The following is a 50,563-nucleotide window of genomic DNA, read 5'->3' as shown; positions in this document are numbered from 1 at the left end:
AAGCAAGCAAGCAAGCAAGCAAGCAAGCAAGCAAGCAAGCAAGCAAGCAAGCAAGCAAGCAAGCAAGCAAGCAAGCAAGCAACATTTTACTCTAACTACGCCTCCGCTGGCACTCTCAGCCAGCAGTGAAGGGGCCCTGCGCGCACTTGCGCGCACATATGCCGATCAACTGACAGATCGGGATGCGGCAGATTATTACAACTACGCTTATGCCGCTGCGTTCCATCGAGAACGCCTAGCCCACCGCCTATCCCTGCAAACCCAGCAAGTCGACCAAGCTGTCGATGCCTTGCGGCAGTACGCCGCGGATGGCCAGCCCTCATCATCCTTGGTACTTGAAGATGCCCTGGCCGAACCGGGCAGCGTTGCCTTTGTCTATTCTGGCAATGGCGCTCAGTGGCAGGGCATGGGCTGCCAATTATTGCAGCAATCCCCCCAGTTTGCCGCCGTTTTGGCCGACCTCGACCAGGCCATGCAGCCCCAGGCCGGGTTTTCCATCCTGGCCGAACTGCAGGCCCAGCCCGAACAGTCGCGGCTGGATGACACCACCGTGGCGCAGCCCCTGCTGTTTGCCATCCAGGTTGCCGTCACCCAGCTGCTGCGCGAGCAAGGTATTCACCCGGTCGCCGTCGCAGGCCACAGCGTCGGTGAAATCGCGGCGGCCTGGGCCAGCGGCGCACTGAGTCTAGAGCAAGCCATCCGGGTCATCTGCGCCCGCAGCCAGGCTCAGGGCATGACGCGCGGCTGCGGCCGCATGGCAGCGGTGGCCCTGTCTGCCGATGCACTGCGCAAGGCCTTGCAAGCAAGCGGGCTCGAGCAGCGCATCGAGATTGCCGGCTTCAACAGTCCGGCCAACCTGACGCTCACCGGCAGCCAGGATGCCTTGCAGCAACTGCAGGCATATTGCGCACACCACGAACCCGGCGTCTTCTTTCGCATGCTGGAGCTGGACTACGGCTTTCACAGCCGCTTCATGGATCCCATCGAGGGCTCTTTGACGCGGCATCTGGCCGACCTTGTTCCCAGCGTCCCTGGGCAAGCGCGCTTTGTCTCCACCGTTACGGGGCGGGAAATCACCGGGGCCGGGCTGGATGCCGCCTATTGGTGGCACAACATCCGCCAGCCGGTCCGCTTTGCAGCGGCCATCGAGCAGCTGGGGGCCCTGGGCTGTCGCGTCTTTGTGGAAATCGGCCCGCACGCCATCTTACAGCGCTACATCAACGAAACCTTGGCGGGCGCCGACATCGCCGGGCGCGTGCTGGGCACGGGGCGGCGTCATCACGATGGCCTGCAGCCGCTGCTCGAAACCGTAGCGCGCGTGCGCCTGCTGGCCGACACCGACCTTGCCGTCTGGTTTCCAGTGCCGGGGCAGGCCGTGCGGCTGCCCAACTATCCCTGGCAGCGGCAGCGGCATTGGCACGCAAGCACCAGCGAGAGCCTGCAAGCGATCCAGCGGCGCCGGGTTCATCCGCTGTTGGGCTGGCGCCAGCCCGCTGCCGAAGCGTCCTGGGAAAACGTGCTCGACCCCACGCTCTTGCCCTGGCTTGCCGACCACCAAGTGGGCGGCGCCATCGTCTACCCTGGGGCGGCCTACGCCGAAATGGCACTGGCGGCCGGACGCGAATGGGGGGCAGGGCAGCACACGAGCCTCGAGTCGCTCGACATACTGGCGCCCATGGTCTTTGATGGCGACCACGCGCGCACGTTGCGGCTGGACATCCAGCCGCGCGACGGCAGCTTTCGCATCCGCAGCCGCCAGCGCCTGAGCCAGGACGAATGGACGCTGCACGCGCTGGGCCGCCTCATCGAGACATCGGGCTATCCGGCCCGCGCCCAGATCGTCGCCCCGGCCCCAGACCACGCAGCCACGCTGGATGCCCGCGCGCACTACGCGCTGGCCACGCGGCTGGGCCTGAATTACGGCCCGGCCTTTCAGGGCTTGCACGCGGCCTGGCTGGGGCCAGACGCCACCTTGCAGGCCGACGTGCGCCTGCCTGCGGGGCTGGACACAGACGGCTACCTGCTGCATCCCGGCTTGCTCGACCTCTGCTTTCAGAGCCTGGTCGACTTTCATCACCAGGCCATTGCCGCCGGGCGAGGGGTGGCGCTGCTGCCAGTTCGCATCGGGCGCCTGAGCCATTGCGCCGCTGGCGTGCCGACGCACCTGCGCGCGCGCATCGTGCGGCGCAGTGCCCGGTCGGTGCTGGCTGATTTCGAGCTTTTCGATGATGCAGGCCACCTGCTGGCGCAGCTGCAAGCCTGTCGCTTTCGTGCGGCACCGCTCAACGTGGGTGGGGCCGAGCCCATCAGCCACTGGCGCATCGAGCCCCGCTTGCTGCCGCATGCCGCCGAAGCGCGGCAGGCAGGGTTGCCGACGCCGACACACTTGCTTGCCTGCCTGGATGGCGCCCTGGGCCAGGAGGCGGGCGGGCTCGAACATGAACACCGGGCCCTCGGGCGCGCGGCCTGGTTCAAAGAAACCCTGCCGCTGACCGAAGTGCTGGTCCTGGCGTTTGCCTTTGAAGCCTGCCAGCAGCTGGGCACACGCCTGAGTCTGCTGGACAGCCCCCAGGCCAGCCCGCTGGCACAGTGGCTGGCGGCCCTGCTGCGTCAGGAAAACCTGCTGCTTGCCAGCGGCGACGGCTGGGTGCTGAGCGACGCGGCCGAACTGCCCGCCGCCGCCGAGCTATGGCAGACGCTGCTGCGCGAACACCCGGCCTACTTGCCCCACCTGGCATTGCTGGGGCACTGGGGGCGGGCCTTGCCAGGCGTGCTGGCGGGCGAGCGGGATGCGGCGGCGCTGCTGGCCGAGCTGCAGCAGTCGCCTATTGCCGAGTCGCGCTACCAGGACGACCCCCGTTACCTGGGCGAGCGCCTGGCGCTCGAAGGGCTGCTGGCTGCCTTGGCCGCGCAACGGCCCGTCACCTGCCAGCTGCGCGTGCTGGAGCTGAGCGCCGCCGCAAGTGAGCTGCCCAAGACCCTCGCGACCAGCCTGCCGGAAGACCGCTGGGTCTATCAGCTGGCCTTGCCCACGCTGGCCTTGCAGGCCCGCCAGGAAGCCGAATACCAAGACGTGCCCAGCGTCGAAGTCACCCGCTTCGATGCCAGCGCCGCGCATCCGGTTCCGGAGACCGGCGCGCCTTTCTATGACCTCATCATCTTTCGTCATAGCCTGCAGGGCATGCTCGACCCCCTGGCCGCCGTGCAGCAGGCGCGCTCGCGGCTGGCCGATGGCGGGGTGCTGGTCGTGGCCGAATCGCACCCGGATTGGGCGCCCCAGGCCCTCGAAGGCCTGAACCCCGACTGGTGGCTGCCCGGCAGCGACGGCCCCTTGGCCCCGCTGCGGCACCCGGCGGCCTGGCGCGCCTTGCTGGACGAGGCCGGCCTGGCCGACAGCGCCATCTGGCGCGAACCGGCGGCCGAGTCCCTGGCTGAAGGCGTTTTTCTCGTGCTGGGCCAGCGACCGGCAGACCCGGCGGCACAGGCGCGCGTCATCTCGCACGCCGCCCCGTCCACCTGGCTGCTGCTGGCCGACGCGGCCAGCGACGCCTGCGCCCAGGCGCTGCAGGCCGCCTTGCAGGCACAAGGCCATGCCGCCACCCTTGCCCAGCGGTTGCCCACAGAAGGCTTGCAAGCATTTGCACACCTCGTCTACCTGCAGGACTGGGCCACCGGGGTCGACGGCGTCGTCGCCTCCAGCGCCCGGCTCACGCACGTCGCCCAGGCCCTGATGGCGCTGGCTGCGCCTGCCCGGCTGTGGCTCGTCACCCAGGCGCAGGCCCGCCAGCCTGCCCAGGCGGCACTGTGGGGCCTGGGGCGGGTCTTGATGAACGAAGCCCTGCAGCTGGCCAGCACTCTGATCGACCTGGACGCGCTTTCGGCGGCCGAGATGCCCGCGCTGCTGCTGCGCGAGCTGCTGCAGCCAGATGGCGCCAACGAGATCTGGTGCCATGCCTCGGGCCGTTATGCGCCGGTCATGCGCGAGGCCACGCCCGTGGCCGAGGCAAGCGGCCAGCCCGCCACGGCGGGCGGCCTGGCCACGGCGGCCACGACGCGCTTCAGGCTGGATTTTCAAGTGCCGGGCAAGCTGCGTAACGCGCGCTGGTTTGCCGCCGACGCCCGCCCGCTGCAAGCCCACGAGATCGAGGTCGAAACCCAGGCCACTGGCCTGAATTTTCGCGACGTCATGTACCTGATGGGCCTGCTGCCCGATGAAGCCGTCGAGAACGGCTTTGCCGGCGCCAGCCTGGGCCTGGAATTCTCCGGCATCGTCAGGCGCGTCGGCGCTGGCGTACAAGACCTGCAGGCCGGTGACGCCGTCATGGGCTTTGGGGCCTCGTGCTTTGCCAGCCACATCGTCACCCGGGCCGATGCCGTCGCCAAAATCCCGGCAAGCTGGACTTTCGAAGCCGCCGCCACGGTGCCGACGGTGTTCTTGACGGTGTATTACGCCGTCCATCACCTGGCGGCCCTGCAGCCGGGCGAACGCATTTTGATTCACGGTGGCGCGGGCGGGGTGGGCATTGCCGCCATCCAGCTGGCGCACCACCTGGGCGCAGAAATCTTCGCCACGGCGGGCACCGACGAAAAGCGCGACTTCGTGCGCCTGCTGGGCGCCGATCACGTACTGGATTCGCGCAGCCTGGACTTTGCCGACGAGATTCGCCAGCGCACGCACGGCGAAGGCGTCGATGTCGTCTTGAACTCGCTGGCAGGCGAGGCCATGCGCCGCAGCCTGGACGTGCTCAAGCCCTTTGGGCGGTTTCTCGAACTGGGCAAGCGCGACTTTTTTGAAAACACCCCCCTGGGCCTGCGGCCCCTGCGCAACAACATCAGCTATTTCGGCATCGATGCCGACCAATTGCTCACCGGCCGTCCGGCGCTGGCCGCCCGCCTGTTCAAAGAGGTCATCGAGCTGTTTCACGCGCAGGTGCTCAACCCCTTGCCGTACCGCTGCTTCGAGGCCGACCGCGTCGTGGATGCCTTGCGCACCATGCAGCAGGCGCGCCACATCGGCAAGATCGTCGTCAACCTTGCACGCGCCCGGGTGCAACTTGCACCCGCGGCGCACGAGCAAGCAGCCGTCGCCCTGGACCCGGATGGCGCCTGGCTGGTTACCGGCGGCCTGTCGGGCTTTGGCCTGGAATCGGCCCGCTGGCTGGCCGCGCACGGCGTGCGCCACCTGGTGCTGGTCAGTCGGCGCGGCGAACAGGCCCCCGACGCCCAGGCCATCCGCCAGACCTTCAGCAAACAAGGCGTTCAGGTGCGGATCGAGGCCTGCGACGTCAGCCAGGCCGTGGCCGTCGGCGCCTTGCTCGAACGCGTACGCCAGGGCGGCGTACCTTTGGTGGGGGTGTTGCACGCCGCCGCCGTGTTTGACGACCGCCTCATCAGCCGCCTGGACGAAGCCAGCCTGGCCCGCGTCCTGGGGGCCAAGCTGCAGGGGGCCTGGCACCTGCACCAGGCCACCTTGGCAGACCCGATCCGCCATTTTGTGCTGTACGGGTCGGTGACCACGGCCATCGGCAACCCAGGGCAGGGCAATTACGTGGCCGCCAACGCCGGCCTGGAAAGCCTGGCCGCGCTGCGCCGGCACACCGGCCTGCCAGCCAGCTGCCTGGCCTGGGGGCCGATTGGCGATGTCGGCTACCTGACGCGCCAGCAAGCCGTCAAAGACAGCCTGCAGCAGCGCCTGGGGCGCGTGCCCCTGTCGGCGCAACACGCCCTGAGCCAGCTGGGCCAAGCCCTGCAGCGCGACATCGGCCAGGACATCGTGGCCAATTTCGATTGGAACGTCCTGGCGCGCCTGCTGCCTTCTGCCGACAGCCCCCGGTTTGCCGTCCTCAACCGCAACCGCCAAGACACCGGCGCCGACGTTACCGACATCCGCGCGCTCATTCAGGGCAAATCTGCCGACGAGATCGTCCAGATCGTGCAAGACCTGGTGCGCCAAGAGGTAGCCCAGACCCTGGCCATGGCCGCCGACCGCATCGACGCGCAGCGCTCGCTGCACGAGCTGGGCATGGATTCGTTGATGGCCGTCGAGCTGGCCATGAGCCTGGAACAGCGCTTTGGCGTCCAGTTGCCCGCCATGATGCTCAATGACGCCCCAACGGTGGCGGGGGTTGCTGCGCGCATTATCGGCAAGCTGAACGGCAGCGACGCCAACAGCGATAACGGCGAACAAGACGTGCAGCTGATTGCCAGCGTGGCAGACCAGCACGGCAGCGCCTTCGACGCCGCCCAGCTGCAACAAATCGAAGCCGACGTGCAGCGCCTTTCCGTGACCGGAGCCGACCTCATTTCATGAACAAACCCAGCCTCGCCCAGACGGCAAAAGCCCAGCTCATCAGCCGTATCCTGGGCAAGAAAAACAGCGCCACCGCGCCACCGCCCGCAGCAATTGGCCAGCCGCGCGCCGCAGCCCGGGTGCCCGATCGCTACACGCGCTTTGACAAGCACCCTGGCTACGAAAAAATGCTGGTTTCCAAGGCCGCATCCGAGCGCTTTGGTCTGGATAACCCGTTTTTTCATGTGCACGAAGGGCGCGCCGGTGCCACCACCCAGATAGATGGCCGCACGTATATCAACTTTGCCAGCTACAACTATCTGGGGCTGGCGGGGCACCCGGCCGTCGATCAGGCGGCCAAAGATGCCGTCGACCGCTACGGCACCACGGTGTCGGCCAGCCGTCTGGTAGCGGGCGAGCGCCCCTTGCATCGCGCGCTGGAACAGGCTCTGGCTGACGTCTACCAGGTTGAAGATTGCGTGGTTTTCGTCAGTGGCCACGCCACCAACGTCAGCACCATCGGCTATCTGTTTGGCCCCAAGGATCTGATCCTGCACGACAGCCTGATTCACAACAGCGTCTTGATGGGGGCGCAGCTGTCGGGGGCCACGCGGCGCTCGTTTGCCCATAACGATCTTCAGGCGCTCGATGCGCTGCTGCGCGACATACGCGGGCAGTATGAACGCGTGCTGATCGTGGTCGAGGGCATCTACAGCATGGATGGCGACATGGCCAACCTGCCCGCGCTCATCGACATCAAGCAGCGTCACCAGGCCTTTTTGATGGTGGACGAGGCCCACGCTCTTGGGGTTCTGGGCGCCAGGGGGCACGGCCTGCACGAGCATTTCGGCATTGACGGGCAGCAGGTCGATATCTGGATGGGTACGTTGTCCAAGACGCTGTCGGGCTGCGGCGGCTATATCGCCGGTTCTCGCGCCCTGGTGCAGCACTTGAAGTACGCCGCTCCCGGTTTTGTCTACAGCGTGGGCATGGCCCCGCCACTGGCCGCCGCCTCGCTGGCCGCCCTCGAACTGATGCAGCAAGAGCCGCAGCGCGTCGCACAACTGCGGGCGCGTGGAAAATTTTTTTTGCAGCAAGCGCAAGCCGCGGGGCTGAACACGGGGCTGGCGGCAGGCTACAGCATTTTGCCCATTATCTTGGGCAGCTCGCTGAAAGCCGTGCGCTTGTCCAATCAGCTATTTGCGCATGGCGTCAATGTGCAGCCCATCATCCATCCCGCTGTCGAAGAGCAGGCCGCGCGCCTGCGGTTTTTCTTGAGCAGCGAACACACCGAAGCCCAGATCGTCGAGACGGTCGGCTTGCTTCGGCAGTTGGCCTAAGCGGCCGAAACGCACCTTCTGGTTTTTGATGTCCGATACTTCTTCCACCTCCAGCACTTCGGCACCAGCGCACAGCAACGAGGCCGCAACCGACCTTCTCCTGCAAGACATCCAGGCGGAAGATGCCCAGCGCAGGCGCCAGCGCCGCTTGCTGTGGGGCATTGTCATCATCCCGATGCTTCTGGCCATCGTGTATTACGCACTGTTGGCCGACAGCCGCTACGTCAGCCAGGCGCAGGTTGCCGTGCGCCAGACCAACGGCCAGGCCAGCCAGGACGTGCCCGGCTTGGCCATGTTGCTGACGGGGGGCAATTCGACCTCGCGCGAAGAAACCCTCTACCTGCGCGAGTACATCCGCTCGCAAGACATGCTCGATGCGCTCAATGCCCAGTTGCACTGGACGGCACATTTCTCTGGCCGCTGGCGCGACCCGCTGTATTGGCTGTCTGACAACGCCACCACCGAAGACCAATTGGCCTTTTACCAGCGGCTGGTCAATGCCCGGTTTGACGAGGAAACCGGCCTGCTGACCATCACGGTAGAGGCGCTAGACCCCGAATTTGCACAATCCTCGCTGGCCTTTATCCTGAAAACCAGCGAAGCCTTTGTCAACGAGCTTTCGCATCGCATGGCGCGCGAGCAGGTGAAATTTGCCGAAGACGAGCTGGCCCAGGCACAGCGCGATTATGAAACCCGGCGCGATGTGATCTTGCAGTTTCAGCGCCAAAACCAGTTTCTGGATGCCACCGAGGCAGCAAAAAATCGCGCCACTATTATCGGCGAGCTGGAATCGCACCTGGTCACGGCCCATGCCGAGCTCAAAGCCCTGCGGGCGCGCCTGACGCCCAATGCCCCCGCTGTGCGCAGCAAAGAAACCGAAATCCGTGCGCTCGAACAGCAATTGGCCGTAGAAAACAAGCGTTTGCTGTCTGACCAGGGCGAAAACAAGTTGAACGTCGTTGCCGCCCAGTTTCGCAAACTGGAGGTCGACGGAAAAATCGCCGAAGAAACCTACAAATTGGCTGTGGTCGCCCTGCAAAACGCGCGCATCGAATCCAGTAAAAAAATCCGTAGCCTAGTTACTGTCGTCTCGCCCAATCTGCCCGACGAGGCCCTGTACCCGCGTCGCGTCTACAACCTGTTTACCTTGTTGATCGTGTTGCTGCTGGTCTACGGCATCACCCGCTTCATCATCGCCAGTATCGAGGATCATCGTGACTAATCCCTTGCGTATCCTGAGCCTTCTGGCTGCCAGCCTTGCCCTGTCCGGCTGCGCCGGTTCTTTTTTATCGGCAGCCGGCCCATCCATTCGCCAGATTCAGCAACAAGCCGATACGGCCCAGGCCGACGCGGCGCTGCCTTATCAGCTGGTTGATCTGAGCGCCGCAACCATTGCCCCCTATATGCGCCCCCCCGAACCCGTGCCCATGCCCGACGTGACGGCCAAGCAGGTACCCCAGCTGCGGCTGGCCCCTGGCGATGTCGTGCGCCTGATGGTGGCTGATACCGAGGTCGATGGCGGCATCTTTGCGCCACTGTCAACGGGCGGAACCGTCTTCGAGCATCTGCGTGTCGAAGCCGATGGGCGTATTTCTTTACCATATGCCGGTCATATCCGCGTGGCTGGGCTCACCCCTTATGAAGTTGAACAGCTGATACGCCGCAAGCTGAAGGGCGTCTCGGCAGACCCTCAGGTACACGTTGCCTTGATGGGCGATCAATCCAGCTCGGTACTGGTTGCCGGTGCGGTAAAAAAACCGGGCCGGGTTTCTACCCTGGATGGCCCCCTGACGCTGCTGGATGCCATCAACCAGGCAGGCGGAGCCGTGCTGGAGCCCTATCTGGTGCGCGTGACCTTGCGCACTGGCAATGAGGCGCAGGTATTCAATTACCAGGATGTGCTGCAGGGGCAAAACCGTATCATTCCGCCGGATTCTGAAGTCATCCTGGATCGCAACCGCCAGCGATTTGTCGCCATGGGAGCCGTGGTCAAGCCCGGCCTGCACGATTTCCCGGCACCGAACCCCAGCCTGCTCGAGGCGTTGGGTGCGGTGGGTGGCCTGCGCGACAGTACATCGGATGCGACCGGCGTTTTCGTGTTCCGTCTGACCGATCCTGCATCGACCGATCCGGCGGCGGCTCCCGGCAAGCCCATAGCCCAGGTTTTTCGCCTGAATATGGAGGATCCTTCGGCGCTGTTTCTGGCGCGGCAGTTTCTGGTGCAGCCCGAGGACGCCATCTACGTGACCAATGCCGGCGTCTATGAATGGCAGAAGATCATTTCGCCCATCGTGCAGGTGCTGGTGCTGGGCCGCACGGCGGACGCGTTGGGGCGCTAGCGGCATGGCGGCCATCATTCGTCGCGATTCCCTGGCCATCAGCCGCGCCGTGGTGTTCGCCATGGTGCTGCGGGAAATGCAGGTGCGGTTCAGTTCCCGGCGCCTGGGCGGGGTGTGGACGTTGCTGGAGCCTATTTTGCACCTGGTGCTGATGATGGTGATCTATGCCTATGTCCGCGGCAAAAGCCTGCCGGGGATGGAATTGCCCGTTTTTCTTTTGTTCGGCGTGCTGCCTTTCCTGACGTTCAAGAACATATCCCTGAACATGATGGAAGCCCTGGAGGCGAACCGCGCCCTGTTCGCCTACCGCCAGATACAGGTCATCGATGCCTGGGTCGCCCGGTTCGTCGTGCATTTCTGCATCTCCGCCAGCGTGTTGCTGCTGGTCGGGCTTGTGATGGCTTTTTGGGGAGGGTATGACCTGCGCATCCATGCGCCCCTGGAATGGGGCCTGACCTGGCTGGTGGGGCTGACCCTGGCATTTGGATTGGGCATGCTGTATTGCGCCTTGGCCGAAGTCATGCCCGAGTCGAAAAGCATCATCCGGCTGGCCTATTTTCCCCTGTATTTATTGTCCGGCGCCATTTTCCCGGTGTGGCACCTGCCCGCCCAGGTGCTGGCCTGGATGGCCCTGAACCCCTGGCTGCACGTGATCGAACTGCTGCGGATCGACGCCAGCGCCACGTATCCCCGCATCCCGCAGGTCAATCTGATTTATCCCTCGGTCTGGGCCTGCGCAACCCTGTTCATCGGCCTGGGGCTGTACCGCGCCCGGCGCCTGCACATGATGGCCGCCTGATGATCGAAGTGCGCAATCTTTACAAGTCATACCGCGACCGCAGCCAGCAGAAGCGCTACCGCGTATTCGAGAATCTGTCCTTCACCATACCTGAAGGGCGCAATGTGGCCATATTGGGCCGCAATGGGTCGGGCAAAAGCACGTTGCTGCGTTTGCTGGGCGGTATCGATGTACCGGATCGGGGGCGGATCATCACGGACAAGCGGATCTCATGGCCCGTGGGCCTGAGCGGCGGATTCCAGGGGTCCTTGACCGGACGGGAAAACGTCAAGTTTGTTGCCCGCGTACAAGGCGCCCGAGGGCCGGCTCTGCGTCGCATCGTCGATTATGTCGAATCGTTCGCTGAGATTGGCGATTATTTTGATGAGCCGGTCAAGACGTATTCATCCGGGATGCGGGGGCGGGTGGCCTTCGGACTGAGCCTGGCCTTTGATTTTGATTATTACCTGATCGATGAGGCGATGTCGGTGGGGGATGCGCATTTCAAGAAGAAGGCTAAGGATGCGCTTAAAGAGAAAATCGGGAAATCGAATATTTTGCTGGTTTCTCACAGTATGAGTGATGTCTCCTCGCTTTGTGACTACGTTCTATTGGTCCGAGACGGAAACGTCACCTTCTTTGATGGGGTTAAGAGCGGTATCGGAGCGTATCAAAAAACGTAAAGTTCGCTTTATATCGGAGGCATGGCCGAAAAGATCGGCTAAGTATTTTTTGTTTTAATATTTAATTTGTGGCTGATTTGCTGGAAAAATTTCATGCATAAGGCCCCATAATTTTTCGCCGTTGTGGCAATAATTAATTGGCAAATAGAATAAAAGAGATGGATTCGATTTATCTTGATTCTAGGAAAAAGATATGGGTTTTCTCCTCCTATCGTTGGCAAGGAAATCCTAAGGCATTGTTTTTGTACATGCTGGCCAATCATCAGGGAACGCATGATTGTTGGTGGTTGACTGACACGCTCTCGGAAGCTGAAACTCTGAAATCTAGGTTCAAGATCAAAAACATATTGTGGTCAAAATCAGATGCTGGTAAGAGAAAGCTGGAGCTTGCCGATGTCTACGTAGTGGAAAACAACAGGGAATATTATCCAAGTCTGCTGTCTGACAAGACTATAGTCTTCAATACGTGGCATGGGGTAGGGATAAAACATATCGAGCTTGGGCTTGATGTCAACACAGCTAGTGATGCCAGTAAAAAAATAACAGACAGCGTTTTCAGAAAAACCGTAAAGAATCACTCAATATATAAGAACAATACCTATCTATTAGTGACTTCGGAAATGATGGAAAAGCATTTCCTTGCGGAGCTTCCAGTTAATTCCTCCAATATCGTCCGTGGTCCTTATCCGCGAAACGTAATCTATCAATCTGGCTATCGTACATATGAATTCAATGTTGCGGTAAAGAGAACTATTCAGAGTTATTCCCAGGTGATTTTGTTCGCGCCCACTTGGAGGATCCGCTCGGAAGGCTCTTTATTTCAGCAGCTGTTGCCAAATATTCCTGCGCTGCTTGGTGTGCTTGAATCACGCAATGCGCTTCTCATCATCAAGATGCATCCTCTTTTTTCAGAGGATTATGCTTATACAGCGGCAAAGTCGTTATTTGGTAATAATAAAAATATAGTATTTTGGGATGACTATTATGATATTTATGAGCATCTGGGGAAAATCGACATCGCTATTATTGATTATTCAAGCATTTTTTATGATCTGCTAGCTTCTGGGGTGAAAAAATTCATCAGGTACATTCCTGATCATGATGATTACGTCGAAAATTCAGATCTGATCGGGAATTATCTTGAGTTGACGGATGGAGTGGTGGCCAAGGATTTTCAGCAGCTTCAGAATATTCTGGGCGGCGATGTCCCCGATGTCGAGAAGTATGAGATGCTCATGAACCGTTTTTTCGCATATCGGGATGGTAGTGTCGACTCTATGATCGATTTGGTAGACAAGGCCAAGGTTCGCTACGATAGAGGGCGGATTCTTTGTAGTTTCGATTTATTCGATACGCTGATTAGACGCACAACAATTGAGCCGGTAAGCATATTCTATGCCGTGCAGAAGCGCATGAGGAATTCTGATAGGTTTTTTCCAGGCTATCTCTTGGAGAATTGGCCTGATCTCAGGATCCGCGCGGAACGGGACGTAAGAGATATCAAGAGGAAGACAATATTTGAAAGGGGCAATGATTTTTTAGAAGTGACGTTTGATGAAATATACCAGAGGATTGAGGACGTCACGGGATTGAGCCGTGGTGATATCGACTATCTCAAAGGTCTGGAAGTTGATGCTGAGCTGAATTCCATCGAGCCGATCACCGAAAAAATTGAATTTCTTTTTGCGCAGAAGAATAAGGGCTATGACGTAATCATCATCAGCGACATGTATCTCCCGATTGCCGTCGTGCGTCAGATGATGATCAACGCAGATAGCAGGCTCGGGAGTATTCCACTGTTTTTATCATCCGAGCTGGGTGTGCAGAAATCGACAGGCCAGCTGTATAAGCATGTGTTTTTTTCTGCAAGATATCATTATGATCGATGGCTGCATTTTGGTGATAATGCAATTGCTGACGGTGAGGCTGCGCGCAAATACGGAATTGAAGCATTCGTGCATCACAAGGATAGTCTTGTCGGGATCGAAAAGGTTCTGGTAGAGAAGTTAAAGGAAAAATTCGGGCATGAGGCTTATCAATTAGCTGGCAAGTGGCATAGGTATCGAGAGAGTCTCAGAAGCAGGGAATCCAGTCGCCATCTGGAAGTTGAATATTATGCGTACGCTTATGTTGGTTCCGCGCTTGTTCCTTATGTGCATTGGTGCCTTCTGGATTCGATCGAAAGGGGGTACGAGACGCTTTATTTCATATCACGCGATGGAGAGCTTTTAAAAAAGATCGCCGATGAAATAATAGTGCTTCATGATCTTCCAATTAAGACCCGTTATATCTATGGATCCCGCGCGGCCTGGCGGGTACCATCATTCATTGACAAGGTGGATGATGAAATGTTTGGTCCATTTGGAAATTTTGTAGGGCTGAACAGCTTTGATGACCTTGTCCGGGCCAGTTTCCTGTCTGAAAAAGAGCTTCTTGACCTGTTTCCTGAGTTCGTGCTCTTAAGAGGGCGGACACATTTAAGAGGAAAAACCTCGGAACATATCAGATCAGTTCTCGATCAGTCTGTAGAGTACAAAAAAAGGCTGCTGGAAATCGCCGCTGAACGCCGTCCTCTGGTGCTTGACTATCTTAGACAAGAAATTGATTTCAATGAGAGTTTTGCTTTTGTTGAATTTTGGGGGCGTGGATACACACAGGATGTATTTCACAGGCTTTTGCAAGCGGCTGCGGTGGGCGATGTAGATAACAGCTTTTATTATGTAAGAAGCTACACAAATGGTAGTGGTAGAGTAAAACGGCATAATTTCATCGTTTCGGATCAGAATTTTTCATATTTTGAACCAATATTTGCCTCTGTGCCTTACAAAAGCGTTCGGGAATACTTCAGAGATGAGAGTGGAAAGGTTCTGCCGGTATTGAATTCAAAGGACGATGAATTTTTTTCAATTTTTGTCAAAGGAGCGCTGGATTTTGTCAATGATTACATTCCGATAGTTTGCCATGATGAAAGCCTGATCAGGGCGATTGCAGCTCTCTCGTACGATTATCAGTTGACTTGCTTTTCAGATCAATTTATATGCTCCGTTTATGGTGATCTGAAATATAACGAAGCAAGTTTCGGAGACGTCAGGAAGGTAGCACCTGAGCTGAAGCTTGATGATCTGAAAAGCGTGCCCGACAGGGCTTCCCTGACCTTATTGTCCAACAAGCTCGAAATCTCGCTTTCGAGAAGCAGTCAAGATGTCAGGGATTTTTATGATAAAAATTTTCAGAAAAACAACTGGCCGAAAATCTTTCATAAAGAAGTCGCCCCTCTATATGCGGTCAAAGATTTTTCTTTTTATCTGAGGCCTGCTTCATTTCCTTATCTTGCTCTTGCGTTAAAAGATAATGCCGTATTCATGGACGCATCTTTCTCCCAAAAAACGAAAAGAAAAGATGTGGTCTTCAAAAAGAATACAGTCATTGTTGTCATCGGTCTTGACTGGTTGCGCAATGGTGTCCCGCGGTTATTGACTGAATATGGCTACGTGACGGCACATCGAGATTATGTGTCGAGCTTTGGTGATAACGAATCAAGGAAGGTTCTTGATATAGGGCCGTGCAGAATCAGGGGTTACGAGTACGAATCAGCACCCGGCTTTAAATCACTTTCGGATCAGCGTTCCAGCTTGGTTCGAAGAAAGTGGCGCAAGTTCACCAGGGATCCGCATCAATATTTTTATGATGCCAAAAAGCCTGCGGTGCGGGTGGTTCGCCATTTGTTCGATCGCGGGCATTTTGCAGGAAGATTTTTCACGGCCGTCGTTCGTCGTTGTTTTGGTTGATTTCCATGAAAAAGAGTTTTGCGATTATATTGTCCGGTGGAAGTGGTACCCGTTTCGGCGGATCGCTCCCAAAACAGTTCACGAAACTGGCTGGGCGCGCGATCATTGAATATACGGTGGATGTATTTGATGCGTCTCCCGATATCGATGAGATCTACATCGTTTCGCAACCCATGCACGTCAGCCGCACTTGGGACATTATCAAAAATAACAACTGGACCAAGGTCAGCAAAGTCGTCACGGGCGGCAAGGAACGCTTCGATTCGACGCATTCCGCTCTTCAGGCCCTGTCGGAAGAGGATCCGGAGAGCCGGGTTCTCTTTCACGATGCGGTCAGACCCTTGGTCGATGCCAGGATCATCGCCGATTGCATCGACGCCTTGGCACAGTTCGAGGCTGTGGATGTCGTCATACCATCCGCAGACACACTGGTCCAGGTGTTCGACGATGAGTGCATCGACAACATTCCGAATCGCTCCCTGATGCGCCGGGGGCAGACTCCGCAAGGGTTCCGGCTTGGATGCATTCAGTCGGCCTATCGGAAGGCGCTGGATGCCGGCCGTAAAACCTTCACGTGCGACTGCGGCGTGGTGCGGGCCATGTTGCCGCATGTGCGAGTGGCGACTGTGCAGGGCAATGAGCGGAACATGAAGGTCACGCAACCGGTGGACTTGTTCATCGCCGAGAAGCTGCTGCAGTCAGGGGTTGATGTCGGTTCCGTCAGGTCCGAGGATCTGGCGCAGCTTAAAGGAAAGCATGTCGTCATCTTCGGGGGCTCCAGCGGCATCGGCCTAGCGATGAAGAACATTGCGCTGCTGCATGGCGCCAGGGTCGAGGTCGCCAGCCGTAGCCATAATGGCGTTGATATCCGATCTTTGGATGAGGTGGGCGCCTATCTTGAGAAGATCGCCGGGGAATTCGGTCGCATCGATTATGTAGTGAATACGGCGGGTCTGCTGATCAAGAAGCCGACGGACCTTCTGTCCATGCAAGAGATCGCGGATCTTATCGGAGTCAACTATACCGGCGCAGTGAATGTGGCGATTGCCGCCAAGCCGTACCTGCAAGCGACATCAGGCATGCTATTGAATTTCACATCCAGTTCCTACACTCGGGGAAGGGCTCTGTACACGCTTTATTCCTCGTCGAATGCCGCCATTGTCAATTTCACTCAAGGTCTGGCATCGGAGTGGGCGGATGACCATGTGCGGGTCAACTGCATCAATCCGGAACGCACCGCCACGCCGATGAGGCGCGTCAATTTCGGGATCGAGCCGGCCGAGTTCCTGCTGGATCCCGAGACGGTGGCTATTGCGTCGCTGAAGACGCTGGTGTCGAACTTGACCGGAGTAGTGGTGGACGTGCGGAAGGATGGGCGTTGAATACAGGTTCCGCCCTTCCGTATGCGCTGTATCTGGACACAAAGATTGCCGGCGCCGCCGCCCAGTTGGCCACGTACTTTCTATCCGGAGTGTTCGATGCGTCGCGAACCGCTGTTTACGTGAAAAAGTACAAGAAGCGCCATCGAGCGGTGGAGCGGGTGCTGTCCTCCGCCGGTTTGGATTTCCGGTTCATGAGCCCGGGAGATCTGGATGGGCTGAGAGAACAGACCGTATTCTATCTTTTCAATGCGCAATCGAATTGCCGGCTGGTGGCGAATCGGCGTCTCAAGCATATTTTCATCACGCATGGCGAGAGCAACAAGATATCGTCGATCAAGCCGATCACCAGAATCTATGACCACGTGGTGATGTCAGGGCGGTTGAGCTTGTCCAGGTACTTCCGGTCCGGGCTTTTCGATGCGCATGACTACGCCACCCGGCGTCTGGTCATGATGGGGGATACATTCATCGGCAGGACCCAGCTGGGCAGCGCGGGAGAAACGCCGGTGCTGTTTTATGCACCGACCTGGGAAGGCGGCCTGCCGGCGGAAGACTATTCCAGCCTGGGAAGCCGTCACGCCTGCAGTGCGTTACTGCATTTCTCCGATCTTTGCGGGGTGCGTGACATCCTGGTCAAGCCGCATCCGAACCTGGGGCACCGCTTGCCTGTCTATCTGGATCACCTGGTGAATCTGTTGTCGCGGCTAGCCCGGTCGGGATTGAAGGTTCATTTGCAGGGAAATAATGTGCGGCTGTCCATGTTGCAGCGTTTGCGGTTGCACGCCGCCGGAATATCGAGGACGGATCGTCCGGGCGATTTTCACGCGGTTCATGCCCTTATCGATGTATCAGCCATGGAAACCCAGTGCATCAATGAAGGGATTCCCTACCATGTCTTGCTGGATGAAACGCGCCATGATCTGGCGAGATATGTCGCGGCCGACCATCTGGAACTTTATGAGCAAATTGCCATCCGTCTCGGCCGGGATAAGGTTAGGTTTCCCGATCGGCTGGAGACCGACGCCTTGCGTGCTTTCAGGGATCTGGTGATTTGCTATAGCGATCCGTCCTGGAGTGGACAGGGGCCTGCGGATCGCCTGATCAATCTCGTGAAATACACGTCCTCATGATTTCCGTGGATATTTGATGCATATCGGCGTCTTTTCCAAAGGTATCCTGCACAACCGAGTGATCGAACGCTTGCTGCAGGCTTCCGTTCTGCAGTTGCCGAGCGATTCATCCGGTTTGATCGCGGATCAAATAGCCGGCTGGGGCTGCAAACAGAATACTCGACGCGCCTTTCAATACGCCAGCGAACGCGGCCTGCCCTTTCTTCGCCTCGAAGACGGCTTCCTGCGCTCCTACGGCGTAGGTCCGGGTTATCCGCAGCTTTCCTTGATCGTTGACGATCGGGGTATTTATTACGACAGCACCCAGCCTTCGGCGCTGGAAGTCTTGCTGCAATCCGGTCAGGATGTCTTGCAGGGGCTTGGGGACCAAGTGTCCAAAGCGCGATCGCTGATTCTGGGGCACCGGCTCAGCAAATACAATCATGCCCCCGACCTGCCGCCAGCCTTGCTGCACTCGGGTGATGGTGGTCGCGTGCTGGTGGTCGATCAGACGGTGGGCGATGTCAGCGTGTCGTTGGGCGGGGCCTCGGCGCAAACTTTCTTCGACATGCTGGCGACCGCCCGGCGCGAGAACCCCGGCGCCACGATCTACGTCAAAACGCATCCCGAGGTGTCGTCGGGCGCGAAGCGCGGTTATTTGTCCAATGTGGCCGAAGAAGACGGCATCGTGCTGTTGCGCCAGACGGTGAATCCGCTCGATCTGATCCTCGCAATGGACCGGGTGTATGTGGTGTCATCCACCATGGGGTTCGAGGCCTTGCTGGCGGAAAAGCCGGTGTCTGTCTTTGGCCTGCCCTGGTATGCCGGCTGGGGGGTGACGGATGATCGCCAGACCTGCCCCCGGCGGACGCGGCGCCGCACGGTCGATGAGCTGTTTGCTGCTGCATACATTCACTACACCCGCTATCTGAGCCCGGTTACGCATCAACCGGGCAACATTCTGGATGTAATCGACTGGCTGGTCTTGCAAAAGCGACAGGCCGGACGTTTTGTTGGCCGGATGATTTGTGTGGGATTCAGGCGCTGGAAGGCCGCTAATCTGAAACCCTTGCTGTCGCTGCATCAAGAGCGGGTGCATTTTGTCAAAGACGCCACCCAAGCGGCCCAGCTGGTGCCAGGTGCACAGGACCATCTGGTGTTTTGGGGGCGGCAGCCTCCAGCAGGAGTGGCCGCGTTGGCCGCGCAAACTGGTGCACGGCTGCTGCATATGGAAGATGGTTTTGTCCGGTCGGTGGGCTTGGGGTCGGACATGATTGCGCCACAATCGTTGGTGTTGGATGAAGCTGGCCTGTATTTTGACCCCACCCAACCGTCTGACCTTGAAAACCTGCTTCAACAGCGCGACTGGCAGGCGGCTGATTTACAGCGTGCCGAATCGGTGCGCCAGTTTATCGTGGCGCATGGCATCACCAAATATAATCTCGAGCCGCGCGAGCCCGTGCAGTGGCAACCGGCGGGGCGCCTGGTGGTGCTGGTGCCTGGCCAGGTAGAAGACGATGCTTCGATACGCTTTGGTTGCACCGACGTGCGCACCAATCTGGGCTTGCTGCAGGCGGCGCGCAAGGCGCATCCAGATGCCTTTATTGTGTATAAGCCGCACCCCGATGTGGCGTCGGGCAACCGCCAAGGGGTCGTGCCGCGTGAGCAGGCCCTGGCCTATGCCGACCATCTGGAAACACGCTGCTCGGTAATCAGCTGCATCGAAGCATGCGATGTGGTGCATACCATGACCTCGCTGGCCGGTTTTGATGCGCTGCTGCGCCACAAGCGGGTGGTGACGTATGGGCAGCCGTTTTACGCCGGCTGGGGCCTGACCGAAGACCGTGCCTTGGGTGGCGTGGCCTTTGCGCGCCGCCAACGGCGCTTGACGCTGGCCCAGCTGGTGGCCGGGGCCTTGCTGGATTACCCGCTTTACTGGGACCCCCTGCTCAAGGGGTATACGACGTGCGAAGCCGTCTTGAACCGTTTGGTCGAAGAGCGGGACAGACGCGCGCAAGACGGCACGCTCGATCGATTGAATCGCGGGTGGTGGGCTCGCAATCAACGCAAATTAAAGGCTTTGTGGCGTGCTTGGCGCAGCGCCGTTTGAATCAATGCAAGGGGGTTACGGCATGCGCCGCACGTTTTTATTTTTGCAAGGCCCGTGTTCGCCTTTTTTTCGCGAACTGGCTAAGGCGCTGCGGCAAGCCGGGCACAGGATATGCCGGATAAACTTTACTGCGGGCGATGTGCTGTATTGGCGTTTGGGGCGCTCGGTGGCCTACCGCGGAAAGCTCGCGGGGCTGCCCAAGTTCTACGAGCGCCAGGTGCAACGCTGGAAAGTCAGCGACATCGTGCTGTTTGGCGATTGCCGCCCGGTGCATCTGCCCGCCGTCAAACTTGCGCAGGCTTTGGGGCTGCGGGTGCATGTGTTTGAAGAGGGGTATTTTCGCCCGCACCGCATCACGCTCGAGCGTGGCGGGGTAAATGCGCATTCGCCCTTGCTGCCGGTGCTGCAGCAAGATGTTCCTCCCGATCCCGGCCAGCTCGCGCGACCAACGGCTTTCAAGACCCCTTTTTGGCGCAGGGCCACGCATGACGTGATCTACCATGCGGCTGGCGCGGCAAATTGGGTACTGTTTCCACACTACCGTACCCATGCTCCCTATATAGCCCCGCTTGAATACACTGGTTATGCAGTGCGTTTGCCTGCGCTGCGCCTGCATCGGGGGCGAGACGACCGGGCGCTGAAGCAATTGCTGCTCGAGCGCAGGCAATTCTTTGTGTTGCCTTTGCAGCTGGATGGCGATAGCCAGATTCGGCAGCATTCGCCTATTGGCAATATGCGCGAGTTGATGCAGCTGGTTCTGCTGTCCTTTGCGCGCCATGCGGCACCGGATGCGGTGCTGGTGATCAAAAACCACCCGCTCGACCCGGGTCTTGCCCGGCACGGACGCGTGGTGCGCCGTTTGGTGCGCCAGTATGGCCTGGTTGGCCGTGTCGTCTATATGGAAACTGGGCAATTGCCGCGACTGCTGCGTCAGGCGGCGGGCGTCATTACCGTCAACAGCACGGTGGGCGCGCTCGCGCTCGAGGCGGGGCTGCCCTTGATGGTCTTGGGCAAGGCTTTGTATGCGCAGTCAGGGCTGGTCCACGAAGGGGGGCTCGACAGTTTCTGGAACCAGGCCACACCGCCCGACACGCAGCGCTTCCGGCGCCTGCGCCGGTGGGTTTTGGCCAAGGCAACGGTCAATGGCGGCTTTTACTGCCCGATGGGGATTGCATTGGCCGTGCAAAACAGCCTGCCGCGCCTGCTGGCCGATTGACCGTGCGCCGCATGTGCGGCAAGAAGCCGCGTTGTCTTGCAGGAGGGATGCTCGACTGTGCCTGAGTTGCTTGGCTACAATGCAAGGCTTAGGGTGTACGACGCGGGGCCATTCATGCTCAAACAGGCTTCTTTCGCTAATTTTACGTGCTTGCCAGACAGCGTATGGCATTTCTCGCCTGGCCTCAATATCATCGTTGGTGAAAACGGGGTTGGTAAATCGCATGTCTTGAAAGCTTTGTACGCGCTGCTCAAGGTACAAAAAGACAATGCCGAACCCAGCAAGGCAAGTCTCGAAAAAGCGTATGCAGAAAAGTTGGTTGCCGTCCTGCGCCCCGAAAGCCTAGGGCGGCTGGCCAAGCGGCGGCAAGGGCGTGCACGCTGCGAAATTGCGCTCGAATTCAAAGACCACAGCCACAACTGCTCGATCAATTTTGCAACCAATGCAAAAACGCAGGTGGATATTTTTACTGCGCCATCAAAGACACTGCATCAGGCACCTGCCTTTTTTCCTACGCGCGAGCTGGTAACGCTTTGCCCCTGGTTTTTATCGTTGTACGACAATTACCACCTTGAATTTGAGGAAACCTGGCGGGATACCGTATCGCTGTTGGGTGGCCCAAGCATAAAGGGGCCGCGCGAAAAAGAAATCAGCCATTTGCTGGCTCCCCTGGAAGATGTCATGGGGGGGAAAGTAGTGGTAGATAGCCAAAGTGGGCGCTTTTACTTGCACGTGCCAGGTGAAGGTCGACTAGAAATGCCTTTGATTGCCGAAGGCCTGCGCAAGCTCGCTATGCTGGCGCGGTTGATCAGCACGGGGGTCTTGCTGGATCAAGGATACCTTTTTTGGGACGAGCCAGAGGCCAACCTTAACCCAAGAATTGTCAAGACAGTGGCGGCAAGCATCGTGGCGATTGCCCGAGCGGGGGTGCAAGTGTTTATTTCAACGCACTCGCTCTTTTTGCTGCGCGAATTGGAAATGCTGCAACCCCGGCACCCCCAAGTGCCTTGCCGTTGGTTTGCTCTGGCTGCCCACGCAAACGGTGTGACGCTAGAGCAGTCTGATCATGTCGATGGTCTCGAAACGCTGGTATCACTGGACGAAGAACTCAGCCAGTCAGACCGCTTCTTGCAGCTGGAGCCAGACATATGACCACAATTAAAGAGGGGAGCCTGACATTTCAGTTTGATGCCGGGGTCGGTGCTTCGAAGTACGATGATTGGCTGTTTTATCGCCGCCAGTTTCAAAATAAATGCTGCTCTGACAATAAGGCGGTAGATTTTCTGTGCCAAGCCGATAATATATCTTGGCTGGTTGAAGTGAAAGACTACCGCCAACATTCTCGTACGAAACCGACTGAACTGGCCAATGAAGTAGCCAGGAAGGTGCGGGATACTTTGGCTGGGTTGGTTGCGGCCCAGTTCAATGCGACCGAGACAGAAGAAAAAAAGATGGCGCACAAGATGCTCAGGGCATCATGCATGCGTATCGTATGTCATCTCGAGCAGCCCAGCAGGGCCAGCCGCCTGCGCCCGCAGGGGCACGCCATCGAACCAGACAAATTGCAGTGGCAACTGCGTCAACAGCTCAAGGCAATCGATCCGCATCCGCTTGTCGTCGATGCGGCCTCCATAGGACATCGCTTGCCTTGGGCTGTCATTTAAACTTGAACCGACAAATCCTCATCACTGGCGCAACCAGCGCCATCGGCTCGGCGCTGGCGCTGCAGTATGCGGCACCAGGCGCCTGCTTGATCTTGCATGGGCGCAAGAAAGACCTGCTGGACCAAATTGCAAGTCAATGCCGGGCGCTGGGTGCCCAGGTATCCAGCCAGCAGCTGGATGTGCGCGATACGCAGGCGCTGCAAGCCTGGCTGAAAAACCTGCCATGCCTCGACCTGGTGATCATCAACGCGGGCATGAACACCCACATTGGCCCGCAGGGCCAGGCCGAACCCTGGGACGAGGTCGACGCCCTGATCGACGTTAACCTGAAGGCCTCGATGCTGATTGCACAGTCGGTGTTGCCGACCATGCGCGAGCGGGGCAGGGGGCAAATTGCTTTCATGAGCTCGCTGGCGGGGTATTTTGGCCTGCCCGTGACGCCTGCTTATAGCGCCAGCAAAGCGGGGGTCAAGGCCTACGCCGAGGCGCTGCGCGGCTGGCTGGCGCCCGAAGGCATCCGGGTCAACGTCATCATGCCCGGCTATGTAAAGTCGCCCATGTGCGACGCTATGCCCGGGCCCAAGCCGTGGGTGTGGACACCGGCGCGGGCCGCTGCGACCATCCGGCGCGGCCTGGACAAAGACCGCCCGCGCATCAGTTTTCCGTTTCCGCTCAATTGGGGCACCTGGTGGCTGGCCGTGCTGCCCGCCGCCTGGTCGCATCGGATCGTTCGTTGGCTGGGTTATGGCGCTTGATTTTGAATTTGGCTCGGTCTGGGCGGCGCTGGCGGTCGGCCTGCTATTGTCCACCGGCATCGAGCGCCTGATGACGCCTCGGCCGCCACTGCAGCGGGCTTGGGCGGCGTGGGCGCTGCACGCGGGGCTTTGGTGCCTGGTGTATGCCGCGCTGGCGGCCTTGCTGGCGCGGCCATGGTTTGCCGCAGCGGTTGCGCTGGCCTTTTTGCTGGTACTGGTGCTGGTCAATAACGCCAAGTTTGTGTCCTTGCGCGAACCCTTCATTTTTCAGGATTACGATTATTTTACCGATGCCATCCGGCACCCGCGCCTGTACATCCCTTTTCTGGGCTGGGGCAAGTTTGCCTTATGTGCCCTGGGGGTTTTGCTGGCCATTGGCGTGGGTTTCTGGGCCGAAGACGGCCCCGACGAGCGCTGGTCTTTCAGCGGCCACCTGGGTGGATGGTCAAGTGCGCTGGTCTGCGGGCTTGGCCTGCTGGCAGCGGGCGCGCATGGCGTTGGGGCGGTCAGTTTCAAGCCCGAAATCGATCTGGCCCGCCTGGGGTTTCTGGCGTACCTGTGGTGCTACGCGGCGGCCGGGCGGGTGCGCGCGACGGTTGCGTCGCCTTTTGCACAACTGCCTGCGCCAGGCGTGGCGCGCGCTGCCAGGGCCGTGCGCACCCCGCACGCGCAGGGCGCGGCATCGGCCAGGCTGCCGCACTTGCTGGCGGTGCAAAGCGAATCGTTTTTTGACCCGCGACCGCTGGTGCCTGGCATCCGCCCCGACGTGTTGGGCCAGTTCGACCTGCTGTGCGCGCAGGCCAGAAGCACCGGGCAGATGGTGGTGCCTGCCTGGGGGGCCAATACGATTCGCACCGAATTTGCTTTCTTGTCTGGCATCCAGCCATCCAGGCTGGGGGTGCGCCGCTTCAATGCATATCGGGCGATTGCCGCCAACTGGCGCGTGGCCTCGCTGGCGTCCTGGCTCAAGAACCTGGGCTATCGCACGGTATGCATCCACCCGTATCCGGCCCGCTTTTACCAGCGTGACCGCGTCTACCCGGCCCTGGGATTCGATGCGTTTATGGATATCCAGGCATTCAAGGGGGTGGTGCACGCAGGCCCCTACATGGATGACACGGCGGTGGCCAGCAAAATGATGGCGGTGCTGGCGCAGTCGAGCCAGCCGACGTTTGTCATGGCCATTACGATGGAAAACCATGGCCCGCTGCACCTGGAGCACGTCGCGCCAGGCGATGTCGAGGCGCTGTACGCCCAGCCTCCGTTGGCCGGGTGCGATGACTTGACCATTTATTTGCGCCACCTGCGCAACGCCGACCAGATGGCCGCGACGCTGCGCGAGTCTTTGCAGCGCCTGGGGCATCCCGCCAGCCTGTGCTGGTACGGCGACCACGTCCCCATCATGCCGGGGGTGTATCAGGCCTACGGCATGCCCGCCGGGACAGTGCCGTATGTGTGCTGGAACAACGACGAGTTGGGCGGGGCAGGGTCGGCCGCCGTTCGAGAAGATATCCGGGCGGCCGATTTGTCGCAGCGCTGGCTGCGCTGCGCAGGGCTGGTTTAAGCGGCCCGGGGCTTAGATCAGCCCTTGTGCTTTCAGCGCCGCCTGGACGCCGGGGTCGGCCTGCATGCGCTGTTGGAACTTGCGCAGTTCTTCCATGCCGGGCAGGGCGACTTGCTTGGCGTCGGCCCACATCAGCAGCACGAACAGGTAGGGGTCGGCCACCGAGCGGTGGCCGGCGAGCCAGTCGCGGCCCTTGAGGCGTTCGTTGACGATGGCAAAGAAGCTCTTGAGCTTTTCGATGCCCTTGGCGACCAACACCTTGGCCACGGCTTCGTCGCCGCCGCTGAAGTAGGGGGCGCCGAAGACCAGGCCAAAAGTGCGGTGGATGTCGGAATTGCACATGCTCAGCCAGCGGCGCGCCTCGGCGCGCTCGCGCGGGGTGTCGCCCATGAGCTTGGCTTCGGGGTGCAGTTCGGCCAGGTAGTCGAGGATGGCGGCGCTTTGCGTCAGCACGAAGTCACCGTCCACCAGGGTGGGTACGGCCCCGGTGGGGTTGAGCGCCAGGTAGGCGGACTCTTTGGTCTGTTCGCGGGTGAGGCGCTCGGTTTCGTACGGCTTGCCGATCCATTCGAGCACGATATGGGTGACGAGGGGGCATGCGCCCGGGAAGTAATATAGTTTCATAGGGTTCCCGATCAATGAGAGGGTGGTATTGCTCACTGAGTTATACCACCGCGCGCCGGGCACCGCGTCAAAGAACCTGCTGGCCGCATAGAGTAGACTAGCGGGTGCAGATAGACGAGAGGAAAAGGCCCCGAGATGGATCCCCTGCGCATTGTTTTCCTGGATCGCGACACCCTGCCCGAGACGGTCGAATTTCCGGCCCCCCGGGTGACGCACGAACTGATCCCCTACGCACGCACCGCCCCGGATCAAGTGGCTGAACGCATCCAGCAGGCCGACATCGTCATCACCAACAAGGTGGTCATCACGGCCGCCATGCTGCAGCAGGCCACGCGCCTGAAGATGATCGCCCTGGCGGCCACCGGCACCGACAACATCGACCTCGACGCCTGCAACCGGCGCAAGATCATTGTTTCCAACGTGCGCGACTACGCCATCCACACGGTGCCCGAACACACCTTCGCGCTGATGCTGGCGCTGCGACGCAATCTGCTGGCGTACCGGCAGTCCGTCGTCGATGGCCGCTGGCAGGCCAGCGGCCAGTTCTGCTATTTTGATTTTCCGGTGCGCGACCTCTCCGGCGCCACGCTGGGCATCATTGGCCGGGGCGCCCTGGGCGAAGCCGTGGCCGAAATCGCCCGCGCCTTTGGCATGCGGGTGCAGTTTGCCGCACGACGCGATGCCAGCACGACTACCGAAGACTACACCTCGTTTTCCAACGTTTTGCGCACCAGCGACGTCATCAGCCTGCACTGCCCGCTCAACGCCCAGACGCGCGGCATGATCGGCGCCGACGAATTCTCGCTGATGGAACGCAAGCCTCTGCTCATCAACACGGCGCGTGGCGGGCTCGTGGACGAATACGCCCTCGAACACGCCTTGCAGACGGGGCAGATCAGCGGGGCGGGGTTCGACGTCGCCACGCAAGAACCGCCTGCCGCCGACCATCCGCTGGTCAAGCTCTTGCGCTATCCCAATTTTATCCTCACGCCGCACGTGGCCTGGGCCAGCGAAGAAGCCATCCGCGCCATGGCGCAGCAGGTGCGCGACAACATCGAGGCCTTTTGCCGCGACGCGCCGCGCAACGTCGTGGCCGGTTTTCATGGCTAAGCCACCATCCCGTCGGCGCGCGCGCCGCGCACGCACGGTGCCGGGCCACCTGTGCCCCAGCGACCGCGCATCGTTTTCAGTGTCATTCCAGGTTTCATCCTCATGTCCGCACCTTTACGCCTAGCCATCAACGGATACGGTCGCATCGGCCGCTGCGTCCTGCGCGCCCTGGCAGAATCCAGCTACCGCGACACCCTGCGGGTGGTGGCGATCAACGAGCCCGCCGACCTCGAATCCATGGCGTATCTCACCCGTTTCGATTCCACCCACGGCGTGTTTCCCGGCACCGTCGAGGCGGGCGAGGGCAGCTTGCGGGTCAACGGCGCGGACATCCGCGTGTTTCATGCCAGCCGCCCGGCGGACGTGCCGTGGGCCGAACTGCAAGCCGATTTGCTGCTTGAATGCTCGGGGCGTTTTGCCACCCGGGCGCAGTTGCAGGGCTTTCTTGACGCCGGATGCGCGCGGCTGCTGGTCTCCAATCCGGGGCGCGGCGCGAGCGAAGTGGACTGCACCATCGTGTACGGCATCAACGACCAGCTGCTGCAAGCCGGGCAGACCCTCGTCTCGGCGGCGTCGTGTACCACCAATGCCATCGTGCCGGTGCTCGACCTGCTCGATCGGCACCTGGGGGTGCAAAGCGCGTTTCTCACCACCTTGCACTCGGTGATGAACGACCAGCCCATGATCGACGGCTATCACCATTCTGATTTGCGCCGTACCCGTTCGGCCATGCAGTCCATCGTGCCGGTGTCCACCGGCCTGGCGCTGGGGGTAGAGCGCCTGCTGCCGCAGTTGGCCGGGCGCATCCAGGCCAAGGCGGTGCGCGTGCCGATTCTCAATGTGTCGGCCATCGACCTTACCGTCAACCTGGGCAAGCCTACCAGCGTCGAGGCGCTCAATGCCCTGTGCACCGAGGCCGCCGCGCGCCAGCCCGGGTTGCTGGCCTGCACGCGCCAGCCGCATGCCTCGATCGACTTCAACCACAACCCGCACTCGGCGATCATCGACCTGGGCCAGACCCGGGTGAACAACAGCCACTTCGCCAACCTGATGGTGTGGTTCGACAACGAGTGGGGCTTTGCCAACCGCATGCTCGACATCAGCGCGCGCTGGGGCGATTTGTTTCGCTCGCCAGCCGACCCGCGGGCGTAAACTAGCGCCCAGCCGAACCCGGGGTTCTCTTCAATTCCATCGAAACGATACAGGAGTTTGACACCATGGCCAACAGCCGTACCGAAACCGATTCCATGGGCGCCATCGAGGTGCCCGTCGCGCATTATTGGGGGGCGCAGACGCAGCGTTCCATCCAGAATTTCCCCATCGGGGTTGACCGCTTCCGCTGGCAGGCGCCCGTCATCCACGCCCTGGGCGTGCTCAAGAAAGCCGCGGCCCAGGCCAATGCCGAACTGGGCGAACTGCCCGCCGACATCGGCAACCTGATCGTGCGCGCGGCCGACGAAGTCATCGAGGGCAAGCTCAATGCCGAGTTTCCCCTGGTGGTCTTCCAGACCGGCTCGGGCACGCAGTCCAACATGAACGCCAACGAAGTGATCGCCAACCGGGCGATCGAACTGGCCGGCGGCACCATCGGCTCGAAGTCGCCCGTGCACCCCAACGACCACGTCAACCGCGGCCAATCGTCCAACGATACCTTCCCCACGGCGATGCACATTGCCGTGGCCACCGAACTTGCCCGGCAGTTCTTCCCGGCGGTGGGCAAGCTGCGCGCCACGCTCGACGCCAAGGCCAAGGCGTACCAGGCCATCGTGAAGACGGGCCGCACCCACCTGCAGGATGCCACGCCCATTACCCTGGGCCAGGAAATCAGCGCCTGGGTGGCACAGATCGACTTCGCCCTGGATGCCGTGCAGGCCGCGCTGCCGGGCGTCTATGATCTCGCCATCGGCGGCACCGCCGTGGGCACCGGCCTGAACGCTCACCCGCGCTTTGGCGAACTCGCCGCCGCGCGCATCGCCGACATCACGGGCCTGCCTTTCCGCAGCGCCGCCAACAAGTTCTTCGCCCTCTCGGCGCATGACGCGCTGGTGAACATGTCGGCCGCCCTGCGCACCCTGGCGGGCGCCCTGATGAAGATCGCCAACGACGTGCGCTGGCTGGCCAGCGGCCCGCGCTGCGGCATCGGCGAACTCACCATCCCCGAAAACGAACCCGGCTCGTCCATCATGCCGGGCAAGGTCAACCCCACGCAGTGCGAAGCCATGACCATGGTTTGCGTGCAGGTGTTCGGTAACGACGCCGCCGTGGCCTTTGCCGGCTCGCAGGGCAATTTCCAGCTCAATGTCTACAAGCCCGTGATGGTGCACAACGTGCTCGAGAGCATCGGCCTGCTGGCCGATGCCTGCCTGTCGTTCGACGAGCACTGCGCCGTGGGCATCGAGCCCAACACGCCGCGCATCGAAGAAAACCTGAAAAAGAACCTGATGCTGGTCACGGCCCTGAACCGTCACATCGGTTACGACAAGGCCGCCGCCATTGCCAAGAAGGCCCACAAAGAGCACAGCACGCTGCGCGAGGCCGCCCTGGCGCTGGGCTTTCTCACCGATGCGCAGTACGATGAATGGATCGTCCCCCTGGACATGACGCATCCGAGCAAAGGCTGAACCATGGCAGTTACCGTGCAGATCAAGCGGGTCTACGAAGCCGCCGACGCGGCTGACGGCCTGCGCGTGCTGGTCGATCGGCTCTGGCCGCGCGGCATCGCCAAGGCCAAGCTGCACCACGACCTGTGGTGCAAAGACCTGGGCCCCAGCACCGATCTGCGCAACTGGTTCGGGCACCAACCCGAACGCTGGCCGCAGTTCCGCCGCGATTACACGGTCGAACTGCAGGCCGACAGCGCCCAGACCCTGATGCGCTCCATTGCGCAAGCTGTTCAGGGCCGGGCCACCATCACGCTGCTGTACGGCGCCAAAGATACTGAACACAATCAGGCTGTCGTGCTGGCTGACGAATTGCGCACCTTTCTCAAGAACCACCCCGATCTCATCACCACATCTTGATGGGCTTCCAGGCGCGCTGCAGTGCCTGCTTGCGTGCTTGCCGCCTGGAACCCGTCCACGAGCACCTTGAAAGCGCGTGGTATCGACGCGTTCTCGCTCGAAGCACGCCTGCGGGGGCGCGACCGATGCTGGCCGCGTGCGGCCAGGCGGACGCTTACAATAGAGTCGATACAGGCACCAGACCAAAGGGGGGCGGGATGCTGCTGGTTTACTTCAGTTCACAGGCGGTCTGGGCCTTCACGCTGCTGGGCCTGGTGCTGCTGCTGGCGCTGGTCATCGCCATCCAGGCCCACCGCCACCGGGCGCAGGGCGGCAACGAAGAACTGCCCGGCATGCTGGGCGAAGTCACCGAAGCCTCGGATACCCGCGGGCGGGCCTGGGCGCTGGTGCGTGGCGAAATCTGGCAAGTACATGCCGCCGAGCCGCTGCAGCCCGGCGAAACCGTCCGGGTGCTGCGCGTCCGCGGGCTGGTGCTGGGCGTCGAGCGGGTGCCCGCGCACAAACCCTCTACAGGAGATCCATCATGATGTTCCTCGATCTAGGTTCGGGCGCCAGCCTGCTGGTACTGATCTTTCTGCTGCTGGTGCTGTTCAAGCTGTTTCACATCCTGCGCGAATACGATCGGGCCGTCATCTTCACCCTGGGCCGCTATACGGGCACCAAGGGGCCGGGGCTGATCATCGTGATCCCGTTTCTGCAGCAGGTCGTGCGCGTCGATCTGCGGGTGGTCACGCTCGACATCCCGCCACAGGACGTCATCTCGCGCGACAACGTCTCGGTGCAGGTGAACGCCGTGGTGTATTTTCGCGTGGTCGATCCGGCCAAGGCCATCATCCAGGTCGAACACTACCTCGAAGCCACCAGCCAGCTGGCGCAGACGACGCTGCGTGCCGTGCTGGGCAAGCACGAACTCGATGAAATGCTGTCCGAGCGTGAAAAGCTCAATCTCGACGTGCAGACCATTCTGGACGCCCAGACCGACGGCTGGGGCATCAAGGTGACCAACGTCGAAATCAAGCACATCGACCTCAATGAAACCATGGTGCGCGCCATGGCGCGCCAGGCTGAGGCCGAACGCGAGCGCCGCGCCAAGGTGATCCACGCCGAAGGCGAGCGCCAAGCGGCCGAGGCGTTGGCCGAGGCGGCCCACACGCTGGCGCAAGAACCCTCGGCCATGCAGCTGCGCTATCTGGAAACGCTGACACAGGTGGCGGGCGATAAATCGTCCACCCTGGTGTTCCCGATTCCGATCGACCTGCTGGCCGGGTTCATGGGGCGCTCGACTCCGCTTCAGTCAATAGCTGACCAATTACGGCCCCCACGCGCAGATCGTCCAGCTGACCAAAGTGATGCAACCTGACGCGGCCCTCGGCATCCAGGATGACCAGGGTGGGGGTGCCCTGCAGGTGCCAGGCCTGCATGGTGAGCGGAATGGGGTTGCCGCGCGGGTCGGGGCGGTCGATGCCCACCGGGAAATGGATGCGGTATTCGTGCAGAAAGGCGCGCAGCGCCACCTCGGTCATGGCGGCGTGATGCTCGAAGACGGTGTGCAGGCCGATCACCTGCAGGCGCCCCGGCGGAAACGCCTGGCGAATGGCCTTGGCCTGCGGGATGCCGTGCGACACGCAGCCCGGGCACAACATTTGAAACGCGTGCACTACGACCACCGAGCCGCGCAGGTCTTCGAGTGCGAGCGGGGTGTCGGTATTGAGCCAGCTGGCCACGTCCCAGCTGGCCGCCTTATCGCCTACGATCATATATCATGCTCCACATGCTTTGATCTACATCATAGGCCCGTCATAATTCCGGTGGAAGTCCTACAATCCTTGCCGGTATTTCCAACTTGTCCGCAAGGCCATGGTGTAATGACGCGTCGGCCGCTGTTGGCCGGCTGCCTGCCCGCGCGCTGCCACGAGGCGGCGCACGGCGGCAATCCAAACCTGTTTTCCTGAACATCGGAGACTTGCTCGTGAAATTATCTGCACTGGCTTTGTGTATCCCCCTGCTGGCCGCGGGTCAGCTCGCCCATGCCGCGCCCGACTACGCCCAGGTTCATGACATCCTGGCCAAGAACGCCTGCCTGGCCTGTCACGCGGTCGACAAGAAAGTGGTTGGCCCGGCCTATGAAGAAGTGGCCGCCAAGCACAAGGGTCAGGCCGACGCGGCTGAAATCCTGACCAAGCACATCAAGGAAGGCACCAGCGGCAACTACGGCCCCATCCCCATGCCGCCCAACGTCGGCATCTCCGACGCCGACATCAAGACGGTCGTCGAATGGCTGGTGGCTGGCGCGCCTCACTGATCGCTGTCCCCCGAAACCCTGCGGCAGGCATGCGCTGCCCGCAGGGTTTTTCTATTGAAAAACGGAAACTGTGATGTCCCAACAGCAATACGACGTACTGATCATCGGCAGCGGTCTGGCGGGCCTGACCGTGGCGCTGCACCTGGCCGCCGACAAGCGCGTGGCCGTGCTCTCCAAGAAAGCTCTGCTGGACGGTTCCAGCAATTGGGCACAGGGCGGCATCGCCGCCGTGCTCGATTCGCAGGACAGCCATGACAAGCACGTCGCCGACACACAGATCGCGGGCGCCGGGCTGTGCGACCCACAAGCCACCCGCCACATCGTCGAGCAGGGGCCGTCGGCCATCGACTGGCTCATCCAGCTGGGCGTGCCCTTTACCCCCGACCGAGAAGCCGAACTCGGCTTTCATCTGACGCGCGAAGGCGGCCACAGCCAGCGGCGCATCATCCATGCGGCCGACGAAACCGGCCACCGGGTGCAGCTCACGCTCGAACAGCAAGTGCGGGCGCACCACAACATCACGCTGCTGGAATATCACTCGGGCGTCGAACTCATCACCAGCCGCATCCTCGAGCCACAGCCTGCGGGCGCGGCCAGCGAACCGGCGCGCTGCCTGGGGGCCTACGTCTACGACGAGGCCAGCGACCAAGTGCAGACCATCCTCGCACGTTATGTCGTGCTGGCCACGGGCGGCGCGGGCAAGGTCTACCTGCACACCAGCAACCCCGATACTTCCACGGGCGACGGCATCGCCATGGCTTGGCGCGCAGGCTGCCGGGTGGCCAATATGGAATTCATGCAGTTTCACCCCACCTGCATGTACCACCCCCAGGCCAAGTCGTTTCTGATTTCCGAGGCGGTGCGCGGCGAGGGTGGGGTACTGCGCCTGCCCAAGGCTGCCGGCGCGCAGGCGGGCGAGCGCTTCATGCAGTGGCACGACGAGCGCCTCGAACTGGCACCGCGCGACGTGGTGGCCCGGGCCATCGATTTCGAGATCAAGAAGCGCGGCCTCACGCACGTCGATCTGGACATCAGCCACCGCCCGGCCGAATTCATTCGCACCCACTTTCCTACCATTCACGCCCGCTGCCTCGAATTCGGCATCGATATGACGCGCGACCCGATCCCCGTGGTGCCCGCCATGCACTTCACCTGCGGTGGCGTGGTCATCGACTTGAACGGGCGCACCGACATCCCCGGGCTGTACGCCGTGGGCGAGACCGCCTATACCGGCCTGCACGGAGCCAACCGCCTGGCCAGCAATTCGCTGCTCGAATGCCTGGTGGTCGGCCGCAACGCTGCGCACGACATCGACGCGCAGACCAGCCAGGCCGCGCCCGTGGACGGGCAGGTGCGCGACTGGGACGACAGCCGCGCGCGCGACGGCTCGGAAGCCGTGCTCGTGACGCACGCCTGGGACGAAGTGCGCCGCCTGATGTCCAATTACGTGGGCATCGTGCGCACGCAAAAGCGCCTGGGGCGCGCCCGCGAGCGCATCCACCTGTTGGCGCAGGAAATCGAGGCCTATTATCAGGAATACCGCGTCACCAGCGATCTGCTGGAATGCCGCAACCTGATCCAGGTGGCGGCCCTGGTGGTGGCGGCGGCTTCGTCGCGCAAGGAAAGCCGCGGCCTGCATTACTGCCAGGATTTTCCCTGGACGCTGCCGCGTGCGCTGCCCACGGTCATGACGCCGGAAGAGGGGTTTCGCTAGACAAAGCCCCAGCCGGGCAAGGGGCGAAACCGCGCTGTGTCAACGACACAGCGCGGCAAGGTGGATTTGTGGCTACACCAGCCGAAGAGAATAATCCGTGGCCTTGACGTCTTTGGTCAGGCTGCCCACCGAGATGCGATCGACACCGGTCTGGGCGATCGCCCGCACCGTGTCGTGCGTGATGCCGCCCGAGGCTTCGAGCAGGGCACGCCCGGCACTGAGTTGCACAGCGGCGCGCAGCGCGTCGAGCGAAAAGTTGTCGAGCAGCACCGAGCCCGCGCCCGCGTCGAGCGCCTCGCGCAGACCGGCCAGGTCTTCGACCTCGATCTGTACCGGCACATTGTGCGGCAGGGCCTGGGCGGCCCTGAGCGCGGCGGCGATGCCGCCGGCGGCGGCAATGTGGTTTTCCTTGATGAGCACCCCGTCGTAGAGCGCCAGGCGCTGGTTTTTTCCGCCGCCGACGCGCACCGCGTATTTCTGCCCATGGCGCAGGCCGGGCAGCGTCTTGCGGGTGTCCAGAATGGCGGCGCGGGTGCCGCTGGTGAGTTCGGCGTAGCGCCGCGTGGCGCTGGCCACGCCGGAGAACAGCTGCAGGAAGTTGAGGGCGGTGCGCTCGGCCGTCAGCAGTGCCCGGGCGGGCCCGTGCAGGCGGCAGACGACGGCATCGGCTTCCATCCAGTCGCCTTCGGCGTAGGCCCAGTCGATGAGGATGCGTTCATCGACCCGATGCATGATGGCCTCGAACCAGGGCGCGCCGCACAGCACGGCGTCTTCACGCACGATGACACGGGCCGATTCGACCTGGTCGGCGGGGATCAGCAACCCGGTGACGTCGCCCGCGCCAACGTCTTCGGCCAGCGCGCGGTCGATGTTGGCGTCGAAGGCCGCCTGCAGGGCGGCGGGGAAGGGCGCATAGGGGTTGCGCAGGGTGGAGGGTGGCAGGGGGCTCATGCGGGGCCCACTTTGGCGAACAAGGCCTGTTCCTGGGCGAGGTCGCCACTGGGGCGCAGCACCTGCTTGCGCGCCGCGGCAAAGTCGAGCATGCGATCGATGCAGCGCTTGGCCTGGCGCCCCAGGGCCGGATCGAGGTGGACTTCGTTGCTGCCGAATTCGAGCGCGTCGGCCACGCCCTTGAGCGAGTTCATGGCCATCCAGGGGCAGTGCGCACAGCTTTTGCAGGTGGCGGATTCGCCCGCCGTCGGCGCGGCGATGAAGGTCTTGCCGGGGGCGGCCAGGCGCATCTTGTGCAGCAGACCCTGGTCGGTGGCGACGATGAAGGTGCTGGCCGATGATTCGGTGACGGCCTTGAGCAGGCGCGAGGTGGAGCCCACGACGTCGGCCAGGGCCACCACCGATGCCGGAGATTCGGGGTGCACGAGGATCTGCGCATCGGGGTGTTCTTGGCGCAGCAGGTCAAGCTCGACCCCCTTGAATTCGTCGTGCACGGTACAGGAGCCTTGCCACAGCACCATGTCGGCGCCGGTTTGCCGCTGGATGTACGAGCCCAGGTGGCGGTCGGGCGCCCAGAGGATTTTCTTGCCCTGGCGGTGCAGGTCGGCCACGATGTCCAGCCCGATGGAGGAGGTCACCATCCAGTCGGCCTGCGCCTTGACGGCGGCGCTGGTGTTGGCGTAGACCACCACCGTGCGATCCGGGTGCTGGGCACGAAACTGCGCAAAGGCCACGGGGTCGCAACCCAGGTCGAGCGAACAGGTGGCGTCGAGATCGGGCATCAGGATACGCTTTTCGGGGCTGAGGATCTTGGCCGTTTCGCCCATGAAACGCACGCCCGAGACGATGAGGGTCTGCGCGCCGTGATCGCGGCCAAACCGCGCCATCTCGAGCGAATCGGAGACGCAACCGCCGGTTTCCTCGGCCAGATCCTGGATGTCGGCATCGACGTAATAATGGGCCACCAGCACGGCGTCGCGCGCCTTCAGCAGGCCACGGATGCGGTCTTTCTGGAATTCGCGTTCTTCGGCGGACAAGGGGGGATTCACCCGGGCCCAGGCTTCGGCGACACTCAGGGTTCCGCCAGCCATGTCCGGGCGATCGAATTCAACGATTCGTGTACCTGAAGGCATGATGAGAGAGAGAAGGAGTCAAAAAGACAAGGTCAACGCAGGCATCATACGATAAAGCCGTCGCCCCTGTCCGTCATGTTCTTATGCCTTCATACCCGTGCCCCGTGCCTTCATACGTTGGGCAGCCAGTAGGCGTCCAGGTTTTTCAGCTGCCAGGCATCTGGGTCTTCCGGACCCAGGATGCTGTCGCCGCAGGCGGGGTCGGCGAGATCGAGCGGCTCGGGCGCCACGGACGCGTGGGTTTCAGCCGAATAAATGGCGGTGACGCAGGGCGTCAAGAGCGTGTCGGGCCCCACGTCGGTGACCACGGCCAGGCGCTGCGACTTCAGGCGCACGAGCGACCCCACCGGATAGATGCCCACAGCCTTTACGAACGCCTCGAAGATGGGGCGGTCGAAGTGGCCTTCCCAGCGGGCCATCTGGCGCATGGCCTCGGCCGGATTCCAGGGATCCTTGTAGGGACGCACCGAGGTGACGGCGTCGTAGACGTCGCAGACCGCGCCCATGCGCGCCAGCAGCGGGATGGCATCCGCGACAAGGCCGTCGGGGTAGCCCTTGCCGTTGATTTTTTCGTGGTGATGCATCGCTACCGCCTGGACGGCGGGGTCGGCCCCGCCTTCGCGCAGCATGGCCGCCCCGCGCGCCGGGTGACGTTTCATGGCTTTGAACTCGGCGTCGGTGAGCTTGCCAGGCTTGTTGAGGATGTCGAGCGGGATGGCGGCTTTGCCCAGATCGTGCATCAGGCCGCCCAGGCCGGCCAGCTGGGTGAGTCGGTAATCGAGCCGTAACTGCCGCGCCAGGGCCAGCATCAGGGCACAGACCGCAACCGAGTGCAGGTAGGTGCAGTTGTCCTGGGTCTTGAGCCGTGCCACGCTGAGCAGGGCCTGCGGATGGCGTTCGACGGAGTCGGCGATCTGCTGCACCAGGGGAACCGCCGAGCGCGCGTTGATGGCCTTGCCCATGCGGGCCTCGTCGAACATCGAAAGAATCTGGTCTTGCGCCCCCAGGCACAGCTGGCGCGCGTGTTCGACTTCTTCGGCCAGCGTCACGGTGGGCGCCGCCGACAGGCCGCCGTCCGGCGCGGCGTCGGATGACGACAGCATCCAGCCGATTTCGGTGGCGGGACGGCTGCCGGGTTCGTTTTTATCGACCACGATCCAGACGTCGGAGATGCCGCAGCGCTGGATGACCTTGAGGTCGGCAGGAGAGTCAAGCAGGAAATTGCTGCGCCAGAATGGGTGCAGAAACCAGTTGCCGCCCAGCCTGTGGATGTACATGCCAAGACGCAACTTGGAAACCGGGATGCGCTTGATCGACATGGCGTTCTTCATACGATGCGATTATAATGCAGCGCCCGTCATCGGGGAGTAGCCGCCCGGGCCGTCGTGCCCGGGGTTCATGTCAACACACTTGGCCGCCTGGCCATGGCACGAACAGCGACCACGCCTGGCAAGACCGCTGACTGCGCTTCCCGTCGCAAGGGGCCGACGCGAGCGTAGTCGCGTCCGCCCCGTTAGAGCGATCCATGAGCAGTGCCTTCCTCGTTTCCGTGGGCGTCGTCGCCCTGGGTGAAATCGGTGACAAGACCCAGTTGCTGGCCATGGTGCTGGCGGCACGCTATCACCGGCCCCTGCCCATCTGTTTCGGCATCCTGATTGCAACCCTGGTCAACCATGCCATGGCGGGGGCAGTCGGGATTCTACTGGCCGACATGATCCATCCCGACACGCTGCAATGGGTGCTCGGCGTCTCTTTTCTGCTCATGGCGGGCTGGCTGCTCGTTCCCGACAAGATCGATGACGACCCCAAGCCCCTCAACGGCCTGGGGGTCGTCATGACCACCATCGTCATGTTCTTTCTGGCCGAAATGGGTGACAAGACCCAGATCGCCACGGTGGCCCTGGCCGCGCGCTACGACAGCCTGATTGCCGTGGTCGCGGGCAGCACCGTGGGCATGATGCTGGCCAACGTGCCCGCCGTATACCTGGGGGCCAAGGCCGCCGAGCGCTTGCCGCTCAAGCTGGTGCACGGCCTGGCGGCCCTGCTGTTTGCCGCGCTGGGCATCTTCACCTTGCTGAAGGTCAGCGGTCTGGTGGCTGGCTAGACCGGTGCCTGGCCTTGGTGCGTCGATCCGCGACAGTCGGGAAAATCCCCTTTTCCACATCGGGGATTAGGGATATCCCGGGTAATGTGCCTATACTGGCCTTGTGCGAGGCAGAACCCGATCGGAGCGCCGGACATGCCTGCCGCCGCTCGCCGGAAACGATCCAGAACTGCCGCGCGATCTCTCCAAGGCAGGAGTGCGCCATGACGCTCTTCAAACTCGAACAACATCCGGCGGTCTACTTCGCCGACTTCGTTCTGTATCCGGTGGCCATCCTGGCAGGCGTCAGCCTGCTGGCCTGGCGGGGGCAGGGCCCGATCTGGGCCTGGCTGCTGGTCGCCGCGCTGGGCTTTTTCGCCTGGAGCTTCATCGAATACGCCATGCACCGTTTCGTGTTTCACGGCGTGCAGCCTTTCAAGCGCTGGCACGATGAACACCACCGCCGCCCCTTTGCCCTGATCGGCTCTTCCACGCTGGTCAGCATGGCACTGTTTGCCGGGCTCATTTTCTGGCCTCTGTCCCTGCTGGTCGGTGCCTCGATCGCCGGGGCCGCCACGCTGGGGGTCATCGTCGGCTATCTGCTCTACGTCGTGGTGCACCACGCCACGCACCACTGGAAGGCCCGCCCGGGCTCGTGGATGGCCGCGCGCAAACAAGACCACGCCCGGCACCACATGCCGGGCGTCGAGGGCTGGTACGGCGTCACTACGCCGTTCTGGGATCACGTGTTTTCCACTGACACGCGTCCGGCGAATCGCCGATAATCGAGCTCAACGGCCCGCGCTCGCGCGCATGACGCGGCGCGCTGGGGCCGGATACCGCTCGCCGAGCCCGATTTCGACCAGGAGTCACCTCATGTCCCACGCTTTGATGCTCTATACGGATGCACGTTTCATCAGCCCTTACGCCATGTCAGCCTTCGTGGCCCTGGCCGAGAAAGACGTCCCCTTTGAAATGACGCCCGTCGATCTCGCCAAGGGCGAGCAGCGCCAGGCCGATTTTCTGGCGCTCGCACTCACCGGCAAGGTGCCGGCGCTGGTGCACGGAGAATTCACCCTGACGGAATCCACCGCCATCATCGAGTACGTGGACGAAGCCTTCCCCGGCCCGGCGCTCTTTCCGCAAAACCCGCAGCACCGGGCCCGGGCACGCCAGATCCAGGCCTGGGTGCGCACTGACCTCGGCCCGCTGCGCCAGGAGCGCCCCTCGGACATCCTGTTCGAGCCGCCCGTCCAGGCGCTCGCGCCGCTGTCCGGCGAAGCGCAACAGGCGGCGGACAAGCTGCTGCGGGTCGCCGAACAACTGGTGCCCAAGACCGGCCACCTGTTCGATGCCTGGAGCATCGCCGACTTCGACCTGGCCTTCATGCTCAATCGCCTGGTGGCGGGCGGCGACCCCGTCCCGGCGCGTCTGGCCGACTACGTGCACCAGCAGTGGGGGCGCTCGTCGGTGCAGCGCTGGGTGGGCTTCAACGAGCGGCAACGCAAGTAAGCGGTTCGGTCATCGGCCCGGCTTGGCGTCTCAGGCCAGCTGGCAATGCTGCCAGGTGGCCTCGGCAATCAGCGTCTCGGTCAGCGTGCGGATGACTTGCGTCACCGCCGTGACGGTCGGGCGCTCGGGCGCGCTGCGGCTGACACACAGGCTGATTTCACGAAACAGGGGCGGCGTCAGACGGTACGCCTTGATGCTGCCCGCATGAATGTCTTTGTAGGCCGCCGAATACGGCAGAATCGTCGCCGCGATTTCTTCCCGGATTGCGGGGATGAGGATGGCCGACGTGCTGGCCTGTGCCAGCAGCCGGTATTGCAGCCGCGCGTTCATGAAGGCGTAGTCGATGCGCATGCGCAGCTTGTTGGGCGGGCGCGGCAAAATCAGCGGCAGACCCGTCAAGTCCGTGATCGACAGGCGCCCCTCGGGCAGTCGCGCCGCCGGGTGCGCCAGCACCAGCAGTTCTTCGACCACCAGGGGGCGCGTCGACAGGCTGGAAACGTCTTCCTGGTCGGGCGACAGCGAAATGTCCACGCGCCCCTGCTGCAGCATCAGGGTCAGGTCGGCGCTGGGGATGTCCACGATTTCCAGCTCGATGGCAGGGTAGCGCCGCCGCACCTCGCGGATGAGCGGCAAGGCCAGCATGTGCGCCGTGCTGGAGGCCATGGCGACCGAGACCGAGCCCGAGATCTGGTCAGCCTGGCGGCTGAGCATGGTGTAGATGGAATCGACCTGCCGCAAGATGGTCTGCGCCTGGCGGTACAGCAGTTCTCCTTCGGTGGTGGGTTCCACCCCCCGGGGGCCGCGCACGAGCAGCTGCACGCCCAGGTCGTTTTCCAGCAGGGCGATCTGCTGGCTGAGGGCGGGCTGGGCCACGTGCAGGCTCTCGGCGGCGTGTGTCATGTTGCGCAGCTCGACGATGCGTACGAAGTAGGAAAACTGCCGCAGATTCACCATGGTACACACATAAGTTGAGCTTATTGCTCGATTAGAACACGGTATTTGTCGGTCCGATATGCTTTGGCTAGCATAGTCTCCAACAAGAGGAGACGCACCATGAGCATGCCGTTGGCGGGATTGAAAGTTCTGGATCTGACGCGCGCCCTGTCGGGCCCGTTCAGCACCATGATTCTGGCCGATCTGGGGGCCGAAGTCATCAAAGTCGAGCCTTCCGCAGGGGGCGACATGATCCGCCAATGGGGGCCGTTTGACCAGGACATCAGCGTCTACTACCTGAGCGCCAACCGAAATAAGAAAGGCATAGAGCTCAACTTCCGCGACCCCGAAGGGCTGGCCCTCATCCGCCGCATGGCGGGGCAGGTCGATGTGCTCGTCGAAAACTTCAAGGTGGGCACCATGGAATCCATGGGCCTGGGCTACGACGAACTGGCGCGCGGCAACCCAGGCCTCATCATGGCGTCGATCTCGGGCTTTGGCCGCACGGGGCCGGCCAGCGGCTGGGCGGGCTTCGATCAGATCGCCCAGGGCTATTCCGGCTTCATGAGCCTGAGCGGCACCCCCGAAAGCGGCCCCATGCGCGTCGGCACCGCCATCGGCGACCTGACCTCGGGCATGTGGCTGGTCATCGGCATCCTGTCAGCGCTGGTGCAGCGCCAGCAAGACGGGTGCGGGCAGCACGTCGATACCTCGCTGCTGGGCAGCCTCATGGGCCTGCTCAGCGTCCAGGGCCAGCGCTATCTGAGCGTGGGCGAAGTGCCCCAGCCCTGTGGCAATGTCCACCCCGTGATCGCCCCCTACGGCACGTTCGAGGCCGCCGACGGCCCGATCAACCTGGCGCCCGCCACGCAGGCCATGTGGCTCAAGCTGTGCAAGCTGCTCGACCTCCAGCACCTGGGCAGCGACCCGCGCTTCCTGACGAACGCCGACCGCATGCAGCACCGCCACGAACTCAAGGATCTGCTGGAAACCCGTCTCAAGACCCGCTCGCGCATGGCGTGGACGAGCCTGCTGATCGCCGAGCAGATCCCCGCCGGGCCGATCAACTCGCTGGATGACGTCTTCAAGGACGCCCAGGTGCTGGCCCAGGGGCTGGTGGAGACCGTCCGCCATCCGCTGCTGGGCGAACTGCGCCAGGTGGGGCTGCCGATTCGCAGCTCGGCCGACCCCGCGCGCCGCAGCGTGCGCATGCCGCCGCCCATCCTGGGCGAGCACACGCAAGAAGTTTTGCGCGATTTCGGCTTGTCCGCCGAGGAAATCGCCCGCCTGCGGGCCGACGGCGTCGTGCGCCAGGCGGATCTCGACGCCGTCTTGCAGCAGGCGGGGGGGCAGTCATGAGCGCCGCACCCAGCCAGGCACCGGTGGCGGATACCGCCCCGCAGCTGGAGATCGCGGGGCGCATCGCCACGATCCGGCTGAACAACCCGAGCCGCAGCAACCGGCTCTCGCCCGCCGATCTCGACGCCTTGCGCGAGCACGTCGCCCGCGTCAACCAGCAGCCCGACGTGCTGGTGCTGCGCTTCATCGCCACGGGCAAATATTTCTGCAGCGGCTATGACATTTCCTCGCTGTCGAGCGAAACGGCGCCCAGCTCGCTGTATTTTGGCGAAACCATCGACCTGATCGAAAGCGCGCGCCCGGTGACGATCGCCGCCGTGCAGGGCGGGGCCTACGGCGGCGGCACCGACCTCTGCCTGGCCTGCGATTTTCGCCTGGGCACGCCGCAGGCCAATATGTTCATGCCCGCCGTGCGCCTGGGCCTGCACTTCTATCCGGGCGGCATGCGCCGCTACCTGTCCCGGCTGGGCGTCAACGCGGCCCGGCGCCTGTTTCTCACGGGCGAGCAGATCCAGGCCGACGAAATGCTAAAAATCGGATTCCTGACCGAGCTGGTGGACGCCGACGCGCTGCCAGCGCGCACCGAGGCCCTGAGCGCGCAATTGGCAGGCATGGCGCCGCTGGCGCTGCTGGGCATCAAGCACGATCTCAACGGCCTGATCAACGGCAGCTTCGACGTCCAGGCCAATGCCCAGGCCGTGCGGCGCTCCGAAGCTTCCGCGGATATGAAAGAGGGCGCCCTGGCCTGGAAGGAAAAACGCGCCGCCCGCTTTCAGGGCCGGTAAGCCGGGCGGCCCGTCCGGCCCGATCCACGAACCCACGATCCGCACACGATAAAGACAAGGAGACAAGCACCATGGATACGCCCCAACAGCCCCTCGACATCGCCCTGGCCCACGCGCAGCGGCTGTCCGGCAAGCACCTGTACGCGGGCACGCTGCAGGCGGCCCTGTCGGGCAAGACCTTCCCGGTGGCCAGCCCGGCCACGCGCCTGCAGATCGGCACGGCGGCCGACGGCAATGCCGACGACGTGGCAGCCGCCGTGGGCGCCGCCGCAGCCGCGCAGCCCGAGTGGGCCGCCATGAGCCCGCGCGCCCGCGGCAAGATCCTCTGCCAGGCGGCGGCCCAGCTGACGCAGCATACGGAAGAAATCGCCACGCTGCTGGCCCTGGAAACCGGCAAGGCCATCCGTACCGAAAGCCGCGTCGAGGCCAACGTGCTGGCCGACTGCTTCGAGTTCTATGGCGGCCTGGGCAGCGAGCTGAAGGGCGAGACGATTCCGTTTGCGCCCAACATGCTGGTGTTCACGCAGCGTGAGCCCATCGGCGTCGTGGCGGCCATCCTGCCCTGGAACGCGCCCCTGATGCTGATGGCCTTCAAGATCGCGCCGGCGCTGGTCGCGGGCAATACCGTCGTCGTCAAGTCCGCCGAAGAAGCGCCGCTCTCGACGCTGTTCGTCGTCGAGCTGCTCAACCGCTGCCTGCCCGCGGGCGTGGTCAACATCCTGTCGGGGTTCGGGCCGTCGTGCGGCGGCCCCCTGGTGGCCGACCGGCGGATCGGCAAGGTCACCTTCACCGGATCGGTGGACACGGGCAAGGTCATCGCCCACGCCGCCGCCGAGCGGCTGATTCCCACGACGCTGGAGCTGGGCGGCAAGAGCCCGATGATCGTGATGGAGGACGCCGACCTCGATCGCACGGTGGCGGGCGCGGTGGCGGGCATGCGCTTCACCCGCCAGGGGCAAAGCTGCACCGCCGCCTCGCGCATGCTGGTGCACCGCTCGCTGCGCGACCAGTTTGTCGAGCGCATGGCCGAGAAGGTCAATGCCATGCGCATGGGCGACCCGCTGGACGAGACCACCGACATCGGCACCATCATCTCCACCGGGCAGTACGACCGGGTGCGTTCGTACCTCGACCTGGGCCGGCAGATCCCCGACGTGCAGACCCTGCAGCTGTCGGCCATGCCCGAGGCGCCGGCCCTGAAAAACGGCCTCTTCATCCAACCCACCGTGTTCGTCGGGGTCGATAACGACAACCGCCTGGCGCGCGAGGAAATCTTCGGGCCGGTCACCTGCGTCATCCCCTTCGATACCTACGAGCAGGCCATCACCATGGCCAACGACTCGGACTACGGCCTGGCGGCCACCATCTGGACGAGCAACCTGCAGCGGGCCCTGGATGCCACCCGGCGCCTGCAGGCGGGCTTCGTGCAGGTCAACCAGAACATCGTGGCGCAGCCCGGGCTGTCGTATGGCGGCATCAAGCAATCGGGCCTGGGCAAGGAAGCCTCGATGGAGGCCATGCTGGATCACTTCACTCAGAAAAAGACCGTGCTGATCAGCCGCGACTGAGTACGCCCGCGGCCCCGCGCCGCAGGCCCTGGACAGGCCATGACGAAAGGGTGGAGCCCATGGAACGAGACGGCAACGGCTTTCTGACTGCGGTCAACGTCAGAAAGACCTACGACCACAAGCACCTGGTGGTCAAAGACTTCAACATCTGCGTGGAGCAGGGCGAGTTCATCACGCTGCTCGGGCCCTCGGGCTCGGGCAAGACGACGGTGCTGATGATGCTGGCCGGCTTCGAGTCGGTGACCAGCGGCGACATCCGCGTGGACGGCGCGTCGTTCCTGAACCGGCCGCCGCACAAGCGCGACATCGGCATGGTGTTCCAGAACTATGCCCTGTTTCCCAACATGACCGTGGCGGAAAACCTGGCCTACCCGCTGGAAGTCCGCAAGATGAAGGCCGCGGACGTGCGCGCCCGGGTCAGCCATTTTCTCAAGATGATCGAGCTGCAGGACTTCGGCGCGCGCTATCCCAACCAGCTCTCGGGCGGCCAGAAGCAGCGCGTGGCGCTGGCGCGATCGCTGATCTTCGAGCCCAAGCTCGTGCTCATGGACGAGCCGCTGGGGGCCCTGGACAAGAAGCTGCGCGAGCAGATGCAGTTTGAAATCACCAGCATCCACAAGAAGCTGGGCTTTACCGTGGTCTACGTGACGCACGACCAAGTCGAGGCTCTGACCATGTCCAGCCGGATCGCCGTCTTCAACCAGGGCGTGGTGCAGCAGTACGCCAGTCCGACCGAACTGTACGAACGCCCGGCCAACGCCTTCGTGGCTGATTTCATCGGCGAGAACAATCTCATCTCGGGTCGGGTCGCCTCGATCGACGCGGGCGTGGCCACGGTGGAGCTGAGCGGCCAGACCGTCATCCGCGCCCAGGTGGGCGACGCGCTGGGTCCCGGCCAGTCTTGCTTCGTCTCCGTACGGCCCGAAAAACTGACGCTGGGCGGCGAGCGGGACGGGTGCGAAAACCGCATCCGCGCCCGGCTGGTCGCCAGCCATTACGTCGGCGATTTCATCCGCCATTACCTGGAACTGGAAGGAGGCACGCAACTCATCGTCAAGGAACTCAGCGACATCCACCAGCAGCCGTACCCGGAAGGCACGCTGCTGGACGTCTCCTGGCACGTCCAGGGGTGCTTTGCATTCTCGATTCAATAACAGATGGCAAGCCCGGCCGCAGAAGCCGGGCCATTCGACCCGAGGAGACTCTGATGCACAAGCGATTGAAACTATCCGCGGCCATCCTGGCCTGCGGCCTGCTGGGCAGCGGCGCCGCTGCCGCCGCCGACAACCTGACGTTCGTCTCGTTTGGCGGCGCCTGGGGCGCGGCCCAGAAAAAGCACATGATCGACCCCTACGAGAAAGAGACCGGGGCCAAGATCCTGTTCCAGAACTACACGGGCGGCACGGCGCAGATCAAGGCCCAGGTCGAGTCGGGCAACGTGCTCTGGGACGTCGTCGATTTCGAGACGATCGACCTGCAGCGCGCCTGCGACGACGGCCTGCTGGAGACCATCCCGCGCGACGCGATTCCGGCGGGCGCCGATGGCGTGGCAGCGAAGGACGATTTCATCCAGGGCACGTTCAATGAAAGCCCCTGCGGGATCAGCGAAGTGGTCTGGAGCATCGTCTACGCCTACAACAAGGATACCGTCGGCGCGACGCCGCCAACGTCCATCCGCGACGTCTTCGACACCCAGAAAATCCCCGGCAAGCGCGGCTTGCGCAAGAAGGCCCAGATCAATCTCGAATGGGCGCTGCTGGCCGATGGCGTGCCGGCCAGCGACGTCTACAAGGTGCTGGCCACCAAGGAAGGGCAGGATCGGGCCTTCAACAAGCTGAACTCGATCAAGAAGGACATCGTCTGGTTCGACAGCTGGTCACAGGCGCCCGGCCTGCTCAACAGCGGCTCCACCGTCATGGTGCAGTCGGCCAACGGCCGCCTGAGCGACGTTATCCGGCACGAGAACAAGCCCTTCGCCATCGTCTGGGACGGCAACGTCCATGACCTCGAAGCGCTGGGCATCGTCAAGGGCAGCAAGAACAAGGCGGCGGCGCTGAAGTTCGTCCTGTTCGCCACGGGCACCAAGCCGCTGGCCGGCATGCAGGACGTTGATTACGGGCCGGTGCGCAAATCATCCCTGGCGCTGGTGGCCCCGGACATCGCCGAGAACCTGCCCAGCAAGCACGTGGCCGAAGGCCTGCGCGCCGATTCCAATTTCTGGGCCGACTTCGACGAGACGCTCAACGAGCGCTTCAACCAGTGGCTGCTGCAGCCGTAGCGGGCTGACGCGCAACCGTCGGGCGTGGCTGCGGGATGCAGGGCCGCCACGCCCCCACCAGACATGCTTCAGGAAGGATGACGATGACCAGGGCAAGCATTTCAACGGGCCAGCCGTTGCCCCCTTTCGAGCAGTCGGCCTCCGCCGCCTTGTCGCAGGCGGAAGCGCGCGGCATCGACCGGCACCTCAGGCAGCGGCGGCGCATGGCCTTCCTGCTGGTCGCCCCCTTGCTCGTCTTCCTGCTCGTCGCTTTCTTCGCCCCGATCGGCTCGATGCTGTTTCGCAGCGTCTACAGCCCGGCCGTGCACAATCTCATTCCCCAGACCCTGGATCGGCTGGCCGCCTGGGATCAGACCGCGCCGCCGCCCGACGCCACGCTGAAGACCTTCGCCGTCGAACTCAAAGCGCTCGCGCAGCAACGCCAGGAAGGCGAGCTGGGCGCGGCCATCAACCAGGTCAGCCCGGGGGCCGCCAGCCTGTTCAAGATGACGGGCCGGCGCATCCGCGGTGTGGACGTCGGGGCCATGCCGGACGCCCAGGCCAGCCAGTGGCTGCGGGACGTCAACCCGGACTGGCACGACACCGCGCTCTGGCAGGCGGTCGCCGAGGCCGGCAACACCTACACCGCGCGCAACTATCTCAAGGCCGCCGGGTTCGATTTCAAGAACGGTGCCTTCACCCGCTCGGACACGGCGGCCATCTACCAGACGCTGTACCTGAAGACGCTGGGCATCGCTTTTTCCATCACGGTGCTGTGCATCGTGCTGGGCTATCCGCTGGCGTACTACCTGGCCAAGGCCCCCAGCAAGACGGCCAACGCCCTGATGATCCTCGTGCTGCTGCCGTTCTGGACGTCCCTGCTGGTGCGCACGACCTCGTGGATCGCGCTGCTGCAGACCGATGGCGTGGTCAACACGGTGCTGCTGCGCCTGGGGCTGATCGACGCGCCGCTGGACTTGCTGTACACGCGCTTTGCCACCGTCATCGCCATGACGCACATTCTTTTGCCCTTCATGATCCTGCCGCTGTACAGCGTGATGCGTGGCATCGACCCGAGCTACATGCGGGCCGCGGTGTCCATGGGCAGCACGCCGCTGCGGGCCTTCTTCCGGGTGTTCTTTCCCCTGACGCTGGCTGGGCTGAGCGCCGGCACGCTGCTCGTCTTCATCATTTCGGTGGGCTACTACATCACGCCGGCCCTGGTGGGCGGCAGCGACGGGCAGATGATCTCCAACGTCATCGCCTTCAACATTCAGAGCACCAACAACTGGGGGCTGGCCGCAGCCCTGGGCTCGATCCTGCTGGCGATCATCCTGCTGCTGTACTGGGTCTACGACCGGCTGGTCGGCGCGGGCAATCTGAAACTGGGGTAGGGGGGCCATCCACATGAATCCGTCTGCAATCATCTACGGCGTGCGCGACCACTGGGGCGCCGGCCTGCTCAGGCTGTTTTCCTGGGCCGTGCTGCTGTTCCTGATCTTTCCCGTGCTGGTCATCATCCCCCTGTCGTTCAACGCCGAGCCCTTTTTCACCTTCACGCCCGGCATGCTGCGCCTGGATGCCGGTGCCTATTCGCTGAAGTGGTACGCCGCCATCTTTGAGAGCGAGAACTGGCTGCTGGCCATCAAGAACAGCTTTTTCATCGGCATCGTCGCCACCCTCCTGGCCTCCGTGCTGGGCACGGTCGCCGCAGTGGGGCTGGCGCGCGAGGAGATGCCCTGCCGGCGCTTCATTACGGCGGCCATCCTGTCGCCCATGATCGTGCCGCTCATCATCGTAGCGGCGGGGATGTTCTTCTTTTACTCCCGCTTCAATCTCGTGGCGAGCTACACGGGCATCATCATCGCCCACGCCGCACTGGGCGCGCCCTTCGTCGTCATCACCGTCACCGCATCGCTGCAGGGCTTCGACCAGTCGCTCTACCGGGCGGGCCTGAGCCTGGGGGCGCCGCCGCTGAAAGTCTACAAGGACGTCGTGCTGCCCGTGATCCGCCCCGGGATGATTTCGGGCGCCCTGTTCGCCTTCGTGACGTCCTTCGATGAAATCGTGCTCGTGCTGTTCCTGGCCGGGCCGCAGCAGCAGACCGTGCCCCGGCAGATGTTCTCCGGGCTGCGCGAAATCATCAGCCCAACGATCCTCGCCGTGGCCACGCTGCTGATCCTGACCTCGATCGTCTTCCTGGTCAGCCTCGAAGCCCTGCGGCGGCGGGCGGAGCACGCCAGGCAGGCGTCCCCTGAAGATCACCCGGTTCTTTCCTGAAATCCCATCCCTTCCTGAAAGGAGCATACGACCATGAGCAGCAGCACCTTGAATGCCCAGCCTGGGCAGCGCACGCAAAACATCCTGACGGAACGGGAGCGGGAACTGGCGCAACTGGCCGCCCGCTGCCTGCCGGGCGGCACGTTCGGCAACCTGCCCGAGCAGATCGTCATCGCCCGGGGGCAGGGGGGCCGCGTGTGGGACGAGAGCGACAACGAGTACATCGACTACCTGATCGGCTCGGGCCCGATGCTGGTGGGCCACAACCAGGCGGACGTCACGGCCGCCGTGCTGGCCCAGTTGCCCCAGGGCACCACCTTTTTCGCCAACAACCGGCCCGGCATCGAACTCGCGCAAGAGATCGTCGCGGCGGTTCCGTGCGCCGAGAAAGTCCGTTTCGTCTCTTCGGGCACCGAGGCCGACTTCTTCGCCATGCGGCTGGCGCGCGCCTTTCGCCAGCGCGACAAGATCCTGAAGTTCGAGGGCGGCTACCACGGCATGAGCGACTACGGCCTGATGAGCCTGGCACCCACCCGCGCGCCTACGTTTCCCGAGCCGATTCCCGACTCGCCGGGCATCCCGCGCAGCGTGCGCGACGAGGTGGTGGTCGCCCCCTTCAACGACACCGACACCGCGGTGGCGTTCATCCGCGCGCACGCCGATGAGCTCGCGGCGGTCATCGTCGAGCCGATCCAGCGCCTGATCGCCCCGCGCCCGGGCTTTCTGGAGGCGCTGCGCGAGGTCACCGCCGAGACGGGCGTGCTGCTGATCTTCGACGAAGTGGTCACTGGCTTTCGCATGGCCTATGGCGGCGCGCAGGCCTACTTCGGGATCACGCCGGACATCTGCACCCTGGGCAAGGCCTGCGGCGGTGGCTTCCCGCTGGCCGCGATCGCGGGCCGCGCGGACATCATGGCGCTGTTCGACCGCGCCGAGGTCGGCGCCGACCGCTTCCTGGTGCAGATCGGCACCCTGAGCGGCAACCCCATCGCCGCCGCCGCGGGCCTGGCGACCCTGAAGTTGCTGCGCCAGTCGGGCGTCTATGAGGCCTTCTTCGCCACCGGGAAGACGCTGCGCGACACCCTGGCCGAGATGCTCCGGCAGGCGGATCTGCCCGCCCAGGTGCTGGGCGTCGAGCCGCTGTTCGACGTCATCTTCCACCGCGACGAGATCCGCGATTACCGCGACACGATCAACGGCGACGCCTGGCTGACCAAGCGCTTCAACGTCCTGCTGCGCGAGCGCGGGATCTTCAAGGGAGACACGAAATACTACGTCTGCATGGCGCACGGCGCGGACGAAGTCCGGCAGACGATCGATGCCTGGGGTTCGGCCATCGACGCGCTGCGGCACGACATGCAGCACCGGCCCGGCTGAGCGCCACCGCGTCGCCCGATGACGTCACTCGATGAACCGCTTTCACACAACGGAGACATGAACATGAAAAAAATGCTGCTGGCCGCCGCCCTGGCGCTGGCCTTGCCACAGTTGGCCTCGGCTGCCGACCCCTTGCGCATCGGCGTGCTCAACGACCAGTCGGGGCTGTATTCCGACTTTGGCGGCGTCACCTCGGTGACGGCGGCCGAGATGGCGGTGCAGGATTTCGGCGGCGAAGTGCTGGGCCGCAAGATCGAGGTCGTGTCGGCGGATCACCACAACAAGGTGGATACGGCGTCGGCCATCGCGCGCAAGTGGTTCGACCTGGAGCACGTCGAGATGATCACCGACCTGACCAACTCGGGCGTGGCGCTGGCGGTACAGGGCCTGGCCAAAGACCTCGACAAGGTCACGATCGCCACCGGCCCGTTTTCGGCTGCGCTGACCGACAAGGCCTGCTCGCCTACCGGGTTTCACTGGGTGTTCGACACCTATGCCGCCTCGGTGGGCACGGCGCGCGGCGTGATCGAGGACGGCG

General features: G+C 62.6%; 41 protein-coding genes, 1 pseudogene and 1 riboswitch (1 of these 43 running past the window's edge). Of the genes and pseudogenes, 36 read left to right on the top strand and 6 right to left on the bottom strand.

What is annotated here, in order from left to right:
* Positions 1-106 precede the first annotated feature (106 nt).
* From CCA01S_RS16380 to CCA01S_RS08805, 16 genes and pseudogenes are all read left to right on the top strand, one after another.
* Positions 107-280 (top strand): annotated as a pseudogene (locus CCA01S_RS16380) (CurL C-terminal domain-containing protein); the annotation flags it as partial.
* Positions 281-328: 48 nt separating this feature from the next.
* The gene (locus CCA01S_RS08875; protein WP_066457059.1) at positions 329-6,310 is read left to right on the top strand and encodes an SDR family NAD(P)-dependent oxidoreductase; all 5,982 of its coding nucleotides are present in this window, start codon (positions 329-331) and stop codon (positions 6,308-6,310) included.
* Positions 6,307-7,629, top strand: a complete 1,323-nt coding sequence (locus CCA01S_RS08870; protein WP_066457055.1) for an aminotransferase class I/II-fold pyridoxal phosphate-dependent enzyme — start codon at positions 6,307-6,309, stop codon at positions 7,627-7,629. The genes CCA01S_RS08875 and CCA01S_RS08870 overlap by 4 nt, the downstream gene beginning before the upstream one ends.
* Positions 7,630-7,657: 28 nt before the next feature.
* Complete coding sequence (locus tag CCA01S_RS08865) at positions 7,658-8,851, top strand: KpsE/RkpR family capsule polysaccharide export protein (RefSeq protein WP_084386632.1); 1,194 nt, start codon at positions 7,658-7,660, stop codon at positions 8,849-8,851.
* The gene (locus CCA01S_RS08860) at positions 8,844-9,968 is read left to right on the top strand and encodes a polysaccharide biosynthesis/export family protein (protein ID WP_066457053.1); all 1,125 of its coding nucleotides are present in this window, start codon (positions 8,844-8,846) and stop codon (positions 9,966-9,968) included. Before CCA01S_RS08865 ends, CCA01S_RS08860 begins: the two co-directional genes overlap by 8 nt.
* A 4-nt stretch (positions 9,969-9,972) precedes the next feature.
* Positions 9,973-10,767: an ABC transporter permease gene (locus CCA01S_RS08855; protein ID WP_066457049.1), complete on the top strand. Its 795-nt coding sequence runs from the start codon at positions 9,973-9,975 to the stop codon at positions 10,765-10,767.
* Positions 10,767-11,429, top strand: a complete 663-nt coding sequence (locus tag CCA01S_RS08850) for an ABC transporter ATP-binding protein (RefSeq protein WP_066457047.1) — start codon at positions 10,767-10,769, stop codon at positions 11,427-11,429. Before CCA01S_RS08855 ends, CCA01S_RS08850 begins: the two co-directional genes overlap by 1 nt.
* 158 nt (positions 11,430-11,587) lie before the next feature.
* The gene (locus tag CCA01S_RS08845; protein ID WP_084386630.1) at positions 11,588-15,217 is read left to right on the top strand and encodes a CDP-glycerol glycerophosphotransferase family protein; all 3,630 of its coding nucleotides are present in this window, start codon (positions 11,588-11,590) and stop codon (positions 15,215-15,217) included.
* 5 nt (positions 15,218-15,222) lie between these two features.
* Positions 15,223-16,599, top strand: coding sequence for a bifunctional cytidylyltransferase/SDR family oxidoreductase (locus CCA01S_RS08840; protein WP_066457100.1), 1,377 nt, complete (start codon positions 15,223-15,225; stop codon positions 16,597-16,599).
* Positions 16,596-17,729: a hypothetical protein gene (locus CCA01S_RS08835; RefSeq protein WP_066457042.1), complete on the top strand. Its 1,134-nt coding sequence runs from the start codon at positions 16,596-16,598 to the stop codon at positions 17,727-17,729. The genes CCA01S_RS08840 and CCA01S_RS08835 overlap by 4 nt, the downstream gene beginning before the upstream one ends.
* A 16-nt stretch (positions 17,730-17,745) precedes the next feature.
* On the top strand, positions 17,746-19,818 hold the full coding sequence (locus tag CCA01S_RS08830) for a capsule polysaccharide biogenesis protein (protein WP_084386629.1): 2,073 nt from the start codon (positions 17,746-17,748) through the stop codon (positions 19,816-19,818).
* 22 nt (positions 19,819-19,840) lie between these two features.
* Positions 19,841-21,034 carry a capsule polysaccharide biogenesis protein gene (locus CCA01S_RS08825; RefSeq protein WP_066457094.1) on the top strand — a complete coding sequence of 398 codons (1,194 nt, stop codon included), beginning with the start codon at positions 19,841-19,843 and terminating at the stop codon, positions 21,032-21,034.
* A 114-nt stretch (positions 21,035-21,148) separates the two neighbouring features.
* The gene (locus CCA01S_RS08820) at positions 21,149-22,186 is read left to right on the top strand and encodes an AAA family ATPase (RefSeq protein WP_066457091.1); all 1,038 of its coding nucleotides are present in this window, start codon (positions 21,149-21,151) and stop codon (positions 22,184-22,186) included.
* Positions 22,183-22,698, top strand: a complete 516-nt coding sequence (locus CCA01S_RS16035; protein WP_066457040.1) for a hypothetical protein — start codon at positions 22,183-22,185, stop codon at positions 22,696-22,698. The genes CCA01S_RS08820 and CCA01S_RS16035 overlap by 4 nt, the downstream gene beginning before the upstream one ends.
* 2 nt (positions 22,699-22,700) lie before the next feature.
* Positions 22,701-23,453, top strand: a complete 753-nt coding sequence (locus tag CCA01S_RS08810) for an SDR family NAD(P)-dependent oxidoreductase (protein WP_084386628.1) — start codon at positions 22,701-22,703, stop codon at positions 23,451-23,453.
* Complete coding sequence (locus CCA01S_RS08805; RefSeq protein WP_066457032.1) at positions 23,443-25,017, top strand: LTA synthase family protein; 1,575 nt, start codon at positions 23,443-23,445, stop codon at positions 25,015-25,017. Before CCA01S_RS08810 ends, CCA01S_RS08805 begins: the two co-directional genes overlap by 11 nt.
* 12 nt (positions 25,018-25,029) lie before the next feature.
* Here the strand turns inward: CCA01S_RS08805 and CCA01S_RS08800 are convergent, their stop codons facing one another.
* Positions 25,030-25,641, bottom strand: a complete 612-nt coding sequence (locus CCA01S_RS08800; RefSeq protein ID WP_066457030.1) for a glutathione S-transferase family protein — start codon at positions 25,639-25,641, stop codon at positions 25,030-25,032.
* A 135-nt stretch (positions 25,642-25,776) separates the two neighbouring features.
* Here CCA01S_RS08800 and CCA01S_RS08795 point away from each other — a divergent pair, with 135 nt between their 5' ends.
* From CCA01S_RS08795 to CCA01S_RS08770, 6 genes are all read left to right on the top strand, one after another.
* Complete coding sequence (locus CCA01S_RS08795; RefSeq protein ID WP_066457027.1) at positions 25,777-26,751, top strand: D-2-hydroxyacid dehydrogenase; 975 nt, start codon at positions 25,777-25,779, stop codon at positions 26,749-26,751.
* A 102-nt stretch (positions 26,752-26,853) separates the two neighbouring features.
* Positions 26,854-27,903 carry a type I glyceraldehyde-3-phosphate dehydrogenase gene (locus CCA01S_RS08790; RefSeq protein WP_066457024.1) on the top strand — a complete coding sequence of 350 codons (1,050 nt, stop codon included), beginning with the start codon at positions 26,854-26,856 and terminating at the stop codon, positions 27,901-27,903.
* 65 nt (positions 27,904-27,968) lie between these two features.
* Positions 27,969-29,372, top strand: a complete 1,404-nt coding sequence (gene fumC, locus CCA01S_RS08785; protein WP_066457022.1) for a class II fumarate hydratase — start codon at positions 27,969-27,971, stop codon at positions 29,370-29,372.
* Between the two features lie 3 nt (positions 29,373-29,375).
* Positions 29,376-29,771 carry a DUF488 domain-containing protein gene (locus CCA01S_RS08780; RefSeq protein WP_066457014.1) on the top strand — a complete coding sequence of 132 codons (396 nt, stop codon included), beginning with the start codon at positions 29,376-29,378 and terminating at the stop codon, positions 29,769-29,771.
* A 197-nt stretch (positions 29,772-29,968) separates the two neighbouring features.
* On the top strand, positions 29,969-30,298 hold the full coding sequence (locus CCA01S_RS15825; RefSeq protein ID WP_066457010.1) for an NfeD family protein: 330 nt from the start codon (positions 29,969-29,971) through the stop codon (positions 30,296-30,298).
* Positions 30,298-31,131 carry a slipin family protein gene (locus tag CCA01S_RS08770; protein WP_084386635.1) on the top strand — a complete coding sequence of 278 codons (834 nt, stop codon included), beginning with the start codon at positions 30,298-30,300 and terminating at the stop codon, positions 31,129-31,131. The genes CCA01S_RS15825 and CCA01S_RS08770 overlap by 1 nt, the downstream gene beginning before the upstream one ends.
* On the opposite strand, the gene CCA01S_RS08765 is transcribed toward CCA01S_RS08770, so the two are convergent.
* Positions 31,040-31,528: a redoxin domain-containing protein gene (locus CCA01S_RS08765; RefSeq protein WP_066457005.1), complete on the bottom strand. Its 489-nt coding sequence runs from the start codon at positions 31,526-31,528 to the stop codon at positions 31,040-31,042. The genes CCA01S_RS08770 and CCA01S_RS08765 overlap by 92 nt on opposite strands.
* A gap of 212 nt (positions 31,529-31,740) precedes the next feature.
* Here CCA01S_RS08765 and CCA01S_RS08760 point away from each other — a divergent pair, with 212 nt between their 5' ends.
* A complete protein-coding gene (locus tag CCA01S_RS08760) occupies positions 31,741-32,073 on the top strand; it encodes a c-type cytochrome (RefSeq protein ID WP_066457089.1) in 333 nt (110 codons plus the stop codon).
* Positions 32,074-32,146: 73 nt separating this feature from the next.
* Complete coding sequence (nadB, locus tag CCA01S_RS08755) at positions 32,147-33,787, top strand: L-aspartate oxidase (protein WP_066457003.1); 1,641 nt, start codon at positions 32,147-32,149, stop codon at positions 33,785-33,787.
* A 72-nt stretch (positions 33,788-33,859) separates the two neighbouring features.
* Here the strand turns inward: nadB and nadC are convergent, their stop codons facing one another.
* The 3 genes from nadC to CCA01S_RS08740 all read right to left on the bottom strand — a co-directional run bounded on the left by nadC (position 33,860) and on the right by CCA01S_RS08740 (position 37,190).
* The gene (gene nadC / locus CCA01S_RS08750) at positions 33,860-34,738 is read right to left on the bottom strand and encodes a carboxylating nicotinate-nucleotide diphosphorylase (protein WP_066457000.1); all 879 of its coding nucleotides are present in this window, start codon (positions 34,736-34,738) and stop codon (positions 33,860-33,862) included.
* Positions 34,735-35,871 carry a quinolinate synthase NadA gene (nadA, locus tag CCA01S_RS08745; RefSeq protein ID WP_066456998.1) on the bottom strand — a complete coding sequence of 379 codons (1,137 nt, stop codon included), beginning with the start codon at positions 35,869-35,871 and terminating at the stop codon, positions 34,735-34,737. Before nadA ends, nadC begins: the two co-directional genes overlap by 4 nt.
* 110 nt (positions 35,872-35,981) lie before the next feature.
* On the bottom strand, positions 35,982-37,190 hold the full coding sequence (locus tag CCA01S_RS08740) for an HD-GYP domain-containing protein (protein ID WP_084386626.1): 1,209 nt from the start codon (positions 37,188-37,190) through the stop codon (positions 35,982-35,984).
* A 20-nt stretch (positions 37,191-37,210) separates the two neighbouring features.
* Positions 37,211-37,374, top strand: a riboswitch (yybP-ykoY riboswitch).
* Between the two features lie 22 nt (positions 37,375-37,396).
* Here CCA01S_RS08740 and CCA01S_RS08735 point away from each other — a divergent pair.
* From CCA01S_RS08735 to yfcF, 3 genes are all read left to right on the top strand, one after another.
* Positions 37,397-37,975, top strand: coding sequence for a TMEM165/GDT1 family protein (locus CCA01S_RS08735; protein WP_066456990.1), 579 nt, complete (start codon positions 37,397-37,399; stop codon positions 37,973-37,975).
* Between the two features lie 203 nt (positions 37,976-38,178).
* Positions 38,179-38,739: a sterol desaturase family protein gene (locus CCA01S_RS08730; RefSeq protein WP_066456988.1), complete on the top strand. Its 561-nt coding sequence runs from the start codon at positions 38,179-38,181 to the stop codon at positions 38,737-38,739.
* A gap of 91 nt (positions 38,740-38,830) precedes the next feature.
* Positions 38,831-39,466 (top strand): glutathione transferase, encoded by a 636-nt coding sequence (gene yfcF, locus CCA01S_RS08725; RefSeq protein ID WP_066456986.1) that lies wholly within the window; start codon positions 38,831-38,833, stop codon positions 39,464-39,466.
* A gap of 30 nt (positions 39,467-39,496) precedes the next feature.
* Here yfcF and CCA01S_RS08720 read toward each other — a convergent pair whose 3' ends face one another.
* Positions 39,497-40,420, bottom strand: a complete 924-nt coding sequence (locus CCA01S_RS08720) for a LysR substrate-binding domain-containing protein (RefSeq protein WP_232305016.1) — start codon at positions 40,418-40,420, stop codon at positions 39,497-39,499.
* Between the two features lie 99 nt (positions 40,421-40,519).
* Here CCA01S_RS08720 and CCA01S_RS08715 point away from each other — a divergent pair, with 99 nt between their 5' ends.
* From CCA01S_RS08715 to CCA01S_RS08675, 9 genes are all read left to right on the top strand, one after another.
* Positions 40,520-41,758: a CaiB/BaiF CoA transferase family protein gene (locus CCA01S_RS08715; RefSeq protein ID WP_066456984.1), complete on the top strand. Its 1,239-nt coding sequence runs from the start codon at positions 40,520-40,522 to the stop codon at positions 41,756-41,758.
* Positions 41,755-42,543, top strand: coding sequence for an enoyl-CoA hydratase/isomerase family protein (locus CCA01S_RS08710; RefSeq protein ID WP_066456982.1), 789 nt, complete (start codon positions 41,755-41,757; stop codon positions 42,541-42,543). Before CCA01S_RS08715 ends, CCA01S_RS08710 begins: the two co-directional genes overlap by 4 nt.
* A gap of 71 nt (positions 42,544-42,614) precedes the next feature.
* Complete coding sequence (locus CCA01S_RS08705; protein ID WP_066456978.1) at positions 42,615-44,111, top strand: aldehyde dehydrogenase family protein; 1,497 nt, start codon at positions 42,615-42,617, stop codon at positions 44,109-44,111.
* Positions 44,112-44,170: 59 nt separating this feature from the next.
* Positions 44,171-45,265 (top strand): ABC transporter ATP-binding protein, encoded by a 1,095-nt coding sequence (locus CCA01S_RS08700; RefSeq protein WP_066456976.1) that lies wholly within the window; start codon positions 44,171-44,173, stop codon positions 45,263-45,265.
* Positions 45,266-45,318: 53 nt separating this feature from the next.
* A complete protein-coding gene (locus CCA01S_RS08695) occupies positions 45,319-46,389 on the top strand; it encodes an ABC transporter substrate-binding protein (protein ID WP_066456974.1) in 1,071 nt (356 codons plus the stop codon).
* An 83-nt stretch (positions 46,390-46,472) separates the two neighbouring features.
* A complete protein-coding gene (locus CCA01S_RS08690; protein ID WP_084386625.1) occupies positions 46,473-47,762 on the top strand; it encodes an ABC transporter permease in 1,290 nt (429 codons plus the stop codon).
* A gap of 13 nt (positions 47,763-47,775) precedes the next feature.
* Complete coding sequence (locus tag CCA01S_RS08685) at positions 47,776-48,648, top strand: ABC transporter permease (protein WP_066456972.1); 873 nt, start codon at positions 47,776-47,778, stop codon at positions 48,646-48,648.
* 33 nt (positions 48,649-48,681) lie between these two features.
* Positions 48,682-50,025, top strand: coding sequence for an aspartate aminotransferase family protein (locus CCA01S_RS08680; RefSeq protein WP_084386624.1), 1,344 nt, complete (start codon positions 48,682-48,684; stop codon positions 50,023-50,025).
* Positions 50,026-50,088: 63 nt separating this feature from the next.
* Positions 50,089-50,563, top strand: partial view of an ABC transporter substrate-binding protein gene (locus tag CCA01S_RS08675; protein WP_066456970.1) — the 5' portion only. It continues 722 nt past the right edge of the window; only the first 475 of its 1,197 coding nucleotides appear in the window; its start codon is at positions 50,089-50,091; the stop codon falls past the right edge of the window.

Origin of the sequence: Castellaniella caeni NBRC 101664 (genome assembly GCF_001592225.1) — a bacterium.
GTDB classification, from domain to species: Bacteria; Pseudomonadota; Gammaproteobacteria; order Burkholderiales; family Burkholderiaceae_B; genus Castellaniella; species Castellaniella caeni.
The sequence above is the reverse complement of the archived record's forward strand: the minus strand, read 5'-3'. Positions and strand labels throughout refer to the sequence as shown.

Coding starts and splice junctions, on each gene's coding strand:
- nadA (WP_066456998.1), bottom strand. CDS start 35,871: ATGCCTTCAGGTACACGAATCGTTGAATTCGATCGCCCGGACATGGCT.
- CCA01S_RS08685 (WP_066456972.1), top strand. CDS start 47,776: ATGAATCCGTCTGCAATCATCTACGGCGTGCGCGACCACTGGGGCGCC.
- CCA01S_RS08770 (WP_084386635.1), top strand. CDS start 30,298: ATGTTCCTCGATCTAGGTTCGGGCGCCAGCCTGCTGGTACTGATCTTT.
- CCA01S_RS08740 (WP_084386626.1), bottom strand. CDS start 37,190: ATGTCGATCAAGCGCATCCCGGTTTCCAAGTTGCGTCTTGGCATGTAC.
- fumC (WP_066457022.1), top strand. CDS start 27,969: ATGGCCAACAGCCGTACCGAAACCGATTCCATGGGCGCCATCGAGGTG.
- CCA01S_RS08820 (WP_066457091.1), top strand. CDS start 21,149: ATGCTCAAACAGGCTTCTTTCGCTAATTTTACGTGCTTGCCAGACAGC.
- CCA01S_RS15825 (WP_066457010.1), top strand. CDS start 29,969: ATGCTGCTGGTTTACTTCAGTTCACAGGCGGTCTGGGCCTTCACGCTG.
- CCA01S_RS08730 (WP_066456988.1), top strand. CDS start 38,179: ATGACGCTCTTCAAACTCGAACAACATCCGGCGGTCTACTTCGCCGAC.
- CCA01S_RS08840 (WP_066457100.1), top strand. CDS start 15,223: ATGAAAAAGAGTTTTGCGATTATATTGTCCGGTGGAAGTGGTACCCGT.
- nadC (WP_066457000.1), bottom strand. CDS start 34,738: ATGAGCCCCCTGCCACCCTCCACCCTGCGCAACCCCTATGCGCCCTTC.
- CCA01S_RS08765 (WP_066457005.1), bottom strand. CDS start 31,528: ATGATCGTAGGCGATAAGGCGGCCAGCTGGGACGTGGCCAGCTGGCTC.
- CCA01S_RS08865 (WP_084386632.1), top strand. CDS start 7,658: ATGTCCGATACTTCTTCCACCTCCAGCACTTCGGCACCAGCGCACAGC.
- CCA01S_RS08700 (WP_066456976.1), top strand. CDS start 44,171: ATGGAACGAGACGGCAACGGCTTTCTGACTGCGGTCAACGTCAGAAAG.
- nadB (WP_066457003.1), top strand. CDS start 32,147: ATGTCCCAACAGCAATACGACGTACTGATCATCGGCAGCGGTCTGGCG.
- CCA01S_RS08855 (WP_066457049.1), top strand. CDS start 9,973: ATGGCGGCCATCATTCGTCGCGATTCCCTGGCCATCAGCCGCGCCGTG.
- CCA01S_RS08690 (WP_084386625.1), top strand. CDS start 46,473: ATGACCAGGGCAAGCATTTCAACGGGCCAGCCGTTGCCCCCTTTCGAG.
- CCA01S_RS08680 (WP_084386624.1), top strand. CDS start 48,682: ATGAGCAGCAGCACCTTGAATGCCCAGCCTGGGCAGCGCACGCAAAAC.
- CCA01S_RS08790 (WP_066457024.1), top strand. CDS start 26,854: ATGTCCGCACCTTTACGCCTAGCCATCAACGGATACGGTCGCATCGGC.
- CCA01S_RS08710 (WP_066456982.1), top strand. CDS start 41,755: ATGAGCGCCGCACCCAGCCAGGCACCGGTGGCGGATACCGCCCCGCAG.
- CCA01S_RS08800 (WP_066457030.1), bottom strand. CDS start 25,641: ATGAAACTATATTACTTCCCGGGCGCATGCCCCCTCGTCACCCATATC.
- CCA01S_RS08805 (WP_066457032.1), top strand. CDS start 23,443: ATGGCGCTTGATTTTGAATTTGGCTCGGTCTGGGCGGCGCTGGCGGTC.
- CCA01S_RS08695 (WP_066456974.1), top strand. CDS start 45,319: ATGCACAAGCGATTGAAACTATCCGCGGCCATCCTGGCCTGCGGCCTG.
- CCA01S_RS08870 (WP_066457055.1), top strand. CDS start 6,307: ATGAACAAACCCAGCCTCGCCCAGACGGCAAAAGCCCAGCTCATCAGC.
- CCA01S_RS08830 (WP_084386629.1), top strand. CDS start 17,746: ATGCATATCGGCGTCTTTTCCAAAGGTATCCTGCACAACCGAGTGATC.
- CCA01S_RS08845 (WP_084386630.1), top strand. CDS start 11,588: ATGGATTCGATTTATCTTGATTCTAGGAAAAAGATATGGGTTTTCTCC.
- CCA01S_RS08715 (WP_066456984.1), top strand. CDS start 40,520: ATGAGCATGCCGTTGGCGGGATTGAAAGTTCTGGATCTGACGCGCGCC.
- CCA01S_RS08705 (WP_066456978.1), top strand. CDS start 42,615: ATGGATACGCCCCAACAGCCCCTCGACATCGCCCTGGCCCACGCGCAG.
- CCA01S_RS08780 (WP_066457014.1), top strand. CDS start 29,376: ATGGCAGTTACCGTGCAGATCAAGCGGGTCTACGAAGCCGCCGACGCG.
- CCA01S_RS08720 (WP_232305016.1), bottom strand. CDS start 40,420: ATGGTGAATCTGCGGCAGTTTTCCTACTTCGTACGCATCGTCGAGCTG.
- CCA01S_RS08735 (WP_066456990.1), top strand. CDS start 37,397: ATGAGCAGTGCCTTCCTCGTTTCCGTGGGCGTCGTCGCCCTGGGTGAA.
- CCA01S_RS16035 (WP_066457040.1), top strand. CDS start 22,183: ATGACCACAATTAAAGAGGGGAGCCTGACATTTCAGTTTGATGCCGGG.
- CCA01S_RS08825 (WP_066457094.1), top strand. CDS start 19,841: ATGCGCCGCACGTTTTTATTTTTGCAAGGCCCGTGTTCGCCTTTTTTT.
- CCA01S_RS08795 (WP_066457027.1), top strand. CDS start 25,777: ATGGATCCCCTGCGCATTGTTTTCCTGGATCGCGACACCCTGCCCGAG.
- yfcF (WP_066456986.1), top strand. CDS start 38,831: ATGTCCCACGCTTTGATGCTCTATACGGATGCACGTTTCATCAGCCCT.
- CCA01S_RS08850 (WP_066457047.1), top strand. CDS start 10,767: ATGATCGAAGTGCGCAATCTTTACAAGTCATACCGCGACCGCAGCCAG.